This is a genomic window from Thermoflexus hugenholtzii JAD2, from assembly GCF_900187885.1.
Lineage (GTDB): Bacteria > Chloroflexota > Anaerolineae > Thermoflexales > Thermoflexaceae > Thermoflexus > Thermoflexus hugenholtzii.
The window spans coordinates 1-45,964 of the sequence record NZ_FYEK01000037.1; the positions used below are offsets into that span (position 1 = coordinate 1).

Annotated in this window: 42 protein-coding genes, 1 pseudogene and 1 riboswitch; of the genes and pseudogenes, 26 read left to right on the top strand and 17 right to left on the bottom strand. The window is 67.6% G+C overall.

Going from position 1 to position 45,964, the window contains the following annotated elements:
• Nucleotides 1–1,000 (bottom strand): RNA-guided endonuclease InsQ/TnpB family protein (locus tag CFB18_RS09910; protein WP_088571654.1); only part of this gene is annotated, 1,000 nt, incomplete at its 3' end.
• 221 nt (nucleotides 1,001–1,221) lie between these two features.
• Here CFB18_RS09910 and CFB18_RS09915 point away from each other — a divergent pair.
• Both CFB18_RS09915 and CFB18_RS09920 read left to right on the top strand, forming a co-directional pair.
• Nucleotides 1,222–1,989 carry a fumarylacetoacetate hydrolase family protein gene (locus CFB18_RS09915; protein WP_088571655.1) on the top strand — a complete coding sequence of 256 codons (768 nt, stop codon included), beginning with the start codon at nucleotides 1,222–1,224 and terminating at the stop codon, nucleotides 1,987–1,989.
• Between the two features lie 110 nt (nucleotides 1,990–2,099).
• Nucleotides 2,100–4,133 carry a hybrid sensor histidine kinase/response regulator gene (locus CFB18_RS09920; protein ID WP_088571656.1) on the top strand — a complete coding sequence of 678 codons (2,034 nt, stop codon included), beginning with the start codon at nucleotides 2,100–2,102 and terminating at the stop codon, nucleotides 4,131–4,133.
• On the opposite strand, the gene CFB18_RS09925 is transcribed toward CFB18_RS09920, so the two are convergent.
• From CFB18_RS09925 to CFB18_RS09935, 3 genes are read right to left on the bottom strand one after another with little or no spacing between them, the layout of a single operon-like run.
• Nucleotides 4,035–4,370: a hypothetical protein gene (locus tag CFB18_RS09925; RefSeq protein WP_088571657.1), complete on the bottom strand. Its 336-nt coding sequence runs from the start codon at nucleotides 4,368–4,370 to the stop codon at nucleotides 4,035–4,037. The genes CFB18_RS09920 and CFB18_RS09925 overlap by 99 nt on opposite strands.
• A 1-nt stretch (nucleotide 4,371) precedes the next feature.
• A complete protein-coding gene (locus tag CFB18_RS09930; protein WP_088571658.1) occupies nucleotides 4,372–5,397 on the bottom strand; it encodes an MBL fold metallo-hydrolase in 1,026 nt (341 codons plus the stop codon).
• 18 nt (nucleotides 5,398–5,415) lie between these two features.
• Nucleotides 5,416–6,456, bottom strand: coding sequence for an NAD-dependent epimerase/dehydratase family protein (locus tag CFB18_RS09935; RefSeq protein WP_088571659.1), 1,041 nt, complete (start codon nucleotides 6,454–6,456; stop codon nucleotides 5,416–5,418).
• 216 nt (nucleotides 6,457–6,672) lie between these two features.
• On the opposite strand from CFB18_RS09935, the gene CFB18_RS09940 reads away from it, so the two are divergent.
• Both CFB18_RS09940 and CFB18_RS09945 read left to right on the top strand, forming a co-directional pair.
• Nucleotides 6,673–6,990 (top strand): acylphosphatase, encoded by a 318-nt coding sequence (locus tag CFB18_RS09940; protein ID WP_234977039.1) that lies wholly within the window; start codon nucleotides 6,673–6,675, stop codon nucleotides 6,988–6,990.
• On the top strand, nucleotides 6,950–8,269 hold the full coding sequence (locus tag CFB18_RS09945; protein WP_143597574.1) for a FecR domain-containing protein: 1,320 nt from the start codon (nucleotides 6,950–6,952) through the stop codon (nucleotides 8,267–8,269). Before CFB18_RS09940 ends, CFB18_RS09945 begins: the two co-directional genes overlap by 41 nt.
• Nucleotides 8,270–8,306: 37 nt before the next feature.
• On the opposite strand, the gene CFB18_RS09950 is transcribed toward CFB18_RS09945, so the two are convergent.
• From CFB18_RS09950 to CFB18_RS09975, 6 genes are all read right to left on the bottom strand, one after another.
• Nucleotides 8,307–8,486, bottom strand: coding sequence for a hypothetical protein (locus CFB18_RS09950; RefSeq protein ID WP_088571661.1), 180 nt, complete (start codon nucleotides 8,484–8,486; stop codon nucleotides 8,307–8,309).
• A gap of 88 nt (nucleotides 8,487–8,574) precedes the next feature.
• A complete protein-coding gene (dcd, locus tag CFB18_RS09955; protein WP_088571662.1) occupies nucleotides 8,575–9,132 on the bottom strand; it encodes a dCTP deaminase in 558 nt (185 codons plus the stop codon).
• Nucleotides 9,133–9,175: 43 nt separating this feature from the next.
• Nucleotides 9,176–10,063: a PH domain-containing protein gene (locus CFB18_RS09960; RefSeq protein ID WP_088571663.1), complete on the bottom strand. Its 888-nt coding sequence runs from the start codon at nucleotides 10,061–10,063 to the stop codon at nucleotides 9,176–9,178.
• Complete coding sequence (locus CFB18_RS09965) at nucleotides 10,060–10,707, bottom strand: winged helix-turn-helix transcriptional regulator (protein ID WP_088571664.1); 648 nt, start codon at nucleotides 10,705–10,707, stop codon at nucleotides 10,060–10,062. The genes CFB18_RS09960 and CFB18_RS09965 overlap by 4 nt, the downstream gene beginning before the upstream one ends.
• A gap of 31 nt (nucleotides 10,708–10,738) precedes the next feature.
• Complete coding sequence (locus CFB18_RS09970) at nucleotides 10,739–12,094, bottom strand: NfeD family protein (protein WP_159461688.1); 1,356 nt, start codon at nucleotides 12,092–12,094, stop codon at nucleotides 10,739–10,741.
• A 439-nt stretch (nucleotides 12,095–12,533) separates the two neighbouring features.
• Entirely contained in the window at nucleotides 12,534–15,068 is a 2,535-nt protein-coding gene (locus tag CFB18_RS09975) for a DEAD/DEAH box helicase (RefSeq protein ID WP_159461689.1), read from the bottom strand.
• A gap of 152 nt (nucleotides 15,069–15,220) precedes the next feature.
• Between CFB18_RS09975 and CFB18_RS09980 the strand changes: the two genes are divergently transcribed.
• The 4 genes from CFB18_RS09980 (at nucleotide 15,221) to CFB18_RS09995 (ending at nucleotide 19,372) form a co-directional block, all read left to right on the top strand.
• Nucleotides 15,221–15,952, top strand: coding sequence for a DUF554 domain-containing protein (locus tag CFB18_RS09980; protein ID WP_088571667.1), 732 nt, complete (start codon nucleotides 15,221–15,223; stop codon nucleotides 15,950–15,952).
• A gap of 18 nt (nucleotides 15,953–15,970) precedes the next feature.
• Nucleotides 15,971–17,338, top strand: a complete 1,368-nt coding sequence (hydA, locus tag CFB18_RS09985; protein WP_088571668.1) for a dihydropyrimidinase — start codon at nucleotides 15,971–15,973, stop codon at nucleotides 17,336–17,338.
• 11 nt (nucleotides 17,339–17,349) lie between these two features.
• Nucleotides 17,350–18,225, top strand: a complete 876-nt coding sequence (locus CFB18_RS09990; protein WP_159461690.1) for a patatin-like phospholipase family protein — start codon at nucleotides 17,350–17,352, stop codon at nucleotides 18,223–18,225.
• 259 nt (nucleotides 18,226–18,484) lie between these two features.
• Nucleotides 18,485–19,372 (top strand): DUF3782 domain-containing protein, encoded by an 888-nt coding sequence (locus CFB18_RS09995; protein WP_088571670.1) that lies wholly within the window; start codon nucleotides 18,485–18,487, stop codon nucleotides 19,370–19,372.
• 301 nt (nucleotides 19,373–19,673) lie between these two features.
• Here CFB18_RS09995 and CFB18_RS10000 read toward each other — a convergent pair whose 3' ends face one another.
• A complete protein-coding gene (locus CFB18_RS10000) occupies nucleotides 19,674–20,609 on the bottom strand; it encodes a substrate-binding domain-containing protein (protein WP_088571671.1) in 936 nt (311 codons plus the stop codon).
• Nucleotides 20,610–20,876: 267 nt separating this feature from the next.
• Nucleotides 20,877–20,974: riboswitch (molybdenum cofactor riboswitch) on the top strand.
• Between the two features lie 58 nt (nucleotides 20,975–21,032).
• On the opposite strand from CFB18_RS10000, the gene CFB18_RS10005 reads away from it, so the two are divergent.
• The 7 genes from CFB18_RS10005 to CFB18_RS10035 all read left to right on the top strand — a co-directional run bounded on the left by CFB18_RS10005 (nucleotide 21,033) and on the right by CFB18_RS10035 (nucleotide 30,453).
• Nucleotides 21,033–21,932, top strand: a complete 900-nt coding sequence (locus CFB18_RS10005) for a 4Fe-4S dicluster domain-containing protein (protein WP_088571672.1) — start codon at nucleotides 21,033–21,035, stop codon at nucleotides 21,930–21,932.
• Nucleotides 21,933–21,961: 29 nt separating this feature from the next.
• Nucleotides 21,962–23,104: an NrfD/PsrC family molybdoenzyme membrane anchor subunit gene (gene nrfD / locus CFB18_RS10010; RefSeq protein WP_200808163.1), complete on the top strand. Its 1,143-nt coding sequence runs from the start codon at nucleotides 21,962–21,964 to the stop codon at nucleotides 23,102–23,104.
• Between the two features lie 42 nt (nucleotides 23,105–23,146).
• The gene (locus tag CFB18_RS10015) at nucleotides 23,147–26,440 is read left to right on the top strand and encodes a molybdopterin-dependent oxidoreductase (RefSeq protein WP_200808164.1); all 3,294 of its coding nucleotides are present in this window, start codon (nucleotides 23,147–23,149) and stop codon (nucleotides 26,438–26,440) included.
• 129 nt (nucleotides 26,441–26,569) lie between these two features.
• Complete coding sequence (locus CFB18_RS10020) at nucleotides 26,570–26,944, top strand: c-type cytochrome (RefSeq protein WP_159461691.1); 375 nt, start codon at nucleotides 26,570–26,572, stop codon at nucleotides 26,942–26,944.
• Nucleotides 26,945–27,325: 381 nt separating this feature from the next.
• Nucleotides 27,326–28,582, top strand: coding sequence for a prephenate dehydratase (gene pheA / locus CFB18_RS10025; RefSeq protein WP_159461692.1), 1,257 nt, complete (start codon nucleotides 27,326–27,328; stop codon nucleotides 28,580–28,582).
• Nucleotides 28,579–29,604 carry a 3-deoxy-7-phosphoheptulonate synthase gene (aroF, locus tag CFB18_RS10030; protein WP_088571676.1) on the top strand — a complete coding sequence of 342 codons (1,026 nt, stop codon included), beginning with the start codon at nucleotides 28,579–28,581 and terminating at the stop codon, nucleotides 29,602–29,604. The genes pheA and aroF overlap by 4 nt, the downstream gene beginning before the upstream one ends.
• A gap of 9 nt (nucleotides 29,605–29,613) precedes the next feature.
• Complete coding sequence (locus CFB18_RS10035) at nucleotides 29,614–30,453, top strand: prephenate dehydrogenase (protein ID WP_088571677.1); 840 nt, start codon at nucleotides 29,614–29,616, stop codon at nucleotides 30,451–30,453.
• 7 nt (nucleotides 30,454–30,460) lie between these two features.
• On the opposite strand, the gene CFB18_RS10040 is transcribed toward CFB18_RS10035, so the two are convergent.
• Genes CFB18_RS10040 through CFB18_RS10055 form a run of 4 tightly spaced genes read right to left on the bottom strand, consistent with a single transcriptional unit; the run spans nucleotide 30,461 to nucleotide 33,666 of the window.
• Nucleotides 30,461–31,243, bottom strand: coding sequence for an energy-coupling factor ABC transporter ATP-binding protein (locus CFB18_RS10040; protein ID WP_088571678.1), 783 nt, complete (start codon nucleotides 31,241–31,243; stop codon nucleotides 30,461–30,463).
• Nucleotides 31,230–32,189, bottom strand: a complete 960-nt coding sequence (cbiQ, locus tag CFB18_RS10045) for a cobalt ECF transporter T component CbiQ (protein ID WP_159461693.1) — start codon at nucleotides 32,187–32,189, stop codon at nucleotides 31,230–31,232. The genes CFB18_RS10040 and cbiQ overlap by 14 nt, the downstream gene beginning before the upstream one ends.
• Nucleotides 32,156–33,166: a cobalt transporter CbiM gene (gene cbiM, locus CFB18_RS10050; RefSeq protein ID WP_088571680.1), complete on the bottom strand. Its 1,011-nt coding sequence runs from the start codon at nucleotides 33,164–33,166 to the stop codon at nucleotides 32,156–32,158. Before cbiM ends, cbiQ begins: the two co-directional genes overlap by 34 nt.
• 29 nt (nucleotides 33,167–33,195) lie before the next feature.
• Nucleotides 33,196–33,666 carry a Fur family transcriptional regulator gene (locus tag CFB18_RS10055; RefSeq protein WP_143597575.1) on the bottom strand — a complete coding sequence of 157 codons (471 nt, stop codon included), beginning with the start codon at nucleotides 33,664–33,666 and terminating at the stop codon, nucleotides 33,196–33,198.
• Nucleotides 33,667–33,955: 289 nt separating this feature from the next.
• On the opposite strand from CFB18_RS10055, the gene glgP reads away from it, so the two are divergent.
• From glgP to CFB18_RS10075, 4 genes are read left to right on the top strand one after another with little or no spacing between them, the layout of a single operon-like run.
• Nucleotides 33,956–36,109 carry an alpha-glucan family phosphorylase gene (gene glgP, locus CFB18_RS10060; protein ID WP_088571682.1) on the top strand — a complete coding sequence of 718 codons (2,154 nt, stop codon included), beginning with the start codon at nucleotides 33,956–33,958 and terminating at the stop codon, nucleotides 36,107–36,109.
• A gap of 17 nt (nucleotides 36,110–36,126) precedes the next feature.
• Nucleotides 36,127–37,002 carry a peptide chain release factor N(5)-glutamine methyltransferase gene (gene prmC, locus CFB18_RS10065; protein ID WP_088571704.1) on the top strand — a complete coding sequence of 292 codons (876 nt, stop codon included), beginning with the start codon at nucleotides 36,127–36,129 and terminating at the stop codon, nucleotides 37,000–37,002.
• Between the two features lie 16 nt (nucleotides 37,003–37,018).
• On the top strand, nucleotides 37,019–37,474 hold the full coding sequence (rpiB, locus tag CFB18_RS10070; protein WP_088571683.1) for a ribose 5-phosphate isomerase B: 456 nt from the start codon (nucleotides 37,019–37,021) through the stop codon (nucleotides 37,472–37,474).
• 4 nt (nucleotides 37,475–37,478) lie between these two features.
• Nucleotides 37,479–38,588 (top strand): glycosyltransferase family 4 protein, encoded by a 1,110-nt coding sequence (locus CFB18_RS10075; RefSeq protein ID WP_088571684.1) that lies wholly within the window; start codon nucleotides 37,479–37,481, stop codon nucleotides 38,586–38,588.
• Nucleotides 38,589–38,631: 43 nt separating this feature from the next.
• On the opposite strand, the gene CFB18_RS10080 is transcribed toward CFB18_RS10075, so the two are convergent.
• Both CFB18_RS10080 and CFB18_RS10085 read right to left on the bottom strand, forming a co-directional pair.
• A complete protein-coding gene (locus CFB18_RS10080) occupies nucleotides 38,632–40,041 on the bottom strand; it encodes a class II fructose-bisphosphate aldolase (protein ID WP_088571685.1) in 1,410 nt (469 codons plus the stop codon).
• A gap of 65 nt (nucleotides 40,042–40,106) precedes the next feature.
• Nucleotides 40,107–40,523, bottom strand: coding sequence for a hypothetical protein (locus CFB18_RS10085; RefSeq protein ID WP_088571686.1), 417 nt, complete (start codon nucleotides 40,521–40,523; stop codon nucleotides 40,107–40,109).
• Between the two features lie 136 nt (nucleotides 40,524–40,659).
• Between CFB18_RS10085 and lgt the strand changes: the two genes are divergently transcribed.
• The 7 genes and pseudogenes from lgt to CFB18_RS15330 all read left to right on the top strand — a co-directional run.
• On the top strand, nucleotides 40,660–41,511 hold the full coding sequence (lgt, locus tag CFB18_RS10090; protein WP_088571687.1) for a prolipoprotein diacylglyceryl transferase: 852 nt from the start codon (nucleotides 40,660–40,662) through the stop codon (nucleotides 41,509–41,511).
• Between the two features lie 21 nt (nucleotides 41,512–41,532).
• A complete protein-coding gene (locus CFB18_RS15040; RefSeq protein WP_143597576.1) occupies nucleotides 41,533–41,961 on the top strand; it encodes a voltage-gated chloride channel family protein in 429 nt (142 codons plus the stop codon).
• Nucleotides 41,885–43,231 (top strand): chloride channel protein, encoded by a 1,347-nt coding sequence (locus CFB18_RS10095; RefSeq protein ID WP_088571688.1) that lies wholly within the window; start codon nucleotides 41,885–41,887, stop codon nucleotides 43,229–43,231. The genes CFB18_RS15040 and CFB18_RS10095 overlap by 77 nt, the downstream gene beginning before the upstream one ends.
• Nucleotides 43,232–43,315: 84 nt before the next feature.
• Nucleotides 43,316–44,467, top strand: a complete 1,152-nt coding sequence (locus tag CFB18_RS10100) for an IS256 family transposase (RefSeq protein WP_088571689.1) — start codon at nucleotides 43,316–43,318, stop codon at nucleotides 44,465–44,467.
• 68 nt (nucleotides 44,468–44,535) lie between these two features.
• On the top strand, nucleotides 44,536–44,781 hold the full coding sequence (locus CFB18_RS16555) for a TrkA C-terminal domain-containing protein (protein WP_088571690.1): 246 nt from the start codon (nucleotides 44,536–44,538) through the stop codon (nucleotides 44,779–44,781).
• Between the two features lie 85 nt (nucleotides 44,782–44,866).
• Nucleotides 44,867–45,421 carry a hypothetical protein gene (locus tag CFB18_RS10110; RefSeq protein ID WP_143597577.1) on the top strand — a complete coding sequence of 185 codons (555 nt, stop codon included), beginning with the start codon at nucleotides 44,867–44,869 and terminating at the stop codon, nucleotides 45,419–45,421.
• Nucleotides 45,418–45,964, top strand: a pseudogene (locus CFB18_RS15330) (hypothetical protein); the annotation flags it as partial. The gene CFB18_RS10110 and the pseudogene CFB18_RS15330, both read left to right, overlap by 4 nt.

Below are 45,964 nucleotides of genomic sequence, written 5' to 3' on the forward strand. Positions count from 1 at the left end.
CTCCATACCAGCAGCACTTGTATTCCAGCATCCGCCGGAACATCCCCCATCCCACATCCAAGATGGACCGGGAGAGATAGGGGCTCCGTGCCAGGCCCCGCACGTTCAGGTCCTCCACCACGATGACCGGCTTGGTTTTCGCCAGTTCCGTGGTGACCTTGTGGAGAAAGTCCCGGCGGATGTTCCGGATCCGCCGCTGCAGCCGGGCCAGGCGCAGGGCGGCCTTCTCGTAGTTGCGGGAGAAAACCGTCCGCTTTCGCTCCTCCCCCGTCTCCGGGTCCTGTTCCACCATCGTTCGCTTCTGCTTGCGGGAGAGCTGCTTCGAACGCCGCTTCAGAAGCCGCAAAGCCTTCGCCAGCGGCTTCGGCGCCTCGATCCGCGTGCCGTCCGAGAGAACCGCGAAGGCTTCCAAGCCCACATCGATGCCCACCACGTCCTCCGGCCCTTGAATCTCCCGAGGCTCGGGATCCGGGCGCTCCACCTCGCAGGTTAGGCTCACCAACCAGCGATCCGCCTCCCGAGAGATCGTGGCCGAGAGGATGCGGGCCTTTTTCGCATGAAGGAGCGCCAGGAGTTTGTCCGTCCGCTCCTTGGTGCGCACCTTGCCGATACGGGGAAGTTTCACGTGCCGGGGGGTGACCCGGATGGAGCCGGTCAGCCGCGCCTTGTTATCCGCCAAAGCCTTCTTGTGCTTGAAGCGGGGGAAGTTGGCCCGCCCCTCCCGCCAGTTGCGAAAAGCCCGCTCCAGGTCCCGAAAGGCCTCCTGGGGAGCGCACTTGGACACCTCCACCCACCAGGAGGCGTGCTGCCGCTTCCAGGCGTTCCACTCCCTGTGGAGTTCCATCGCCGACGGGATGCGCTGTCCCCGCTCGATGGCCTCCCGACAGCGGGCCAGGCCCCAGTTGTAGGCGAAGCGGGCCGCGCCCACGTGTTTCGCCAGGGCGATCCGGGCCTCCCGGCTGGGATCCAGTTCAAAGCGAAAGGCCTGCCTCACCCGCATCCCGTCGCCTCCACGAAACGGATGATAATGAAAACGGCAGCTGCTGGCAATCCCCGCCATCCCATCACCGAACCTCCAAAGTTTGTGGTTGGTTGTAGGTATGATAACGGAGTGGGCTTGGGGTGTCAAGGAAGACGACAATGGCGGAGCGTCGCACGGTGCGTTTTCGAGGGGCTGGTTGTAAAACAGAGACGAAGCCATCTTCTTTCCAGGAGGTCACGATGCGCATCGGACGGGTGCAGACCGCGGAGGGAGCGCGGTGGGTCGTTGTCGAGGAAGATGCGGTGTATGCCCTCGACGGCGATCCCTTTCGGGGGACGTTCCGTCGCGGCGCGCGGATCGGATCCATCGATGCCGTGACCTGGCTGGCCCCCTGCGTCCCCTCCAAGATCGTGGCCGTGGGCCGCAATTACGCCGAGCACGCCCGGGAGCACCAGGCGGAGGTCCCTCCGGAGCCGCTGATCTTCCTGAAGCCGCCCAGCGCGGTCATCGGGTCCGGCGCTCCCATCCGGCTCCCACCCCAATCCCATCAGGTGGAGCATGAAGCGGAGCTGGCCGTGGTCATCGGACGTCGGGGGAAGGACATCCGGGAGGACCGGGCCTGGGAATACGTGCTCGGGGTCACCTGCGGGAACGATGTGACCGCCCGGGACCTCCAGCGACGGGATGGCCAGTGGACCCGGAGCAAGGGCTTCGATACGTTCTGCCCCCTGGGCCCCTGGATCGTAACGGACCTCTCCCCGGAGGAGATCCAGAACCTGGAGATCCTCTGCCGGGTGAACGGGGAGCTCCGCCAGCACGGGAAGGCCCGGGATATGGTGTTCTCCATCCCCACGCTGATCGCTTATATCTCCGCTGTGATGACCCTGGAGCCCGGGGATGTGATCCTGACCGGCACCCCGGCCGGGGTGGGGCCCCTCCGCCCCGGCGACTGGGTCGAGGTCGAAATCCCGGGCATCGGAGTCCTCGGCAACCCGGTCCAGAGCTAAGCGGGCCCTCAGGGGTTGGGAAGCGGTTTGACAGCGCCGGGCATTGGGATTACCCTGAGGCCGGGAGCGGGGAGCTTCTTCGGGATCGGCTGGATATCCGAGGAGGTGCGATGCGGGAGACGCGCGTGCTGGTCGTCGGCGAGATGGGGGCCTTGCGGGAGGCGCTGAGAGCGCCCGTTCGGGAACCGCTCCGGGTGGAGCTCCGGGAGGTCCCCTCGGTCCCGGAGGCGGAGGCCGCTTTAGAGACCTTCCAGCCGGATGTGGTTCTGGTGGACTGGCGGCTGCCGGAGGCGGAGGCGTTCCTGGAGCGGGTGCGGCCTCGCCCCCTGGGGTTGATCCTCATCGGTCCGCCCCTGCCTGCCCCGGAGATCGTACGCTGGCTTCGCCAGGGAGTCCACGATTTCCTGCTGGCCCCGGATCATCCGGACGAAGTGGTGGAGACGATCCGGCAGGCCCTCGACCGGGTGCAGGAACGCCGACGGATCCTCGGGCTGGTGGAGCGGCTACAACGACAGCTCCAGCAGCTCAGCGTCCTCTATGAGGTGGGGCAGACCCTGGCGGCCTCCCTGCGGCTGGAGGAGATCCTCCCGCCCATGGTGGAGGCGGCCATTCATTTCACGGGGGCGGAGGAGGGCAGCGTCTGGCTGCTGGACAAGTCGGGCGAGGTCCTTCGCCTTTACCTGCACCGCAGCCGGATCCCGGAGCCGGAGGTGGCGGCTCCGCCCACGACCCTGCGGGTGGCGGACAGCCTCCCGGGCCGGGCCATCCGCACCGGCCGCCCCATCCTGCTCGGCCCGGGCCTCCACAAGCTGGACACCGGGGTGCTCGTGCGCGCGCTCCTATATGTCCCCATGCAGGCCCATGGCCGCGCCCTGGGCGTGCTCGGCGTGGTCCATCGCCTCTCGGAGGCCGGCTTCTCCGAGGCGGACGTCCACCTCCTGCGCATGCTGGGGGACTACGCTGCCGTGGCCATCGAGAAGGCGCGGCTCTTCGAGGCGATGCAGACGGAGAAAGGGAAGCTGGAGGCCATCCTCCAGGGCATAGAGGAGCCGGTGCTGGTCACGGATTTCGCGGAGAACCTGATCCTCCTCAACCGCGCCGCTCAGCAGCACCTCGGCCTCCCGGCGGAGGCCATGGGCCGGCCCCTGCGGGCGGTGGTGGCCCATGAGGAGCTCCACGCGCTGTTCGATCGGAAGCCCCTCCCCGGCCACACCGTCCGCCAGGAGATCACCCTGTCGGATCGCTTGACCTTCCAGGCCAGCCTGACCGCGGTGGCGGGCGTGGGCTACGTGGTGGTGATGCAGGACATCACCTACCTCAAGGAACTGGATCGCATCAAATCCGAGTTCCTCTCCATCGTCTCCCATGATGTCCGCACGCCCCTGACCACGATCCGCGGCTATGTCAGCCTGTTGCCCCGCGTAGGCCCCTTGAACCCGCGCCAGCAGGAGTTCGTCGAGAAAGTGGAGCGGGCGATGCGGACCATCGTCGAGCTGCTGAACAACCTGCTGGACCTCTCCCGCCTGGAGTCCGGACACGCCCTCTCCATGGAGCGCTGTTCCCCGACCCAGATCCTCCACGAGGCGATCCAGATCATCCGCCCCCAGGCCGAGGAGAAAGGCCAGGCCCTGGTCCTGGAGATCCCCCCGGACCTCCCGACCCTGTATGGAGATCCGCGGCGCCTGGAACAGGTTTTCCTGAACCTGCTCAGCAACGCGGTCAAATACACGCCTCCTGGAGGGCGCATCACGGTGCGGGCCATGGAGCGGGACGGCCACCTCATGGTGCAGGTGAGCGACACCGGAGTGGGGATCCCGCCTGCGGATCTACCTCACATCTTCAGCAAGTTTTACCGGGTCCGACGGGAGGGGGAAACGACGGAGGGGACCGGCCTGGGGCTCGCCATTGTGAAATCCATCGTAGAGCGTCACGGGGGGCGAGTGTGGGCCGAGAGCGAGGTGGGCAAGGGGAGCACCTTCACCGTCCTGCTCCCCTGTCGGCCCGAGGCTCCCCCCGCCCCTTCTCCCCGGCGGGCGCGGGAGGCCTCACCGCAACACGCCGAGCCACCGCATGAGCAGCAGCACAGCCAGCCAGACCCCATAGCCGCCGGCCAAGCTCCACCCGAAGGGAACCCGACGGGATAGCAGCCACCCGGCCGTCAGCACAAAGGCCAGTGTGGCGATGAGGGCCAGGGAGGCCGCCCATGTGAAGCGCGCCGTCTGAGCCAGATCCCGGGTCTCCGCGTAGACGATCCACATAGCCAGAGGAATGCTCAGGGGCATCGCCGCCAGGATCCCGGCCAGAACCCGGGAGCGCTCCTGGACGACGGCCACGGCGGCGATGATCAGCCAGGCGATGGCAACGTGGAGCCAGCGGGACATCCTACAGCCTCCGGTAGCGGACCGGCGCGTTAGGATCCTGCTCCAGCTGGTCCAGGTTCTCCACCTGCAGGTAGCCTCGATCGTAGAGATATTCCACGTGGGCGCCGGCCTCCAGGAGGGCCAGCAACACCCCATAACCGTATTGTCGGCCGAAGAGGGCCCACGAGATCTCGGCGATGGTCCTGGGCTCGCGGCAGATCTCCAGCACGCGCTCCAGGCGCTGCCGGTGGAACCGCTCGATGGCCGCAACCCGCCCGTAGAGGTCGAGGATGGGCTCCTCATGCCCGCCGAAGGCGAGGGCGATGCCCGGCAGCGCGGCGATCCGGCGCAGGGAGTCCAAGTAATGGCCCAGGCCGGTGTAGCGGGTGATCCGTTCCGGGGCCTGATGAGGCGTGGTGTGGGCCAGGATGTGGTCGGAGGTCAGCAGGATCTCATCGATGCGCAGGCAGATCTGCCCCGGGCAATGCCCTGGGGTGTGATGCACCTCGATGAACCCGAAGAGGCGCTGGCCGTCGTCCAGGCATCCCTCCACCGGGGTGGACTGGAACATCGTTTTCATGTCGAGATACATGCTCAGCAGGACGGACTGTCGTTGCGGGGAGACCCCGGCATGGCTCAGGAAGCCACGGATCTCCCGGGCGACGGTGATCAGGCGCTCCGGAAAGTTGGCCAGCACCCGGCGATCCAGCTCGTGGATGAACACGGGGGCAGCACTCCGCTGGCGGACGAAGTTCAACCCTCCGAAGTGATCGATGTGCCCATGGGTGATCAGGATGGCCGTCAGGTCCTCGAACCCCACCGGGCGCCTGTAACGATCCCGCACGACCTCGAAGCCCCGGATCAGATCCGCCTGGCTTTCCGGCAGCCCTGAGCCCGTGTCCACCAGGATGCGGTGGGAGTCCGCCAGGACCAGATAGACATATCCGTCCAGCTCGGGGAACAGTCGCACCGGAAGGCGGTAGAGCTCCACTCCGCCCCCGGTGCGGTAGCACAGCACTCCCTCTCGCTCCTCCCATGGTCCCTGCATCGCCCCCCTCCCACCTCTTCAGGGCAGCAGATCCCGGATCACCCGCAGGATCCCCTGGTCCCAGGCGACCCGGTGGGTGACACCGACCTTGCCGGCGAGCTCCGCCTGATGGGCCCGATACCACTCGTAAGTTCGGATGAGGGACTCCGCGTTGCTGTAGCGGGGACGCCAGCCCAGCTTCGCCTTCGCCCGATCGATGGCCACGAAGGAGTCCTTGTCGGCGGTCCCGTAGACCCAGCGATAGAGCGGCGAGAGGTGGAGCGCTTCGAAAAGCGCGAGGGCCGCCTTAACCGGCCGGGCGGGCAGCGGCCAGACCCTCGCCCCAGTGCCCGCGTGGTCGCACAGGGCCTGCACATCCTCCCGCACCGTGCCGAAGCGCTCCGCGCCGATGTTGAACGTGTCGTTGGCCTGCTCCGCCGGGACTGTGAGGGCTAAGACGATCGCCTCGGTCAGATCGTCCACATCGAGCAACTGGTAGCGGTTCCTGCCGCTGCCGATGATGGGGATGGGCTTGCCCCGCTCCACCCAGTCGAACAGGATCTGGAAGACGCCCAGGCGGCCGGGCCCGATGAAGGTCTTGGGCCGGATCACAGTGACCGTCAGCCCGCGCTCCCGGAAGGACTGACAAATCCGCTCGGCCTGGATCTTGCTTTCCCCGTAAGGCCCCACGCCCTGGAGCGGATCGTCTTCCCGGATGGGATGCTTGCGGGGGATGCCGTAGACCGCGGTGGAGGAGACGAAGACCACCCGCGGCACCCCGTGGGCCTGAGCGCTCTCCAGAACGGTCCGGGTGCCCTCCACGTTCACGGAGAAGATCTCCCGACGGGGCCAGAGGGGCAACGCCGCGGCGGCGTGGATGACCGCGTCCACGCCGCGCATGACCCGATCCACCGCCTTCCGGTCCCGCACGTCCCCCTTATGGAACTCCACCGGGCCGATGTAGTCCTCCTCGATGTAATCCGCGATGTCCAGCAGGCGAACCTCGTAGCCGTGCTGGATCAGCTTGTTGGCCATGTGGAAGCCGAAGAAGCCCGCGCCTCCCGTGATCAGCACCCGCATCCGACCTCCTTGCGCTCCGCGAAAGATTCTTAAGGCCCCATCCCGCGGGGACCCACCCCACCATATCACCGGAAGCCGGGAAGGGACAATCCGGAGGATCGCCCGCGGGCTCTCCGGCCCTCCGAGCCGTGATCGCTTTCGGACCCGGGGAGGGCAAGGGCGACGCCTTTCAGGGGATCCGTTAAAATAGAGGGCGCGTTGAGGAGGTGATCGCCCATGACACGAGCGGAGTGGAAGCCCGGGATGGAGGATCCGGTTCGGCTCCACGCCATTGTCCATGGGATCGTCCAGGGGGTGAATTTCCGGTATTACACCCGGTTGCGGGCGGAAGCCCTGGGCTTGAGCGGCTGGGTGGCCAATCGCTCGGATGGAACGGTGGAGGTGGTGGCGGAGGGGCCCCGTCCCGCTGTGGAGGCACTGCTCGACTTCCTGCGGCAGGGGCCTCCGGCCGCGCGGGTGGATTACGTGGAAACCTACTGGGAGAAACCCACCGGTGAGTTCCGGGGATTTCGCATCCGCTACGAGGTGGACTGAGCGTCAGATCCAGCGCCTGGCGTGGGCGGTCCTGTTGCTCTCCTTCACCGCCTGTGTGGCCCTCGCCGTCCTGATCCCCTGGCAGGTGATCACCTATCTGCGCACCTCGTATATAGGGACGCCGGCCCGGGCGGCGGCCCTTACAGGGATCCTCCGCCTGGAGCATCCGGGTGGGGAGCCGGTGGCCGTTCCCCCGGGCAACCCCTATCCCCGCCTCCGGGAGGGGGATCTCCTGGTGACCGACGCCCAGTCCCAGGGCCTGGCGATGTTCGCGGCGCCCTCCGGGCCGGGGCAGGAGCTGGCGATGGTCCAAATCTACCCCAACACCCAAATCGAGGTGCGGCGCGCCCGCTACCCTCGGTTTGGGATCAGCCCGGAGCCGGCCCGCCTTGTCTTCTATATCCGGAGCGGCCGGGCTCGCATCACCCGCCTGGAGAGCCCCCGGGAGGTAGAGCTGATCGTTCAGACGCCCCACGGGCAGGCGATGGTGCTCGCCGGGACCCTGGCGGTAGAGGTGCAAAACGATCGGGCGGATTTCACCGTGCGCGCCGGGCAGGCGCGGGTTCAGGGCTCCACCCAAGTGCAAGAGCTGCGCAGCGACCAGCGGGCGCGGATCGGCCTGGATGGGCGGGTGGAGGGACCCCTGGGGGCGGGCCGGAGCATGCTGCCGGATCTCTTCGGGGCGCCCCTCCCGGAGCGGAGCGTTGAGGAGCCGGTTCCTCCCAATCAGTGGGCGATCTTCACCTTCGTGAAGCAGCCGGGCGAGAGCAAAGGGAACGTCGTCCCCACCGTTGAGGCGGGGCGCCAGGCCCTGTCCATCACCCGCTCCGGCTTTGACCACGCCCAGACCGGCGTCTTCATCGTCCTCAACCAGGACGTGCGGGACTTCCGGTCGTTGCAGCTGCACATCAGCCTGAAGATCCTGTTCCAGGATGTGGCGGTATGCGGGGTGGTGGGGACGGAGTGCCCGCTGATGATCCGGCTGGAATACAAAGATTTCAACGGCAACGACCGCCAGTGGCTGCAGGGTTTCTACGCCGTGGGGGAGATCACGCCCCAGACCCCGGGGAGCTGCCTGCCGCAGGTCTGCCCGCCCCCGCTGAACCCGCACATCCGGGTGCCCCTGGGGGAGTGGTATACCTTCGATTCGGGGAACCTGATGGAGATCCTGCGGGCCGCCGGCGCTCCCCCGGTTACCCTGACCCGGCTGCGCATCTACGCCTCAGGGCACAATTACTCGGTGATGTTCTCCGAGCTGGAGCTGATCGGGGAGGAGTGAGAAGGGCGGCCTCAAGGGAGAGGCCGCCCCGTCTACCTCAGGCGAAGCACTTCTTGTGATAGTAGCGCATGCGGTTGCGCAGCCCGTCCTTGACCGGGAGCAGTTCACTGAGGTGGATCGGCTGGCCACACCGATAGCAGACGCGACGCGTCAGGTGATCCACCGCCTGCTCGACCTTCTTCTCCTCCCGCTGGATCTTCTTGCCTCCCTTGGCCATCGTTCCCTCCTCCGGCTGAGCTCCGCGCGGAAAGAATCCATCCCCAAAGTATGTCGCGGGGCTTCCTCTCCGTCAAGGCCGGCCCGGCTCACCGCACCCGCGGGATGGTGATCCCCTGCTGGTTCTGATACCGTCCGCCTCGCTCCTTGTAAGACCGCTCGCAGACCTCGTCCGCTTCGAAGAACAGGACCTGAGCGATCCCCTCGTAGGCATAGATCTTCGCCGGCAGCGGCGTGGTGTTGCTGATCTCCAGCGTGAGATACCCTTCCCACTCCGGCTCCAGGGGAGTGACGTTCACGATGATCCCGCAGCGGGCGTAAGTGGACTTCCCCACGCACACCACCAAGACGTTCCGGGGGATCCTGAAATACTCAACGCTGCGGGCCAGGGCGAAGGAATTGGGGGGGATGACGCAGACTTCCCCTCGCACGTCCACAAACGAGCGGGGGTCGAAGTTCTTGGGATCCACCACGGTGCTGTAAACGTCAGTGAACACCTTGAACTCGTCTGCGACCCGGATGTCGTAACCGTAAGAGGAAAGCCCGTAGGAGATCACCCCGGGCCGCACCTGGGATTCCTCGAAGGGCTCGATCATACGATGCTTCAGGGCCATCTCGCGGATCCAGCGATCGGACTTCAGGCCCATCGGGCGTCCTCCTCGCGCGTGGGATGAAGATGTTCTCCTCTCTTCACCGGAGGATCTGAAGCATGGCGCCCAGCAGCAACCCCTGAACCATCAGCCCGACCAGCCACAGCCCATAGGCTGCGGGCCGCTCGTGCTCATGCAGCAGGAACCCCAGGACCGCATGGAGGGCCCAGATCAGGGCTCCCAGCCCGGGGAGCCGGACCAGATGGAGGGAGGAGGTCAGTAGAGCGTGGACGGACCCTTCCAGAGGGATCTGGGGCGGCAAACCCGGGAACCGCATGCAGAGCCAGAGCCACATCCCCCAGAGGACGAGGGCCCCGAGGCCGATGAGCGCCCACGCCGCCCGATCCGCCCAGAAGGCCCGTTGCCGCCATCCGGGGAAGACCGTCGTCTGCTCCAGACGCTGGGTGGGCTTCATCGCCGCCCGCTCCCGGAAAGCGTCGATGAAGGCCTGAGGCTGAGCCGGTGAGATGGCATAGATGGCTGCCTCCGTGATCACCCAGAGCTGCCGGGGGAGATCCTCGGTGGCGAAGAAGAGGACGAGACGGTTCTCCTCCACGGCCCACGCGTGGCCGGTGTAGAGGCCCGGCCAGCGGATGCCGCGCCAGCCCCGCACCGCCCCGGGATGCGCCGGAGCCGGGCGCAGATCCTGAATGGCGTGCATAGGGATGATGTGAACCGCCGGCCACCAGGTCAGGATCAAGCCGTTGCGATCCAGATAATACCGGGCGGAATGGAGGCCCCGCAGGACGTAGCCGATCATGACGGCTCCCAGCAGGGCCAACCCGGCTCCGGTGGACGCCGCCGCCACTTCCGGCGAGGGCGGACGGGAGAGGGTGAAGAGGATCCCGGCCAGGGCGATCAGCCCGAGGAGGCCTTCCAGCAGGACGCCCACCCGCAGCCCGCGCCGCCGGTCCGGCCGTTCGGTCATCCCTGTCCCTCCGGCGGGGTCAGCATGTAACCGAACCCGCGCACCGAGACCAGCACCTCCCCCCGCTCCGGGTCCAGGCCCAGGCGCTTGCGGATCTGGCGGATGTGCACTTTCAGGAGCTCCCGGGCCTCCGGGTCATCCGTCTCGATCCCCCAGACCTCCCGCACCAGATCCGCATGGGAAACCACCTGGCCGGCGCGCCGGGCCAGCACGGTGAGGATCTTGAACTGCAGAGGAGGGAGCTGCACCGGCCGGCCGCGCCAGAGCACCCGCTTGCGGCCCTGGTCAATGATCAGCGGCCCCACCTGCACCACCTCGCCGCCGGTCCAGGTCTGGAAGGCCCGCCACGCCCGGGCCAGGCGCTCCCAAATGGGATCCGCCGCCGCGTCCTCCACCGGGCAGATCAGGGGAAGGGGAGAGCATCCCCGCAGGGCGTTGAACAGCCCTCGGCCGTTGCGCTCCAGCCACTCTCGATCCGCCACGATGACGTCGGGGACGGCGCGGGCGATCAGCGCCAGCCCTCCCCGCAAATCCGGCGCGTAATGCGCGCGATATCCCACCTGCAGGGCGCTCTGGAGCAAACGCTCCCCCAGCTCCAGATCCGGATGGATGATCAGCACCCGCAGGCGATCCATCCCTTCCATCCCCGGAGTCTCCCCTCGACGGGAATCCCCATTATGCCGGACGCCCTTCCGGTGCCGCCGGGCGCTCTGACGAAGTCGCGGGAGGCGTCCATTTCCGCACCCGCAGCCGGAGGCCTTCCACCCCGCTCACCTGGACGGGCGTGCCGGCCGGTATCATACCCGCTTCGCTCTCCGCCGTCCACAATTCGCCGGCTACGTGCACCATCCCAACGGGGTTGAGATCGGTGCGCGCCTCCCCGATGCGCCCGATCAACGCCTCCACGCCCATGACGCTGGGGCGGCGCTGAGCCTGGAGGGCCTTCGCCACGATAAAGCCGAAGAAGCCCGCCATGGCCAGCCCGGTGCCGCCGGCGACCCAAGGGGAGAGCGGTGGGAAGGGCGAACGGGCGACCGGGGCGAACAGGACCAGGGCCCCCGCGATGAACGTCGCCGTCCCCACCGCCGTCAGGGCGCCGTGGGTGGGCGCCTTGATGTCCAGGATGAACAGGACGATGGCCACGGCGATGAGCAGCAGCCCCAGCCAGTTGACCGGCAGCACCCCGATCCCGTAGGCCGCCAGGAGCAGGCACACCACCCCGATGAACCCGGCCACCCACCCGCCGGGGTTCGACAGCTCGATCAGGATGGCCTGCACGCCGATGGCCAGCAGGATGAGGGCGACGTTCGGATCCACCAGACGGTGGAGGATCTCCTCCACGATGTTCATCGGCAAGGGCACCATGACCGCCCCCTGAGTGCGCAGGGTGCGCGGTCCGCCCGACACCCGCACCGTTCGGCCGTCCAGCTGGCGGAGCAGGTCCTCGGGGCTCTCCGCGATCCCATCGATGAGGCCGGCCTCCAGGGCCTCTCGGGCGCTCACCGCCTTCGCGGATTCCACCGCGGCCTCTGCCAGCCGCACGGCATCCGGGCCGCGTCGCTCCGCCAGGCTGCGGACCTGGGCTTTCAGGATCTCCTTGACCTTCTGGCTGAGGGTCTGGGGGAGATCCTCCCCCTGGCCGCCGACGGGGGAGGCGGCCCCGATGGCCGTCTCCGGAGCCATCCACGCCAGGTGCCCAGCCAGGGTCACCAGCGTCCCGGCGGACCCCGCGATGGCCCCCCGCGGGGCGACGTAGACGATCACTGGAACCGGGCTCTCCCGGATCATGGAGACCAGACGCAGGGTGAGGTTGACCTCACCGCCCGGAGTGTTGAGCTGCAGCACCAGCGCCTCCGCCCCCTGATCCTGAGCAACCTCGATCCCCCGCCGCAAGTAATCCGCCACCACCGGGGTCAGCGCCCCCTCCACCCGCAACCACACCACCCGGGGAGCGGCGTCCGCCTCCACGCCCCCGGCTCCCAGCAGAAGCATCAAAATCCCCAACCACCCCATCCAGCGCCATCCACGCATCGGAGCTCCTTTCCGGTTCCGGCCCGACCGGATCGGCCCTGCCGTAGGGGGCCCCACAAGCAAACAGGTCACGGCTGAAGAGACCGCATGGTCGCGGCTGAAGCCGCTCCTACCCAACATCGATCCTCCTGTAGGAGGGGCTTCAGCCCCGAACCGCTGCCCCCATGGCAACGGCGATCATTCCCGAAGGGAGAGCCTTCAATCCAACCCCCTTTCCTCGATCCCGCAAGGGTCGCAGCGAAAGTCGCTCCTGCTTCCGATGGATGACAAAGCGCAAGCCGAAATGAATTTCAGCCTACCATGGGCGGAGATTTCACCCCGAACTCTTGTCCTCGATCCTGCAAGGGTCACGACAAAGGCCGCTTCCGCCGGAACAGATCCCATGGCTCATTCTATGGCATTCCATCGGTCTGTGCCTATATTCAGAAGGACAGATGCTTCATTCCACGCGCGCTCCCTCCAGCAGGCGCTCCAGCAAACGACGGGTTTCCCCTTTGAGATCGATCATCTCCCCCGGGGGACCCACGCAGGCTGGGCATCCCCGTTCGCACGGGCAGCGCTGGAGCACCTCGCCCGCCGCCTGAAGGAGAAAAGGCTGGACGGTGTAGAGATGCTCGGCGAAGCCGACACCCCCCGGCACGTTTTCATAGAGCAGCAGGGTGGGGCCTCCTGTGAGGCGGCCCTCCGGATCCACCAGGAGGCTCAGATCCGCCGGATCGCTCATCAGGAAGACGGGGGCCAGGTGATGGAGGAGATCCCCCAGCCCGGAGAGGGCGCTGCGGGTCCCTTGCATCTCCTCCAGACGCCGGTGGCAGCGCCGGCACACCGTGATCAGGTTCTCCGGGGCATGCGCCTCCGCCCGATCCCGGAAGGTTCGCAACGGACGAAGGTGATGGACATCGTGGGCCTGGCCCGGAAGCTCCGGCGCCCCGCACACCCGGCACCGGTAGCCGTCCCGGGATCGGATGGCCCGACGGATGGCCTCCCATTCCAGCCCATAATCCAGCGGTCCGATCCACACGCCCTCGGCGCGTAGGGCCTCCACGAGGGCGGGGCGCAGCGCCAGCCACCAGGCCGTGGTCGGGAGCGCTTCCTCCGGGGTCTCCACCTCCTCCCATCCGATGAGCTCCCCGCCGGGCCAGCGCCGGCGTCGGTATCCGACCACCCGCCGGGTGATCGTCACCTCCCCCCACGCCCCGACGGCCCACGGCGCCTCCCACCGGGCGTGCTCCTGATCGAGCGCCCAGCGCGCTTCCACGATGGGCTCGGTGAACTCATCCCCCTCAAACGGCTCCGCGAGGGCTTCCCCCCGCTCCCAGTCCACCGCGAGGACCCGGTAAGCCACCCCCTCGTGCAGGTAGACCGCCCCCGGGTGGACCAGGATGGGCGCGGAAGGGCGGTCCACCTCCCCGATCACCCGACCACTCGGCCCCGCGAGGCGGATGTGCACACGCTCCCCTGTGGTGGTGCGCAGGTTGATCTCCTGGGCCGGGTAGCGGTCCGCTCGGAAATACACCCGTCCATCTGTAGGGTTGCGGTAGAGCGGCTCCCCTTCCGCCATCATCCGCTCCACGATCCAGGCGGTGTCCAGAGTGCGGGCGAAGAGCTCGTCGGACCCCAGGGGCCACTCAAAGGCGGCGCAGCGCAGGTGATCCGTGAGAATCAGCAGATTGTCCGGATCGAAGCGAACGGCTTCGGGGGACCTCCGGAACAGGAATTCGGGATGGGCGGCCAGATATTCGTCCAGCGGCGTGGCGGTGAGCACCAGGAGGGCCACGCTCAGGGGCGTGCGGCGGCCGGCCCGTCCCGCCTGCTGACGGACCGAGGCGATGCTCCCCGGGTAGCCGACCATCACGCAGGCCTGCAGGGCGCCGATGTCGATCCCCAGTTCCAGGGCGTTGGTGGCGATCACCGCGCGGATCCACCCCTCCCGAAGCCCTCCCTCGATCTCCCGGCGCTCCTCCGGAAGGTATCCGCCGCGATATCCCCGCACCTCCCCGGGATCCCCACCTCGTTCGCTCCAGGCCTCCCGCACGATGCGCAACAGCCGCTCCACTGCCATGCGGGACCGGGCGAAGGCGATGGTGGGGATCCCGTGCTCCAGGAGGGTGAGGATCAACCCGGCGGCAGCGGTCAGAGCGCTCTGGCGCAGGCCGGTGGCGGCATCGAGCAGCGGGGGGCGATACAGGATGAAGTGGCGTTCGCCGGAAGGGGAGCCGTCATCCTCTACGATGTGGACCGGGGCTTCCACCAGCCCTTCGGCCAGCTCGGGACCGTTGGCGACGGTGGCGGAGGCCAGGAGGAACTGGGGTGCCGCGCCGTAAGCCCGGGCCAGGCGCCGCAGCCGTCGCAACACGTTCGCCACGTGGCTGCCGAACACTCCCCGGTAGACGTGGGCTTCATCGATCACCACAAAGCGCAGATGCCGCAGGAAATCCGCCCAGCGGGGATGCTGGGGCAGGATCCCCAGGTGCAGCATGTCGGGGTTGGTCAGGATCAGGCGCCCCCGCTCCCGGACGAAACGTCGCGCCTCGGCCGGCGTGTCCCCATCGTAAGGCAGCGCGGCCACCGGGAGCTCCAGGGCGGAGAGCCAGGCGCGCAGGACCGCGCGCTGATCGTGCGCTAAAGCCTTGGTGGGATACAAGAAGAGGGCTGTGGTCCGCGGGTCCTCGCAGAGCGCCTGAAAGATGGGGAGCAGAAAGGCCAGGGTCTTCCCGGAGGCCGTCCCGGTGAAGAGGGCCACGTGGGCCCCTTGACGGGCCGCCCGATACGCTTCCGCCTGATGGGTGAACAGCACCTGGATCCCCTGTCGCCGTAGCGCATCCTGACAGCGGGGGTGGAGATCTGCCGGGATGGGAACTTCACGGGCCTGCCGGGCGGGCGCCCGAGCCCACGCCGCCACATGCCGGCGAAAGGAAGGATCCTCTCGCCAGCGCTGCAACAGGCGCGCCAGCGCGAGATCGCCCATGCCCATGGCGGACCGCATCCCTCTCCGGACGCAACAGATGGTTGGGATCGCTCTCTCCTTCCATTATGCCTTCAAGGAGGGATTCCGGTATCCTTGGGGAAAACGGTCGTCGGGGTCGACGGCCATCCATACGTTCCGAACCCGGAGGGGCAATCGCGATGGTGGGGACGCTGATCAACGTGGCGACGGTGGTGGCCGGGAGCGGCGCCGGCCTGCTGGTGGGCAGCCGCCTCCCCGAGCGCATCCGCCAGACCGTGCTGAGCGGCTTAGGCCTGATCACCCTGGTCATCGGGATGAGCATGGCCCTTCAGACCCGGAACCCGCTGCTGATGCTGGCCTCGCTGCTGCTGGGCGGGGTCATCGGGGAGCTGCTGGGCTTAGAGGAACGGCTGCAGGCCCTGGGACGTTATCTCGAAACCCGCGTCTCCGGCCACAGCGGGGAAGGCAGCGCCTTCGTCAAAGGCTTCGTCACCGCCAGCCTGGTCTTCTGCGTCGGCCCCATGACCATCCTGGGCTCCATCCAGGACGGCCTCACCGGCAACTACACGCTGCTGGCCATCAAAGCCACCCTGGATGGCTTCGCCTCCCTGGCCTTCAGCGCCTCCCTTGGGATCGGCGTGATGTTCGCCGCCCTGACGGTGTTGATCTACCAGGGCGCCCTCACCCTGGGAGCCGGGTTGGTGAAAGCCGTCCTCACCGAGGCCATGATCACCGAGATGACGGCAGTGGGCGGAACCATGATCCTGGGCATCGGATTGCTGCTGCTCGACCTCAAGCGGGTGCGGGTAGCCAGCTTCCTCCCCGGCCTGTTCATCGCTCCCATCCTGGTCGCCCTTGCCCCGACCCTCAACGCCATGCTGGTCCGCCTGGGGATCCCCCTCACCCCATAAGATGCGGGAGGAATCCCGATGTTGATCCGAAACGGAACCCTGGTGACCGCGGAGGGGATGTTGCGGGCGGAGATCCGGATCGAAGGAGAACGGATCGCTGCCATCGGGGATCTGGCCCCCTACCCCGGCGAGCCGGTGGTGGACGCCGGCGGCGCATATGTGCTCCCCGGCCTGGTGGATCCCCATGTTCACATCGCTCTGGACACCGGGATCTACCGCACGGACGATGATTGGTGGATCGGAACGCGGGCGGCCGTCTTCGGCGGGATCACCACGGTGATCGACTTCGCCACTCAGTTCCGGGGGCAGCGCTTCGAGGACGCCCTGGCCGCCCGCCTGGAGGAAGCCCGGGAGAAGGCTGTCGTGGACTACGCCTTCCATATGATGGTCACCGATCTCCCGCCGGGCCGGGAGGGGGAGCTGGGAAAGCTGGTGGAACAGGGGGTGGCGGGCATCAAACTCTACACCACCTACCGGCCGAACTACTACGCCGATGACGCCACCCTGTTGCGGGTGATGCGGGCGGCGGGCGCCATGGGGCTGATCACCATGGTCCACTGCGAGAACGACGCCCTGGTGACCGAAGCCGCTGAGCAGCTGAAGGCAGCGGGGCGCACCGGCCTGCGGGAGCACGGCCGCTCCCGGCCACCCCTGGCGGAGATCGAGGCCGTCCACCGCGTTCTCTTCCTGGCTGCCGAGGCCCGCGCCCCCGTCTACATCGTCCACTGTTCCACCGCCCGCTCCGTGGATCTGGTCCACGAGGCTGCCCTGCGGGGGCAGCCCGCCTTCGCCGAGACCTGTCCTCAGTATCTGCTCCTGGACGAGACCGCTTACGAGGGCCCTCACCCGGAGTGGTATATCCTCCAGCCTCCGCTGCGCCCGGCCGCCGAGCGGGCCGGGCTGTGGGAGCGCCTGCACCGGGGCTGGATCGCGGCCGTCGGAACCGATCACTGCGATTACGCCTTAAGCCAGAAGACCGCCACGGGATCTTTCCTCACCACCCCCGGCGGGCTGCCGGGGCTGGAGACCATGCTGCCGCTGCTTTACACCTATGGTGTCGCCGAGGGGCGCATCGGATGGCCGGATTTGGTGCGCCTGTGCGCCACTGGCCCGGCGAAGCTCTTCGGGCTCTACCCCCGGAAAGGCGCCCTGCAGCCGGGGGCCGACGCCGACCTGGTGATCTATGACCCGGAGCCGGAGGAGACCCTCTCCGCCGCTCGTCTGCATCACATCGCCGGCTATACCCCTTATGAGGGCTGGCGGGTGCAGGGACGGGTGCGCACGGTGATCGTGCGGGGCCAGATCGTCGTGGAGGACGGGGCCTTCCGGGGGACGCCGGGATGGGGCCGCTTCCTCCCGGCCGCTCCCTTTACCACCCGACTCTGAAGGGGGCTCCCATGGGAAAGCGCGCGCTGGTGCTCTCCGGCGGCGGCGGGCGGGGCGCCTATGAGGTGGGGGTCATCCGCGCCCTTTACCGCGCCGGATGGATCCCGGAGATCCTGGTGGGCACCTCCATCGGCGCCGTGAACGCCGCCGCCCTGGCGGCGGGCTGGACCGCGGAGCGACTGGTGGATTTCTGGCTGGGCCTGCGATCCCATCACGTCCACCGCCCCCATCTGCGGATCTGGCGGAGCCTGTTCACCACCGAACCCCTTCGGGCCACCCTTCGCCGTTACATCGACTTCGAGCGCCTGAACGACCCCGACAACCCGCGGACGCTGCTGGTGCTGGCCACGGATCTCCGCCGGGGATGCCCGGTGGTCTTCGCCAGCCGCCCCATCCCCAAGACCCTCCCGGTTCGCATCGGGCCGGAGCACCTGCTCGCCAGCTGCAGCATCCCTTACATCTACCCGGCCACGCCGGTGGAGCGCAGCGTGTTCTGGGACGGAGCGGTGATGGCCAACACGCCGTTGAACGCGGCCATCGAGGCCGGCGCCGACGAGATCGTGGCGGTGCTGCTGGCCCCCATGCCCGGACAGGCGGGAGGCTGGCCTCTCCCCCGCCATCCCCTCCAGGCCCTCGCCCTCGTCCTCGATCTGGCTCTCCTGGCCACCTTCGAGAACGACTACCGCCAGCTGGAGGCGGTGAACCAGGCGGTGCGCGGAGGGCGTCCTCTCAAGCCCACCCATCGGGAGATCCGATGCCACGTGGTGGCCCCGGCCGCCCCGCTGCCCCTCTCCCGCATCCTGCGCTATGACCCAGCAGGGACCCGCGCCCTCATCGCCCAGGGGGAAGCGGATGCGCAGCGGATCCTGGACCGGCTGGAGGGATAAAGCCCCTGGGTTTGAAGGAGGGCAACATTCTCACAAGGTCGGATGAGTCATGCGGCGGACCCGGGCCAGGCCTGGCACATAAAGCCTGAACACCGAGGTTCGAGAGAGGACGTGGATGCCCTGAATCCGTCGATCCGGAATCGATCCCGCATCAGAGAAAATGGACGGCCCCGATCCACAAGCGCAACGCGTTGACAATAGCCAACGCTCGCGTTATCCTGGGCTCTGGAATCCATGCGTTGGGGCCGGAGAACCTGGGATGACCCCTCAGACGATCGAAGAGCTGTTTCAAGATCCCGTGTTCCGCCTGAAGTTTTTAGAGCTCCTGGATCGGGATCCGGCGTTCCGGGAGGAGGTGCGCCGCAAGCTGCTCACGGACGAGCTCCTTGCCCTCCCGGAGCGCGTGGAGCGCCTGCGCCTGGAAATCCATAAGGAGTTCGAACGGGTCTGGAAGGCGATTCAGGAGAACAATCGACAGATCGCGGCATTAACGGAACGGATGGAGCGGGTGGAGGCCCAGATCGCGACGCTCACCCAGCAGGTTCAGGAGAACAGCCGCCAGATCGCAGCGCTGACGGAGCGGATGGAGCGGGTGGAAGCCCAGATCGCAACGCTCACCCAGCAGGTTCAGGAGAACAGCCGCCAGATCGCAGCGCTGACAGAGCGGATGGAGCGGGTGGAAGCCCAGATCGCAGCGTTGACGGAGGAGGTGCGGGATCTTCGGCGGACTGTGGGCCGGATGGAGGAGCGCTGGGGGCTGGCCCACGAGAATATGGCCGAGGACCTTATGCCACGGTTTCTGGCTTCAGCAGGCCGCCAAGTGCGGCGGAGCGCCATGGTGCAGTTCGATGGGGAGGCCGACCTGGTCCTGGAGGTGGAGGAGGCGGATGGCCGCCGGGTCACGTGGGTGGTGGAGGTGAAGGGACGGGTGTGGGGTCCTCGCCCGTTCGAGCAGGTGCTGGAGCGAATCCGGGATGCCGTGTTCCGGAGCTGGTTGCAGCGGGAGGGGTTCCCGGAGCCGGTGATCCCGGTGGTCTTCGGGCTGGCGATCTATGCAGGGGCGGAGGCGATGGCGCAGAAGTTGGGGGTGGGGCTGTATGAGGCCCGGCGTGGGGAAGTCGTCGCCCCCTCTCTTCCAGAACCTTGATTCCCGAACCCCCATCTCCGAGGCCGCAAGACCGCGGCGGAAACCGTTCCTACGGAAATCGGTCCTTTAGGAGGGGCGCTCGCCCCGAACTTTGATCTTTGATGATGCAAGGTTCGCAGCTCCTATTTTGGCGGTTGACGTGGATTTTGACCTGCAATCTTAGGACTCAGCGGCCCGGGCTCTTCGCTCCACTCACTGTCCGAATGAAGTGGTGAAAACCCATCGTTTCGCTCTGCCTGGCTCCGGGTCGCCGCAAAGGCGGATCCTGGATCGGCTGGAGGGATAAAGCCTCGCCGATCCCTCACGGCTCTTCGCCCGCGATGGCCGCCTCCAGACGACGAACCCCGTCATACCAGGCATCGTCCCCTTTCACAAAACGCTCCACCCCAATGGCCCGGAGCGCCCGCCGGCCCTCCGGGTCCTCATGGGCGCTCAGCAGGAGCGCCTGGATCTCCGCCCGGACCTGGGGGGCAAGCCGGGGAGCGGCGACCACCGGCGGCGCTCCGAACTCGGAGGAGCGATCGATCACCCGCACCTTCCCGGCCAGCTCCGGCTCCTGTTCCAGCAGGAACTGAAGGACCAGGCTGTCAACGGCCGCCCCATCAGCCAACCCCTGAGCGACCGCGCGGATCGCCCGGTCATGCCCATAGGTGAAAAACGTGCGCCGGAAGAACCTCGCTGGCGTCTCACCCAATCGATGCACCAGATAGCGGGGATAGAGATAACCGGTATTGGACAGCGGATCCACGAAAGCGAAAACGCGCCCCCGCAGATCCTCCATCCGGTGGATCGGGAGGTCCGCCCGCACGATCACCCATGACTGATATGTGGGCTTCCCGTTCACCACCGGCACGGCGAGCAACGAGAATCCGTGCTCCCGCTGGCCGATTACATAGGCCCACGTGCAGATGAAGGCAATATCCACCTCGCCGCGAGCGATGGCCGTGTTCATGTCCCGATAATCCCGGCGCTGGACCCTCTCCACCGGGCGGTTCAAGCGATGGGAGAGATATTGAAGCAGCTCCTGGTAAGCCTCCGCAGAGCTCTGGGGCGAGAGGACAGCGGCGATGCCCACCCGCAGCGGGACCACTCCGGTGTGTCGCGGGGTCGCCAGCGGCACCCGCCGATTGAAATCTACATAGGGCATGGGCTCGGCGGTCCCTCCGCAAGCTCCCAGCCAGAGGGTCAGGGCCACAAGCCCCCAACGCAAAGCCCTGCAGAGCCTCTTGACGCCCATCCGCTCCCTCGCGAAGATCCGGGCGGATCCTCTAATTCCTCGCTCATTCTACCCGCAACCCGGCCAGGAGGGGCGACCGCTTCGCCTCCCCCATGGGGCTGCCAGGGATGCTCGCGACGCGTCGGCTGTCCGGTGTTTCCCTGACAGCGTTCCGGGTTTCCCGGACAGGCTTTCGGGATCCCCCTGACAGACCGTGCCCCGCGGACGCAGGGTTTCCCTGCTACCCCCTCGCCCCGGCCCCACTTATGCTGAGGATGGAAGCAGCCGCCCCGAGCCTGGATCCCCTAAGGGCCCCCACAGGCCGATGGGGCCGGGCCGATAGGGTCCGTGGGGAAACCCGCGGGCCTGCCGGATTCGCAAAGGGGACGGTGCCTTCGGGCCCGTCCCCTTTTTGAGTTCCAGTCCCGGCGAGGAGGTGGAACAATGACGGGATCCGCGGGGAAGGTGGACCTGGATCGGCGGGAGGTGCTGGCGAAACTGGCCAGCGCCGTCTTCGCAGGGCTGGTGGCCCCCGCCGTCCTCGGCGAGTCCGCGGCGCCTGCGGAGGCGGCGACCCCCCCGGAGCTGCCCGTGCTGCCCCCGCCCCAGCCGGAAGAGGACCCGCTGATCCGGATGATGCGGGATCTCCAGCGGGCGCTGCAGAAGCCGGTGGAGCAGCGGCGGTGGGTGATGGTGATTGATCTGCGCAAGTGCGTGGGCTGCCACGCCTGCACCATCTCCTGTGTTGTGGAGAACAAGCTGCCCCCGGGCGTGGTCTATCGCCCCGTCCTGGAAGAGGAGCTGGGAACCTATCCCCACGTCGTCCGGCGGTTCATCCCCCGCCCGTGTATGCAGTGCGATCGGCCGCCCTGCGTCCCCGTCTGCCCGGTGAACGCCACCTGGAAGCGGCCGGATGGGATCGTGGTGATCGACTATGAGCAGTGCATCGGCTGCCGCTACTGCATCACCGCCTGTCCTTACGGGGCGCGGACCTTCGACTTCGGCGATCGCTATACCGAAGGGACGCCGAGGGCCCAATCCTTCCTGCTCGGCAAGGAAGGCGCGGCGGTCCACGAGACGATCCCCATGTTCGAATACGGTCAGCCCCGCCCCCGGCGGGATGAGAGCTCCCCCATCGGCAACACCCGCAAGTGCCACTTCTGCCTGCATCGTATCGAGCGGGGCCTGTTGCCGCAGTGCGTGGTCACCTGCATCGGCCGGGCCACCTTCTTCGGGGACGCCAACGACCCGGAGAGCCTGGTCGCCGAGCTGATCGCCCGCCCGAACGTGATGCGCCTGAAGGAGGAGCTGGGGACGGAGCCTAAAGTCTATTACCTGCTCTGAGCCGGACGCGCAATAAGGAGGCTTCCATGATGCGACGGGTTCTGTATGGGGTGGCCATCCTGGCCGTGCTGTTCGGCCTGTGGGGGATCTACGATCGTGTCGCCTTCGGACACCAGAACGCAGCCTACGGGAGCTATGTGGTCTGGGGCCTGTGGGTCGCCCTGTATCTTTTCTTCACCGGCGTTGCGACGGGGACCTTCGTCTTCGCCACGCTGGAATATCTGTTCCGCGTGCCCATCTTCGCCCGCACCGGTCGCCTCTCCCTCTTCCTGGCCCTGATCACCCTGGGAGCCGGCCTGCTGCACATCTGGCTGGACCTGGGGCGTCCGGAGCGGGTCTGGAAGGCTTATCTGCAGCCCAACTTCAACTCCGTGATGGATCAGATCGTTTGGGGTTATACCCTCTTCGGCCTGATCATCCTGGCCATGCTGGCCATGAGCTTCCGGCCCCAGCGCTACGCCGGATGGCTGAGGATCCTCTCCGCCATCGGCCTTTTCCTCGCACTCTTCCTGAGCGGCGGCGTGGGAGCCCTCCTGGGCGTGCAGGCCGCCCGTCCCTTCTGGCATGTGGGCCTGTTCCCCGTGCAGTTCCCCTTCTTCTCCCTGGCCTCGGGGGCGGCCCTGCTGCTCCTGGTCTATGGCCTCTTCGATCGGGCGGCCAACGAGCATCGGGCGCAGCTTCTTCGAACCCTGGCGATCCTGACCCTGGTGCTGCAACTGGTCAAGCTGTATTTCCTGTGGGCGGACTACTCCCAGAGCCTCTACGGTGGGATGCCCCAGAACGTGGCCGCTGTCCAGGAGGTGCTCTTCGGGCGCTACTGGTGGGCCTTCTGGATCCTGCAGCTGTTCCTGGGGAGCCTGGTGCCCATCGTCATCCTTCTCTGGCCGGGGCTCTCGACGAAGCCCGCGTGGGCGGCCCTGGCAGGCTTCCTGGTCCTGGTGGGCTTCGCCGCGGCTCGAGCGAACATCGTGTTCCCGGCCCTCGCGGTGCCGGAGCTGAAACAGCTCATCGGTGCCTTCCACAGCGCCCGGCTTCAGTTCCATTACTTCCCGAGCCTGATGGAGTGGGCTGTCAGCGTCGGCATCAGCGGCCTGGCCGGGCTGGTCTTCCTGATCGCCTACGAGCGCCTGCCGATGACCCCTGAACACGTCCCGGAGGCTCCGACGCGCTGACCCGCGCGGGGCCCCGATCCTTCACCGGACAGGAGGTGTGGGATGACGAAGGCGATGCCTCGACCGACGGAGATCCGGGAGGAGCTCCCGGCGGAGAAAACCGAAGGAACCGCCTTGACCCGGCGGGACTTCTTGAAGACGGCGGCCCTGGTGGGGAGCACTGCCCTCTTCGCCCACGCGGCCCGCACCCTGGCGAGCTTCCACCCGGAGGCCGAAGGGGAATACCCGCTGGGCCGGCCGGAGAACATGATCTTCACCGTCTGCCAGCAATGCAACACCCAGTGCGGGATCAAGGTGAAGCTGCTGGACGGCGTGGCGGCCAAGATCGACGGCAACCCCTACTCGCCCTGGGCCCTCTACCCCCATCTCCCTTATAAGACGCCGATCTCCCAGGCTGCTGCCATCGATGGGGGGATCTGCCCCAAGGGCCAGGCGGGCATCCAGACCGCCTACGACCCGTATCGCCTCCGGGTGGTCCTGAAGCGCAAGCCCGGCACCAAACGGGGCGAGAACCAGTGGATCACCATCCCCTTCGAGCAAGCCATCCGGGAGATCGTCGAGGGGGGCGACCTCTTCGGCGAGGGCCCCGTGCCGGGCTTGAAGGAGCTGTGGGCCCTGCGGGATCCCAAAGTCATGAAGGCGATGGGCGATTTCGTGAAGAAGATCTGGGGGGAGAAAGATCGGGAGAAGAAGAAGGCGCTGGTGGAGGAATTTAAGAAGCAGTTCGCAGACCATCTGCATACCCTGATCGATCCGGACCACCCGGACCTGGGTCCGAAGAACAACCAGATCGCCATCATCTGGGGACGGCTCAAGGGCGGGCGCTCGGATTTCATCCACCGGTTCTTCGGCGATGGCCTGGGGACCGTCAACCGCCACGGCCACACTACGGTCTGCCAAGGCTCTCTCTACTTCGGCTGCAAAGCGATGTCCGAGCAGTTCGTGGACGGGAAGTTCTCCGGCGGGGCCAAGTTCTACTGGCAGGCGGACCTGGGCCACAGCGCGTTCGTCATCTTCGTGGGCGCCAGCCCCTTTGAGGGGAACTACGGCCCGCCGCTACGGGTGACCAAGATCACCGAGGGGCTGGTCTCGGGCCGGCTGAAGTATGCGGTGATCGATCCCCGTTTCTCCAAGACGGCGGCCAAGGCCTGGAAGTGGATCCCCAACAAGCCGGGGACCGAGGGCGCCATCGCCATGGGGATGATCCGCTGGATCATCGAGAACCGGCGTTACGACGAGCAATACCTGCGCAACGCCAACCGGGCCGCCGCCCAAGCCGCCGGGGAGCCCACCTGGACCAACGCGGTCTGGCTGGTGAAGATCGGCGAGGACGGCACCCCCGGCCCCTTCCTGCGGGCCTCCGAGATCGGCCTCACCACTAAGCAGGAGGTGGAGAAAGAGGGGAAGAAGGTGACCGTCTATGTGACCCCCGACGGCAAGCAGTTCGCCTACGACCTCCTGGTGACCATGGTGGAGGGCAAGCCGGTCGCCTTCGACCCCAACGACGCCGAGACCCCGGTGGTCGGGGACCTCTTCGTGGAGGCCACCCTCACCGCCCCGGACGGCAAAGCCATCCGGGTGAAGAGCGGGATGCAGATCCTGAAGGAGTCGGCGGAGAAGATGACCATTGAGGAATACGCCGCCGAGGCGGGGATCCGCCCTCAGGACATCGTGGAGCTGGCCCGGGAGTTCACCGCCCACGGCAAGCGGGCCGCCGCCGACGTCCACCGCGGCGTCTCCCAGCACACCAACGGCTTCTACAACGTGGTGGCCTGGTTCACCTTGAACCTGCTCATCGGTAACTACGACTGGAAGGGCGGGATGATCAAGGCCTCTACCTATGATTACACTGGGGCCAAGGCCAAGAAGCCGTTCAACCTGGGCGCCATGAACCCCGGCAAGCTCTCCCCCTTCGGGATCAGCATCATCCGCCATAATGCGAAGTGGCAGGATACCACGCTCTACGACGGGAAGTATCCGGCGAAGCGGAACTGGTATCCGCTGTCGTCGGACATCTACCAGGAGCTGATCCCCTCCATGGGGGACGCCTATCCGTATCCCATCAAGATCCTCTTTATCTACATGGGCTCGCCGGTCTACGCGCTGCCTGCCGGCCACACCAACATCGAGATCCTGAAGGATCCGAAGAAGATCCCTCTGATCGTGGCCTGCGACATCGTGGTCGGCGAGACGTCGATGTATGCGGATTACATCTTCCCGGATCTCACCTACCTGGAGCGCTGGGAGTTCGCCGGCTCCCATCCCTCGGTGGCCTGGAAGGTCCAGCCGGTGCGGCAACCGGCCATCCCGCCGCTCACGGAGACGGTGAAGGTCTTCGGCCAGGAGATGCCGCTCTCCCTGGAGGCCCTGCTCCTGGGCTTGGCGGAGGCGCTGGGCCTGCCGAACTTCGGCCCCAACGGCCTGGGCGAGGGCATCCCCCTCACCCACCCCGACCACCTCTACCTGCGCATGGCCGCTAACCTGGCCTATGGGGAGAAGGAGGACGGCTCCGACGCGGTGCCGGATGCCGACGATGAGGAGGTCCGGATCTTCCTGGAGGCCCGGCGGCACCTCCCGAAGAGCGTCTTCGACCCGGAGCGCTGGAAGGAGACCGTGGGAGAGGCCCTCTGGCGCAAAGTGATCTACGTGCTCAACCGGGGCGGCCGCTTCCAGGACTTCGAGAAAGCCTATGAAGGCGATCAGGTGAAGAACAAATACGGCAAGCTGATCAACCTCTACCAAGAGAAGACGGCAACCACCAAGAGCGCGATGACCGGCAAGCCGCTGATCGGCTACCCCACCTACATCCCCGCGCCCACCGATGTGCTGGGCAACCGGCTGGAGGACGAGAAGGAGGGCTACGAGTTCCACCTGATCACCTACCGGGAGATCTTCCACACCAAGAGCCGCACCATCTCCAACTACTGGCTGCTGGCCCTGGCCCCCGAGAACTACGTCCTGATGAACGCCCGGGACGCCGCCCGGCTGGGCCTGAAGGACGGGGATTGGGTGCGGATCGTCTCGCCCACCAACCCGGAGGGGGTCTGGGACCTGGGCAACGGCCAGAAGAAGCCGATGATCGGGAAGGTCAAGGTCGTCCAGGGGATCCGCCCCGGGGTGATCGCCTTCAGCCTGGGCCACGGCCACTGGGCGTATGGGGCCTCGGACGTGATGATCGACGGGGTGGCCGTGAAAGGCGATCCGCGTCGGGCGACTGGCATCCACGCCAACGCCGCCATGCGGGTGGACCCCTACCTGAAGAACACCTGCCTGGTGGACCCGGTCGGCGGCTCGGCGGTGTTCTACGACAGCCGGGTGAAGGTGGAAAAGATCTAAAAGCCCAAAGGGGTGCCATCCCGAATCCAAGACGGACGGCGGAGAGGGGCGCTCTCAGGCGGCCCCTCTCCGCTTTCCATAGCGAGGACCCCCCTTCCGGGCAAAATCAGGCCGATGTGGGAGGCAAGGATGCGAACCCGCTGGGCAATCTTCGGAACCCTGATCGCCGTCGGGATCGTGGTCTGGCTGGCCATGAATCCCCCACGGCCTCTTCTCAACGTTCTCAAGCGCGTGGACCCCTCGCCGGAGACCGGGGCGCGGCTGGTGGAGCGCTACGGCTGCCGGCGCTGCCATCGCATCGGCGACTCGGGGGGGATCCTGGCGCCGGATCTCAACGGGATCACCCAGCGGGTGGGGGATCCGGCCATGGTGAGCCTGCGGCTCTGGCTCCGGGACCCCCAGGCCGTCAAGCCCGGGACCGCCATGCCGAACTTTCATCTCTCCGATAGCGAGATCGAGGCGATCCTCGCCTACCTTCAGGCGCTGGACGCCCGGCGCCCATAGCCAGTCCTCATAGTCGTGGGGAACTCCCATCGGACCCAGCGCGTCGTGGGACAGAACAGATTCGGCACGCACCCGACCCCCAAAGGCCCAGGCGAGCCCTAAGCTCTGCGATGTGCAAACCCTTTAACTTGACAGATCCGACAGAACCCATATAATAGGGTATCAAATCGGCAGGAGTGGGGTTTTCCAGACATGCTGGCACGGCGTCTCGCGAGCGTCCTCCGCGGCTACGGGTGGTATTACTTTTACTTTGCCGCGCCTGTGGCGGGGCCGCTCGCGCGTGCCACGTGATGGTTCCACCTCATCCTAACGATCTCACCCATCGGCGCGGAGCGGCTCCCCGGAGCCCCCGCGCCGATGGCGTTTTCATGGGGAGGAGACATGATCTGCGGCATCCGCGGCGCGATCACCGCCCAGGCCAACACCCCCGAGGCCATCGCCTCGGCCACCCGAACGCTGCTCCAGGCCATCGCCCGGGCGAACCACCTCGCCCCCGACGAGATCGTCGCCGCCTGGTTCACCACCACCCCCGACCTCAACGCCGCCTTCCCCGCCGCCGTCGCCCGGGAGATGGGATGGACCCACGTCCCCATGCTCTGTGCCCAGGAGATCCCTGTCCCCGACGGATTGCCCCGCTGCATCCGTGTCCTGCTGCTGGTCCAGCCCCGCCGGCCCCTCCAGCCCGTCCCGGTTTACCTGGGCGAGGCCCGCCGGCTCCGACCGGACCTGTTTAACGGGGAGGGAGATCCCGCCCCGGAGCCGGATCCCCCGCCCCCCACCCTGACCCGTCCGCGGGTGGCCTTCCAGGGGGAGCCGGGGGCCTACTCCCATGAGGCCGCCGAGCGCTTCTTCGGGGGCGAGCTGGAGCTGCTCCCCTGCACCACCTTCGCCGAGGTCGCCCAGGCCGTGGAGGCCGGCCGGGCCGACTTCGGGATCCTGCCCGTGGAGAACTCCACTGCGGGCTCCATCAACGCCGTCTATGACCTCCTCCTGGAGCGGGACCTCCGGATTTGGGGGGAGGTGATTCTGCGGGTGCGACACTGCCTCCTCGCCCCTCCGGGGACCTCCCTCTCGGATATCCGGGCGGTGCGCTCCCATCCCCAGGCCCTGGAGCAGTGCGCCCGCTTCATCGCCCGCCACGGCTGGGAGGCCATCGCCGCCCCCGACACCGCCGGCAGCGCCCGCATGCTGGCCGAGCGCCCGGAGCCCGGGGTCGCCGCCATCGCCAGCCGCCTGGCCGCCGAACGCTACAGCCTGGCGATCCTGGCCGAAGGCATCGAGGACGACCCCGAGAACGCCACCCGCTTCTTCATCGTCAGCACCTATGAGCCCCCCCGCGCCGCCCGCAACAAGACCTCCATCGTCTTCAGCACCCGCCACGTGCCGGGAGCCCTCCATGCCTGCCTCGGGGAGTTCGCCGCCCGCGGCATCAATCTCACCAAGCTCGAGTCCCGCCCCCGCCGCGGCCGCCCCTGGGAATACGTCTTCTACGTGGACTTCGAGGGCCACTGGCAGGATCCAGCGTGTCGTGAGGCGCTGCTGGGCCTGCTCCAGCGGGCCTCTTTCCTGAAGCTGTTGGGCTCTTATCCGGCCGCTGAAGGAACCGTCTCAAGCCACGAAGAAGGAGGAGAGCGATGATCGTGGAATGCGCGTCCGATATGGACCCCCGTGCCATCCAGCGACTGGTGGAGCACCTGCAGGCCAGGGGCAAGCCCGTCTATCGGATCCACGGGCCCCAGCCCGTGTTAGTTTGCCCGGATGATCACGACCTGGATCCTCAGGAGCTCCAGACCTGGCCCGGCGTCCGACGGGTGATCCCGGTCCGTCATGCCTTCCAGCTGGCCGCCCGGGATTACCGACCAGAGGGCACCCAAATCCGGGTGGGCGAGGTGCTCATCGGCGGGGAGGAGCCGGTGTTGATCGCCGGCCCGTGCGCTGTGGAATCCCGCTCCCAGCTCCTGGAGACCGCTTACGCCGTCCGCGAAGCGGGCGCTCATATGCTGCGTGCAGGGGCCTTCAAGCCCCGCACCTCTCCCTACTCGTTCCAGGGATTGGGCTGGGAGGGACTGGAGTTGCTGGCCGAAGTCCGCGCCGAGACCGGCCTCCCCGTGGTGACCGAAGTGATGGCCCCCGAGGAGATCCCCCTGGTGGCCGAGGTCGCGGACGTCCTGCAGATCGGCGCCCGCAACATGCAGAACTTCAGCCTGCTCAAGGCGGCCGGCCGCCAGCCCAAGCCGGTCCTCCTCAAGCGCGGGATGAGCGCCACCATCGAGGAATGGCTGCTGGCGGCGGAATACATCATGGCCTACGGGAACTTCCAGGTGATCCTGTGCGAGCGGGGGATCCGCACCTTCGAACGGATGACCCGCAACACCCTGGACCTCAACGCCGTGCCGGTGGTCAAACGCCTGAGCCACCTGCCGGTGCTGGTGGATCCCAGCCATGGCACAGGGGACGCGGCGTATGTGATCCCCATGGCCCGGGCCGCCATCGCCGCCGGAGCGGACGGCCTGATCACCGAGGTCCACATCCGCCCGCAGGAGGCCTGGTCGGACGGCCGCCAGTCCCTCACCCCGGAGGCCTTCGCCCGCATGGTCCGCGAGGTCCGCGCCGTGGCTCGGGCCCTGCGGGAGCTGGAGGGCGATTCCCATCGCGCGTAAGGAGGGACGATGGCGCCGTTCCGCTGGGGGATCATCGGGCTGGGATTGATCGGCGGCTCCATCGCCCATCGGCTCGCCCGACAGGGGCTCCCGGTGCTGGGAGCGGATCAGGATCCCCGGACCCGGGAGCAGGCCCGGGCCTCCGGGATCTTCGAGGACGTCCTGGACCCGCCGGCCCTGGTCGCCGCCGCGGAGGGCGTGATCCTGGCCACCCCGGTGGGCGCGATCGAGGAGCTGCTGCGGACGCTGCCGTGGCGGCCGGGACAGGTGGTGCTGGACACGGGAAGCACCAAGCGACGGGTGGTAGCGGCGATGGGGAAACTGCCGGACGGCGTGGGCGCCGTGGGTGGACATCCCATGGCCGGCCGGGAGACCTCGGGCTTCGAGGCGGCGGACCCGGATCTCTTCGTCGGGCGGCCGTTCCTGCTGGTCCCCACTTCCCGCACCACCCCCGAGGCCGCCGCGCGGGCGGAGGAGCTGGCGCGCCTCCTGGGTGCCCGGCCGCTGTGGATGGAGGCGGAGACCCACGATCGTCAGGTGGCCTGGATCAGCCACCTCCCCTACGTGACGGCCATGGCCCTCGTCGCCGCCGTGGAAGCCACCGGGGATCCCGCCCTCTGGGAGATCGCCGCCTCCGGGTTTCGGGACGCCACCCGGGTGGCGGCCAGCGATCCCCGCATGATGGGGGAGGTCATCCGCAGTAACGCCGATGAGGTCGTCGCCGCCCTGGAGGCCCTTCTCCGGATCCTGGAGGCCTGGCGCGCCGCCCTGAAGGCCTCCCCGCCCTCGCTCCCTCCAGAATGGCCCCGCCTGGCCGCACGCCGCCGTGGATGGTCGAGGGGCGCCTGAGGGCTCCTCACAGAACGGGATGTGCCATCCACGATCGGCCCACCAGGTTCGCCCGGTAAAGGAGATCCCGATTCGCCAGCGCCTCCGGCGTCGGCCCATCGAACCACACCCGATGGTCCTCCCCGATGATCACCGCTCGGTCCGCCACCAGGCGGGCCAGCTCCAGGTCGTGGGTGGCCACCAGCAGCGTCTTGCCCAAGCGGCGCAGACCCCACAGGATCTCCACCAGGCGATCATTGGTCCGCGGGTCCAGGCCGGTCGTGGGCTCGTCCAGCAGCAGCACGTCCGGGTTCACCGCCAGCACGGCCGCCAGCGCCACCCGCCGCTTCTGGCCCTCGCTGAGCTGGAACGGGGCCCGATCCGCGAGCCCCTCGATCTCCAGAAGGCGGAGCATATCCCGCACCCGGCGCTCGACCTCCTGCGGCGGGAAGCCGAGCTGGGCCGGCCCGAAGGCGATCTCCTCGAAGACCGTGGGGTTGAAGAGCTGGGCATCGGAGTTCTGGAAGAGCAATCCCACCCGCCGCCGGAACTCCCGGAAGAACGCCGGGCGGGCCAGGCTGGCGGGCGTCAGGGGATGCCCGAAGGCATGGACGGTCCCGGAGTCAGGGAACAGAAGGCCGGCCAAGACCTTCAGTAGGGTGGATTTGCCGCAGCCGTTGGGCCCAAGGAGCGCCACCTGTTCCCCGGATGCCACCCGCAGGCTCACCCCGGCCAGGGCCGGGAACCGCCCCAGATAGGTCACCCGCACCTCATTCACCTCGAAGACCGGCCGGCCGTCAGCGGACCACATAGACCCCTCCGAGCATCAGCAGGGTCAACGCCGCCAACGCCCCGGAGGCCCATACCGAGGATCGACGCCGTTGAACGAAAGCCACCCGGCCCTGGAAGCCCCGGGCGAGCATGGCCTGGTGGATCTCCCGAGCCAGAGCCTCAGACCGGAGAAAGAGGGCATAGGCGGCGGCCGCGCCGAGCCGTCGGCCCGCATCCCCTGCCCGCCCGCCCAGGACCCGAGCCTGCCAGGCGGCATACATGTCCTGGACCACCGTTAGGAGGACGAAGATGTAGCGATAAGTCAGGGTGAAGAGCATCCCCACCGCCGCCGGAAGCCCCAACGCCCGAAGGCCCCGCAGCAGCTCGAACCAGCCGGTGGTCACGGTGAGCAGGGTGACCAGGGAAACCGAGGTCGCCGCCCGAAGCATCACCATGAGGCCCCCGGTGAGACCCTGGCGGGTGAGGCTCAGCTCCGAGGGCAGCGCCAGGGGCCCCAACCGGGCATCGGGCCCGAACCGGACCAGCACCACCAGCGGCTCCCCCGGATGAACCAGGCTGGTCATCCCTGGCAGGACGATCAAGCCGGTGAAGAACAGCACCACCAGCCCCGTGCGCCCCAGGAACGATCGCAGGTCCAGCCGTCCCAAGGCGGCCAGCAGAACACAGCCGCCGTAGAGGAGGGCCAGGGGCGCCAGGCCCCGGCTGAGGCTGGCGGCGAGGATCAGGGCCAGGAAGCAGAGAACCTTGACCTCCGGGGACGCCCGCTGCAACAGCCCGTCCCGCCGGGCGATCTCCTCCGCGTAGAGCGCCCGCCGGACGACCTCCAAGGCGCCGACCAGGGTCCGGGCGACGAAATCCAGTCGGACCCGACGGGCTTCGGAGGTCCCAGGGCCCAACGGGGCGGATGGACGCCCCAACCAGGGCGGAAGGGTCAGGACCGGGTCCGAGGCCGAAGGAGAAGCCACCGCAGGATCCCCCATACCAGCACGGCCAGCAAGACGCCCATCAGGGCAGAGAGCAGATACCCGATCACTTCTCCTCCGGGAACCCCCTCCAGGATGGGAACGGCGTAATCCGGCAAGAGCCCGGACCACCACCCGCTCAGCACGGCGAGGCCACGGGGCACATATCCGATCAGCCCCTCCAGCTCCTCCGGCGCCCACTCCCCGAAGGCCGTCCCCGGAGCCAGAAGGCCCAGCGGGGTGAGGACGATCAGCAGGCCCAGCACCACCACCAGCGGCAGCCAAGCCCCGGCGGCCCACTTTCCTTCCGCGGGGCGGGCCAGCAGGTCAGGCTGGACCCGATGCACGTAGCCGACGATCAACCCAGTGACCAGGGCCTCCACCGGGCCGGCCACGACCAGATGGGCGAACATCATCGCCGGCACCGCCAGATTCAAAGGATACGGGTTATAGAGCGGGGTCCCATCCGGGGCGCGGAAGAGAAGGGGCTGGAGGCCCAGCTCGATGGCCGTGGCCAGGGCTGCCGCGTTGATGCTCAAATACCCTGCCAGAGCCGCGGCCATCAGGAGACGGGTCCGCGAGGGGGAGCGACCGGCGACGACCTGATAGACGAAGTAAGCCACAGCCGGGGCCAGGATCCCCAGGTTGAAGACGTTGGCCCCCAGGGCCAGGATGCCCCCATCCCCGAAGAAAAGGGCCTGGATCGCCAGGGTCACCGTCATGGCCAGCATCGCCCCCCAGGGACCCAAGAGGATGGCGGCCAGGGCGGCCCCCACCGCGTGGGCGGACGTTCCGTCCGGGACGGGGACGTTCAGCATCTGGACCACGAACCCGAAGGCCGAGGCCAGGGCCAAGCGGGCCAGGATCGCCCCGTCGGACTCCTGCCGCAGACGCCGGACAGCCACGTAGAGGGCGGGGGCAGAGCCGGCGGCGAGAACGGCGCAGGTTTCCGGGCTCAGATAGCCATCGGGGATATGCATCTCGGCCTCCTCGGGCGGATGATCCGGGCTCAGCGGGCTGCCGCCTGCGAAGCAGGCGGATCCTTCTTCCCCTCGACGGAGGCGCGGCACCGCGGGCAGAGGCCAACCAGCATAAGGGTGAGTTGCTCGATGGCCAGCCCGGAGCGCGCCTGAAGCTCCCGGGCGATATCCCCCAGGAGATCGGCCTCCAGATGGAGCACCTCCCGACACGAACGGCAGAAGAAGTGCGCATGGCCAGGCTGGTCCCGCCACTCGTAGACGATGCGGCCCTCCCCCAGGACGTGGCGGTCCAGCAAGCCCAGCCGGGCCAACAACCGCAGGGTGCGGTAGACCGTGGAGAGGTCCACGGCAGGCGCGTAGGCCCGGACGGCGGCATAGATCTCCTCGGCGGTCATATGCCGTCCCGCCGAGCGAAGGGCCTCCAGGATCAGCATCCGCTGGGGCGTCACCCGGAAGCCGTGCCGGCGCAACGTCTGTCGGATCGAATGACAGTGCGGCACCTCGCCTCCTCCGCCTTCCTCTGGATCCCCTCAATGCCGGGAGGGCCTGGCCCAGCCCCCGGCTCCTTCCAGCGCCCATCCCAGCTATTTGCAAGATCTGGTTATTGCTAATATATGGCGATAATTGGCATCCGTCAAAATCGGATTCTTCGGCTCCGCAGCCCGGCTGCCGCTTCGAACGGTAAGATGAACAGGGGATCCCGGCCCGGCCGACATTCGACAGGATCCCCTGGACCCGTTAAAATGCGAAAGCGCTTTATCCGCAGGGATGCGTTTTCGGAGGCAAACGATGGAGCCAGCGGGCAACGGCGGGAAGCTGCCCAAGCGCATCGCCCGTCTGGGGGAGCTGATCACGAACATGTGGTGGACCTGGCAGCCGGACGCCCAGCGGCTGTTCGAGCGGCTGGATCCGGTGCGCTGGGAGGAGGTCCGCCACAACCCGGTGGCCTTGCTGCGCCGGGTCGAGCGGGCTCGGCTCAATGCGGCCGTTCAGACTCCAGCCTACCTGGAGCTTTACGATCGGGTGATGGAGGAGTTCGATCGCGCCCTCACCGGGCCCACCTGGTTCGCCCGGGCCCATCCAGAGCGTGCGGAGGCCATCGTCGCCTATTTCTCCACGGAGTTCGGGATCCACGAAGCCTTCCCGGCCTACGCGGGCGGGCTGGGAGTGCTGGCCGGCGACTTCCTCAAAGAGGCCAGTGATCTGGGCCTGCCTATGGTCGGGGTGGGGTTGCTGTATCAGCATGGCTACTTCACCCAGCGCATCACGGAGGACGGCTGGCAGGAGGCGATCTACGAGCCGCTGGACCTGGAGAACCTCCCCCTTCATCCGGTGTTGGGCCCGGATGGGCAACCGGTGCGGGTGGAGGTGACCATCGCCGGCCGGCCGGTGCGGGCGCAGATCTGGCGCCTCCAGATCGGCCGCATCCCCCTTTACCTGCTGGACACCAGCCTCCCGGAGAACGAGCCCGCGGATCGGGAGCTCTCCGCCCGGCTGTATGACGGGGACCCGGAGCGGCGGATCGCCCAGGAGATGATCCTGGGGATCGGCGGGGTGCGGGCCCTGCGGGCTCTGGGTCTGCAGCCCGCCGTCTGGCATCTGAACGAGGGCCATTCGGCCTTCTCCATCCTGGAGCGGCTGCGGGAACACATCGCCGCGGGCCTCCCCTTCGAGGAGGCCGCAGCCCGGGTGCGAGCCACCACCGTGTTCACCACCCACACCCCAGTCCCCGCCGGCCATGATCGCTTTTCCCTCAGCCTGATCGAGCGCGCCTTCGCCGGTTACTGGGAGCAACTCGGCCTTTCCTTCAAGGACTTCTGCGAGCTGGCTCGTCAGGACGAGCCCTGGGGCTCCACCTTCAACATGACGGTCCTCGCCTTGCGCTTCGCCGATCACCGCAACGCCGTGAGCGAGCTCCACGGCCACGTCACCCGCAAGATGTGGGCTCATCTGTGGCCGGACCGGCCCGTGGAGGCGGTCCCTATCCGCCATATCACCAACGGGGTCCACGTCGGGACCTGGCTGGCGCGCCGGATGCGCGTCCTCTATCAGCGCTACCTGGGGCCGGACTGGCTGGAGCGGCTGGATGATCCGACCCTCTGGGAGCGGGTCCTGGAGATCCCGGATGAGGAGCTGTGGACGGTGCGGCGGCACCTGAAGCGTAAGCTGGTGGCCTTCATGCGCGAACGGGCCCGGCGGCGCTGGCAGGGCAACCGCGTTTCCCCGATTCAGATCGTGGCCTCGGGCGTGCTGCTCGACCCTTACGCCCTGACCATCGGCTTCGCCCGGCGCTTCGCCCTCTACAAGCGCGCCTACCTGCTCTTCCGGGATCCGGAGCGGCTGCGACGCCTGGTCAACGATCCCTATCGTCCTGTCCAGATCATCCTGGCCGGGAAGGCCCATCCGGCCGACGAGCCGGCCAAGCGCATGATCCAGGAGATCTACCGCCTGATCAAAGACCCGGCCTTCGGAGGACGGATCGCCTTCCTGGAGGATTACGACATCGAGGTGGCCCGCCATCTGGTGCAGGGGGTGGACGTCTGGCTGAACACCCCCCGCCGGCCCCTCGAGGCCAGCGGCACCAGCGGCCAGAAGGCCGCCCTCAATGGGGTGCTGAACCTGAGCGTGCTGGATGGCTGGTGGCGGGAGGGCTACAACGGGGCCAACGGCTGGGCCATCGGGGAGGATCGGGAGTATGAGGACCCCGAAGCCCAGGACGCGGCCGACGCGGCGTCCCTCTATGACCTGCTGGAGAAGGCCGTGGTCCCTCTCTACTACGACGTCGAGGCCGATGGGATCCCCCACCGATGGCTGCGCATGGTGAAAGAATCCATCCGTTCCCTGGTCCCCTTCTTTAACACCCGGCGGATGGTGAAGGAATACCTTCAGGAAATGTATCTGCCCGCCATGGAGGCGGCCTCCCCGCGGACGTTGCCGGTGTGAAGGCCATGAGCGCGGCGATGAAACCGGAAATACGCATCCATGCCCTCTCGATCCGTGAGGCCATCGCCTGGGCCTCCCGGCGGGTGCGCGCCTCTGCCCCTCGGCTGGCGGCTGAGGTGCTGCTGGCCCACGTCCTGAACGTCTCCCGCGCCTACCTCCTGGCCCACCCCGAACGCACCCTGGCGCCGGACGAATGGGAGGCCTTCGCCCGGCTGGTGGCTCGGTCCGAGCAGGGGGAGCCCCTGTTCTACCTGATCGGCGAGCGGGAGTTCTACGGAATGCCCTTCAAGGTCACCCCCGCCGTCCTGATCCCCCGGCCCGAGACCGAGGGCCTGGTCGACGCGGCCCTGGAGTGGGCGCGGAGCCGGGCCTACCGGACCTACGCGCCCCTGGTCTTCGCCGACATCGGGACCGGCTCCGGGTGCATCGCGGTGGCCCTGGCGGTCTACCTGCCCAACAGCCGGGGCTACGCCACCGATCTCTCCCCGGAGGCCCTGGAGGTCGCCCAGGAGAACGCCGCCCGTCACGGGGTGGCCTCCCGCTTGACCTTCCTGCAGGGCGACCTCTGCGCCCCCCTCCCGGAACCGGTGGATCTGCTGGTGGCCAACCTGCCCTACGTGGCCCGATCCGAATGGGCGGACCTGGATCCCGCCATCCGGGAATACGAGCCGATCCTGGCCCTGGATGGGGGGCCGGACGGGCTGGATCTGATCCGGCGCTTCCTGGCCCAGGCCCCGGGGTATCTGCGGCCGATGGGAGCGGTCTTCCTGGAGATCGGCGCCGGGCAGGGGCCGGCCGTCCTAACGCTCGCCCGGGCCGCCTTCCCCCGAGCAGTGATCCGGCTGCTGAAGGACGCCGCCGGGCTGGACCGGATAGTGGCCATCACCCACTGAGGGAAAGGAGCCAGGGATGCGGATCGCCATCGGAGCGGATCACGCGGGCTACGCCTTAAAGGAGACCCTGGTCGCCCATCTGCGGGAGCAGGGGATCGAGGTGGTGGATTTCGGGACCCACAGTCCCGAGTCCGTGGACTACCCGGACTACGCCCGGGCGGTGGCCGAGGCCGTTGCCCGCGGGGAGGCGGATTACGGCGTCCTCATCTGCGGCACGGGGATCGGCATGTCCATCACGGCCAACAAGGTGCCCGGCATCCGCGCCGCCGCGGTCTCGGACGTCTACACCGCGAAGATGAGCCGCGCGCACAACGACGCCAACATCCTCTGCCTGGGCGGTCGGGTGGTCGGGCCCGGCCTGGCCATCGAGATCCTGGATACATGGCTGCGCACCCCTTTCGAGGGGGGGCGCCACGCCCGCCGCGTGGAGAAGATCCGGCAGCTGGAAGCATCCTGCCAGCCCTCCCCGTGAAGCGATGGGCAGGCCTCCGATCCTGGGCATCGACGCCAGCCGGGCTACCGTGGCCCGCCCGACGGGAGTGGAGCGCTACGCTCGGGCGGTGATCCGGTCCCTCCTTCCCTATGCCGAAGCCGAAGGGGTGCGGGTCCGCCTTTACTTTCGGGAGTCCCCGCCGCCGGACCTCTTTCCGCCCTCCCCGTCGGTGGAGCACCGGGTGATCCCCTTCCCTCGCCTGTGGACCCATCTGCGCCTCTCGTGGGAGATGGCCCGCCGTCCGCCCACAGCCCTCTTCGTCCCCGCCCACGTGATCCCGCTGGTTCACCCCCGCAGCGCCGTCACCATTCACGACCTGGGTTACCGCCACTTCCCGCATGCGCATCCGTTCGCCCAGCGGCTGTATCTGGAGCTCTCCACGCGGTGGAGCGCCGCCGTCGCCCGTGTCGTCTTCGCCGACTCCGAGGCCACACGAGCGGACCTCATCCGCTTCTACCATGTTCCGGCGGAGAAGATCGTGGTGGCCTACCCGGGTTACGATCCGCCGCCCATCCCGGAGGACGCCGAGGCGATCCTGCGCCGCTTCGGGATCCGGTCCCCTTATCTGGTCTCGGTGGGGACGATCCACCCGCGCAAGAACTTCGGGCTGATCCTTCAGGTTGCGGCGCGTCGGCTTGCGGAGGGATGGGAGGGCCAGGTGGTGATCATCGGGAAGCCCGGATGGCCGGACCCGGCCTTCGAGCGCCTGCGTCGGGATCCGATGTGGGCGGGCCGTCTGATCCTGACCGGATATGTGGATGACGTCACGCGAGGAGCGTTGCTGAGCCGGGCCGAGGCCTTCCTGCTCCCTTCCCTCTATGAGGGCTTTGGCTTCCCAGTCCTGGAAGCCCAGGCATGCGGGGTGCCGGTCCTCTGCGCCCCCAGCGGGAGCCTGCGGGAGGTCGCCGGAGAGGGCGCGCTCCTCCTCCCTCCAGACGACCCCGCGCCGTGGGCGGAGGCCCTGAGCCGCCTAACGCGGGATCCAGAGCTCCGGTCCGCCCTGATCGCGCGAGGCCACGCCAACCGGCAGCGGTTCTCCTGGGAACGCTGCGCCCGCAGGATCTGGGAGGCCCTGCGAACGTTGTGGGAGTAGGGACGCCGCGTTCCCTGCTGGGGCGCTGTCTTGAGAAGGGCCCTTAGTCTGCCAGCCCCTCCACCTCCTCAGCCTTCGTCTCCGCCGTCGGCATTGGGATCGGGCGGAGGAGGGGGACCGGACGCACGGAGCGGGCGACCAGCTCCCGGGTGCCGGCCACCCCCAGGCGCTCGAACAGCAGCGCAAAGCGCGCCTCCAGGGCCTCCCGAATGGGCCCGCGCACTTCCTCCGGGAGCTCCCAGAAGGCCTGCTTGAAGGGCCCCCACGCCCGCTTGCGAGTCTTGTAGTAAAACTGCTCGTCCGTCTCCCCCGGCTTCCGCTCGTCGGCGTGATGCGCCCGCAGATAGGCGTAGATCTCCTCCCGGAAGGCCGCAGGGAGCATCTCGAAGACCAGGTTCTGGAAGCCGGTGGCCAGATGGACTTCGCAGGCCTCGCATTCCACGAACTTGTGGAAAGCCTCCTCCGGGAGGGTGCTGGCCCCATGCTGCACCGCCCCCGCCAGCCCGTATTCCAGGCGGGCCGCCCGGGAAAGGGCCCGGAGCGCCTCGAAATCGATGGCCACCTGGGCCAGGGTCCCGTCCGGCAGCACCACCCCGCCATGGGTGGTGCCCGTCTGCACGCTGATCTTGCTGATCCCCACCACCTCCCCCACCTCCCGGCGGTAGCCGTCCATAAAGGCCCGCAGCTCCTCCACCGTGCTGTTCTTGCCGCCCACCTCCCCGATCTCCCCACCCACGGAGATCGTCACACCGGGCGGCTCGATGGAGCGGATGTAACGGGTGAGAGCCGCACATAGGGTGTAGTTCAGACGCTGTTGCGCGTCCAGGGTCGGCTGGGAGAGGTCGACCAGCGTGGAGGTGTCGATGTCGATGTTGTAGAACCCCGCCGCGATGGCCTCCGCCGTGAGATCCCGCACCGCCTGCAGCTCCTTCTCGGGATCCCGGGCATAGGCTTTTGCGGAAACCTGGAAATGGTCTCCCTGAAGGAAGAGAGGGCCGGTGAAACCCTCCTTGACGGCGGCCGCCATCAGGACGGCGGCGTATTCCTCCGGGCGCTGGTCGGTGTAGCCGATCTCGCTGCGGGCGATCTCGAAGATCACAGCCCCCGCCTCCAGCCGCCGCGCCGCCCGGAAGGCCGCCCGGCCCATGTCATAGGTCATCCCCCGCAGGTTCATGGCCGGGACAGTGAAGGTCGGGGGAATCTCCCCCCGGCCCCGCGCCGCGTAGAGAGGGTGGATGGAGGCCGGGATGATCCCCAGTGCCTGGGCGATGCCGTAGATCCACCAGCGGGCCTCCGCCCGCTCCGGGGGGGAGCCGAAGACCGCCTGATGAACCAGCTCGTCGATCCCCTGGGCGCGGATCCATACGGGGTCGCGCACCTCCACCCGGCCGTCGACCAGAGCGAGGGCCTCCCCCCAGCGCGGCCGCCGCAAACGATCCCGGACATCGATCATGCGAAGACCTCCTGCAGCATAGGATTCTGAGCGCGCCCCTCTCGCTCCGCTCCTCATGAATCCCATCACTCGGCCGAAGGCGTGACCTCCGTCTCCGGGGATGAGGAGCGGGTTCGGCGCTGGGAGCGCTTCGGGCCCGATGGGGCGGCCCCCGTTCGTTTCCGACGCCCCCGTGGGGTCGGCGCGGGAGGCACTTCCTCCTCCGGCTCGGGGGCTGGGGCCTCCATCCCGGCGGGCGGCTCCGGCGACGGGGAGGCGGCCGCTTCGGGCGCAGGGGAAGCCGGTTCGGTCCCCGCCGGGGCGACCGCAGGGGCCACCCGGCGTAGCTCCGCCAGGCCGATCTTCACCTGCCGGCGGCAGAAGGGGCATTCCCGCATCCCATAGCGGGCGTTCTCCGCCAGCGCCTGGGCCAGGATCCCCGCCGCTTCCTCCCGGGAGACGGAGAACGGCCGGCCGCAATACGGACAGCGCGTGCGCAGCATGCGCGCCTCCTCAGGTCTTCCATCGAACGCATCGTTCCCATTTTAGCATCGCATCCCCGCCGGCCCATCCCGGCGGGCGGGATATAATGAGGGGCAGGCCCCACAGGGCCGCCATTCCCGAACAGGAGGTCCATCGATGTTCTGCCCGCCGGGGACTACTGGAGCGATCCTGTGCGTGGGGAATTTCGCCATCCGGGCCTACGGGCTGTTGCTGATGCTCGGGATCCTCCTCGGCGCCTACCTGGCGGCGGCGGAAGCCCGCCGTCGGGGGGAGAACCCCGATCATGTGTGGGATGGCTTGCTGGTCGTCTTCCTCTTGGGCCTGATCGGCGCCCGCCTCTACCACGTGTTCTCCAATCCGGAGGGCGCCATCGGCTGGTCCTACTACCGGGAGAACCCGATCAAGATCCTCTACATTTGGGAGGGAGGGCTCGCGATTTATGGAGCCCTCATCGGCGGGTTGCTCGGCTTCTTCCTTTACGCCTATCGTCACCGCTTGGCCGTCTGGCGCTGGCTGGATATTGTAGCGCCTTCGATCTTGGTGGGACAGGCCATCGGCCGCTGGGGGAATTTCTTCAACCAGGAGCTCTACGGCCCGCCCACGACCCTCCCTTGGGGCATTCCCATCCCCCTGGAACGCCGCCTGCCACAACACCTCACCCTGCCCCCGGAGACCCGTTTCCATCCGGTGTTCCTGTATGAATCCCTCTGGAACACCCTGGGCTTCCTGATCCTGTTCAACTTGAGCCGGCGGCTGGGGCATCGCCTGCGGGAGGGGGACCTCTTCGCCCTCTATCTGATCTGGTATCCGGTGGGACGCCTGTGGATCGAGACCCTGCGGCCGGACGCCTGGAAGCTGGGGAACATCGCCGCGGCCCAGGTCTTCTCCCTGATCGCCCTGGCGGCCGGGCTGGCCATCCTGATCCGGAACCGGCTCCCCGGACGAATGCCGGGGGCGAAGGCCCCCTCCGGGATGTCCGAGGCCTGATCCCCTAATGAGGGGACAGCGATGAGGGAGCTCATCCGCCTTCATCTCCGCCAGCGGGTTCGCCTCTCGGAGGGCACCTGGGTATTGATCCTCGCGCCCCTGATCGGCCTGGGGGCGGGAGTAGGGGTGTTTCTCTTCCGCCGCGCTGTAGATGGCGTGCAGGATATGCTGCGCTCCCTCACGCCGGGCGGATGGATTCGCATCTTGGCTTCGGTCTTAGGTGGATTGCTCATCGCCGGGATGACCCGCTTCTTTTTGGAGCGGGAGGAGATGCCAGGGGTCTCTGGGCTCATCTTGGCGATGGTCACGGCAGGCGGACGGCTTCCTTACTGGCGCATGCCGGCGAAGGCCGTCGCCGCAATCCTCTCCCTCGGTGGGACCAGAGGATCCCAGCGTCCAGATCGGCGCCCATCTCGGGTCCGGCTTAGCCCAGCGGGTCCGGCTCTCTGAGGAATCGATTCGTCTGCTCACCGCAACGGGCGCAGCGGGCGGGATCGCCGCAGCCTTCAACGCGCCGATCGCCGGCGTGCTCTTTGCAGCGGAGATCCTGCTGGGGGAGTTCGCCACTGCCCCTATCACCGCAATGGTGCTGGCCACCGTGAGCGCCACACTGGCCACCCAAGTCCTCCTGGGCCCTTACCCGGCTTTCCTGGTGCCTGCCTATTCGTTTCGTCATCCTCTGGAGTTGCCTTTTTACCTGCTCCTCGGCGTGTTAGCCGCCGGAGTGGCTATACTTTACATCCGGCTGCTCTACGGCATGCGCCTGGCCGTCGAGCGGCTCCCCCTCCCGCCCTGGCTTCGGACGCCTGCAGGCGGGCTGGTCCTCGGCCTCCTGGGACTACTCGCTCCTCAGGTCCTAGGCGTGGGATACGATTCGATTCAAACCATCCTGGAGGGTCAACCCCATAATCCCATCCTCGTCCTCGAGTGGATGTTCCTGAAACTCGTGCTGACACCTCTCTCCCTGGCAGTTGGATTTGTGGGTGGGGTGTTCGCCCCCGCCCTCTTCCTGGGTGCCATGCTGGGCTATGCGTATGGCGCCACCCTCGGCTCCCTGTTCCCAGCGTGGGTGGCTGACCCCTCCGCCTACGCGATGGTAGCCATGGCCGCCCTGCTGGCCGGGGCGATCCATGCCCCTTTCACTGCCACTCTGCTGCTTTTCGAGATGACTCGGGATTACCGGATCATCCTCCCCCTGATGGCCGCGGTGGGCCTCAGCGCGCTGATCAGCGAACGCCTCCAGCCCGGAAGCCTCTACACCGAGGCTCTCCGACAACGTGGCCTCCGTCTCGCCCGCGGGCGGGACGTGGATGTGCTGGAGAGCCTTCGGGTCGAGGAAGCGATGAACCCGGATGTCGTTCGGGCTACTCAGACCCTCCCTGCCCAGGCAGCCCTGGAGATTCTCCTGCAGCGGCGCCGGCGCACGTTGATCGTAGAGACCCCGGAAGGGACGCTCTGGGGTATCACTACCCTCCGAGATCTCGAGATGGCCCTGACTGCAGGCCGGGGAGGGGAACCGGTCGGCCAAATCTGCCAGCGCCCGGTGATCACGATCTTCCCGGATGAACCGGTGAGCGAGGCCGTGCGCCGGATGAGCGAATGGAACATCGGGCAGGTCCCCGTGGTGAGCCGTGAGGATCCCCAACGCGTGATCGGGATCGTCCGACGAGAGGAAGTCGTGCGGGCCTATGACCTCGCGCTCACCCGGAAGCGCCGGTAGTGTCTCGGAAAGTGTGTCCGAGGGGCAGCATGGTAGCCTTCCCAGAAAAGGCTAGAAAAGAAAAGTAAAGGAGGGAAGGCCACCATGCGGAACAAAACCCGCGAGGAAATCCTAAAGGAAGTGGAAGAGCGGATCAAGACCATGGTCAAGGAGCTCTTGGAGGCCCTCATGCGGGAGGAACGGGGGCTCTACCTGGAAAACCATCCCACCCAGGCCAACGGCTACTACACCCGGGACCTCCTAACTCTGGTAGGACCCGTGGAGGACCTCCAAGTTCCCCGCGTGCGGGAAGGGGATTTCCATCCCCAGATCCTTCCCTACAGGAAGCGGGCCTCCCTGGAACTTTCCGAAGCGATTCTGGCTCTCTACGCCGTCGGGGTAAGCACCCGGAAGATCTCGGCGTTCTTGGAGGGGATTTACGGTGCCTTCTACTCGCCCCAGAGTATCTCCCGCCTGCTCAAGGTTACCCAAGAGCAAGTGAAAGCCTGGCGGGAAAGGCCCCTGAGTGCGGAGTACTACGCGGTGTTTTTGGATGGGACCTTTCTTTCTATTCGTCGAGGAAAAACCGCTAAGGAACCGGTGTACATTGCGCTCGGGATCAAGCCCGATGGACGAAGGGAGATCCTTGGGTTTTGGCTCTTCGGAGCGGAAGGGGAGAGCGCCCGGAATGGGGAGGAGGTTCTCAAGGATCTCCAGCGGCGCGGGGTCCAACGGGTGCGGATCTTCATTACCGATGACCTCCCAGGGTTGGAGGAGGCCATCAAGAAGATCTTTCCCGAAGCGGATTGGCAGCTCTGGGTTCTGCACGCGGTCCGGGACGCTTTGAATCAAAGCCGGAAGAAGGACCGGGAGGCGCGGGCTGAGGATCTCAAGAAGATTGATCGGGCCGAGAGCCGGGAGGAGGCCGAGGAAGCGTTGCGGAGCTGGCGGGAGCGCTGGGGTGGGGTCTATCCCAAGATCGTGGAGCGGGGGGAGACCAAGGCCTATGCTCTTTTAGCGTTCCTGCGTCATCCTAAACCTATTCGCCGCTACCTCTACACCACCAACCAGCTGGAACGGCTTGCTAAGGAGGTGAAGAGGCGGACCAAGGTGGTGGAAGTGTTTTGTCGTGAAGAGGCTGCGGAAAAGCTTTTGTATTTGGTTTTGAGTCAGCTGGATGAGGCATGGGGAGCCCGTCGGCTCCGAGGGTTTGCGGAAATCCAGATGGGAGGCTACCATGCTGACCGGACACACTAAACGCTACACGCCGGAAGCGCCTACTCCAGTATCAGCTGGAACAGATTCGATTACGCACCCTGAGCGGGATGGAGACCGCGGAGCTCCCGGTGGAAGCCGACGCGCCAGCCGTCGGCCGTCCCCTGAGTGAGCTCCCCTGGCCTCCGGAATGCCGAATCGCTGTCGTGCGGCGGGGAGCAGGCACACTAATCCCAAACGGAGAGCTGACTCTCCAGGCAGGGGATCGCGTGGTCCTGCTCGGCAAGCCGGAGGCAATCCGGGAGGCTTGGCGAATGTTCCAGAGGGCAAACCATGAAGCTGGGCCCTCCACTTAAGGGATCCACCGCTTCCGGATCTTGGGGAAGGCGCCTGGGCTTCATCCTCATTGCCCTATTCCTCGTCGCCCTCGGAGCGGCCTCGGTGATCTCCCGCCTGGAGGAACGAGATCCCTTCTGCGCCGGCTGTCACCTGCGACCGGAGACCACCTACGTGGGTCGAGCGGCTGCCGCGCGGGGAAGCCGCCCGGTGGACCTGGCCGCCGCTCACGCGAGGGCCGGCCTCTCCTGCGTGGCCTGTCATCGAGGGGATTCTTCCCTCCCCGATCGCGTCCGCACCCTCGCCCTGGGCGCATGGAACGCGGCCCGGACGCCCTTCACGCCCCCGGACGTTCCCCAGCACCCGATACGCATGCCCGGCCTCCCGGAGAACAGCTGCCGCCTCTGCCACGTCCGGGAGCCCGCCCGGGCGGGGATCCCGCCCGGCGCAATGAACCCGGTGATGGCGGAGGGGTTCGAGAACCACTTCCACACGGATCTGTTCCGACCGGACCTCCAGACCTCTGTGGGGTGCGTGGATTGTCACCGCGCGCACATGGAGACGGTGACGCCCTTCTTCGTCGTGCAGGAGATCGTGATCCCGGCCTGCGAGCGCTGCCATCGGGAGGCCGGCCGCGGGCCGACGCGGATGGGGCCATGAGGACCCGGCGCTGGTTGTTCGTGTCCATCCCCCTGTGGGGACATCTGGATTATGGAGGTTACCTGGACCTGGCGGTCGCCCTCGTCCGGCGCGGGGAGCGAGTGCTATGGGCCAGCGGCCCCTTGGTGCAGGAGGCGGTGGTCCGCCGGGGCCTCCCCTTCGTCCCGCTGCCCTCCGTGGGCTGGCGATGGCTGCCCCCCCTCCCCCCGGAGCTCCCTCCGGCGGAGCGAGCACGGCGACGGCGAGAACGGGCCTTAGAAGCCTGGCTGCACCCGGAGGAGCACGCTCGGGCCCTCCGTGCCCTGGGCTCACTGATCGAGGCGTGGCGCCCGGACATCTTGGTGGCGGAGCCTTTCGCCGGCGCCGCGGCCTGGGCGGCGGAGCGATACGAGCTTCCTCTGATCATCGTGGGGTTCCCCGCCGGGCGCTGGCCGGCCCCGGCCACTCCAGAGGCCCAGGCCGAGGTGGAAGCGGCCCGAGCCCGGCTGGCGGAGGTAGCCGCTCGCCTCGGCCTGGCCGGCCGCTACTGGCGGGGGGGGGCCC

Coding starts and splice junctions, on each gene's coding strand:
- CFB18_RS09935 (WP_088571659.1), bottom strand. CDS start 6,456: ATGCGGGTGCTGATCACGGGAGGCGCGGGCTTCTTCGGCTTCCACATG.
- CFB18_RS10040 (WP_088571678.1), bottom strand. CDS start 31,243: ATGTGGTCCGCTGACGGCCGGCCGGTCTTCGAGGTGAATGAGGTGCGG.
- nrfD (WP_200808163.1), top strand. CDS start 21,962: ATGCGACGGGTTCTGTATGGGGTGGCCATCCTGGCCGTGCTGTTCGGC.
- prmC (WP_088571704.1), top strand. CDS start 36,127: ATGAAACCGGAAATACGCATCCATGCCCTCTCGATCCGTGAGGCCATC.
- pheA (WP_159461692.1), top strand. CDS start 27,326: ATGATCTGCGGCATCCGCGGCGCGATCACCGCCCAGGCCAACACCCCC.
- lgt (WP_088571687.1), top strand. CDS start 40,660: ATGTTCTGCCCGCCGGGGACTACTGGAGCGATCCTGTGCGTGGGGAAT.
- aroF (WP_088571676.1), top strand. CDS start 28,579: ATGATCGTGGAATGCGCGTCCGATATGGACCCCCGTGCCATCCAGCGA.
- CFB18_RS09920 (WP_088571656.1), top strand. CDS start 2,100: ATGCGGGAGACGCGCGTGCTGGTCGTCGGCGAGATGGGGGCCTTGCGG.
- rpiB (WP_088571683.1), top strand. CDS start 37,019: ATGCGGATCGCCATCGGAGCGGATCACGCGGGCTACGCCTTAAAGGAG.
- cbiM (WP_088571680.1), bottom strand. CDS start 33,166: ATGCATATCCCCGATGGCTATCTGAGCCCGGAAACCTGCGCCGTTCTC.
- CFB18_RS10075 (WP_088571684.1), top strand. CDS start 37,479: ATGGGCAGGCCTCCGATCCTGGGCATCGACGCCAGCCGGGCTACCGTG.
- CFB18_RS10020 (WP_159461691.1), top strand. CDS start 26,570: ATGCGAACCCGCTGGGCAATCTTCGGAACCCTGATCGCCGTCGGGATC.
- hydA (WP_088571668.1), top strand. CDS start 15,971: ATGTTGATCCGAAACGGAACCCTGGTGACCGCGGAGGGGATGTTGCGG.
- glgP (WP_088571682.1), top strand. CDS start 33,956: ATGGAGCCAGCGGGCAACGGCGGGAAGCTGCCCAAGCGCATCGCCCGT.
- CFB18_RS09915 (WP_088571655.1), top strand. CDS start 1,222: ATGCGCATCGGACGGGTGCAGACCGCGGAGGGAGCGCGGTGGGTCGTT.
- CFB18_RS15040 (WP_143597576.1), top strand. CDS start 41,533: ATGAGGGAGCTCATCCGCCTTCATCTCCGCCAGCGGGTTCGCCTCTCG.
- CFB18_RS10035 (WP_088571677.1), top strand. CDS start 29,614: ATGGCGCCGTTCCGCTGGGGGATCATCGGGCTGGGATTGATCGGCGGC.
- CFB18_RS09990 (WP_159461690.1), top strand. CDS start 17,350: ATGGGAAAGCGCGCGCTGGTGCTCTCCGGCGGCGGCGGGCGGGGCGCC.
- CFB18_RS16555 (WP_088571690.1), top strand. CDS start 44,536: ATGGAGACCGCGGAGCTCCCGGTGGAAGCCGACGCGCCAGCCGTCGGC.
- CFB18_RS09925 (WP_088571657.1), bottom strand. CDS start 4,370: ATGTCCCGCTGGCTCCACGTTGCCATCGCCTGGCTGATCATCGCCGCC.
- CFB18_RS09980 (WP_088571667.1), top strand. CDS start 15,221: ATGGTGGGGACGCTGATCAACGTGGCGACGGTGGTGGCCGGGAGCGGC.
- CFB18_RS09965 (WP_088571664.1), bottom strand. CDS start 10,707: ATGGAAGGGATGGATCGCCTGCGGGTGCTGATCATCCATCCGGATCTG.
- CFB18_RS09960 (WP_088571663.1), bottom strand. CDS start 10,063: ATGACCGAACGGCCGGACCGGCGGCGCGGGCTGCGGGTGGGCGTCCTG.
- CFB18_RS09995 (WP_088571670.1), top strand. CDS start 18,485: ATGACCCCTCAGACGATCGAAGAGCTGTTTCAAGATCCCGTGTTCCGC.
- CFB18_RS10015 (WP_200808164.1), top strand. CDS start 23,147: ATGACGAAGGCGATGCCTCGACCGACGGAGATCCGGGAGGAGCTCCCG.
- CFB18_RS10005 (WP_088571672.1), top strand. CDS start 21,033: ATGACGGGATCCGCGGGGAAGGTGGACCTGGATCGGCGGGAGGTGCTG.
- CFB18_RS09975 (WP_159461689.1), bottom strand. CDS start 15,068: ATGGGCATGGGCGATCTCGCGCTGGCGCGCCTGTTGCAGCGCTGGCGA.
- CFB18_RS10100 (WP_088571689.1), top strand. CDS start 43,316: ATGCGGAACAAAACCCGCGAGGAAATCCTAAAGGAAGTGGAAGAGCGG.
- CFB18_RS10085 (WP_088571686.1), bottom strand. CDS start 40,523: ATGCTGCGCACGCGCTGTCCGTATTGCGGCCGGCCGTTCTCCGTCTCC.
- CFB18_RS10080 (WP_088571685.1), bottom strand. CDS start 40,041: ATGATCGATGTCCGGGATCGTTTGCGGCGGCCGCGCTGGGGGGAGGCC.
- dcd (WP_088571662.1), bottom strand. CDS start 9,132: ATGGGCCTGAAGTCCGATCGCTGGATCCGCGAGATGGCCCTGAAGCAT.
- CFB18_RS09950 (WP_088571661.1), bottom strand. CDS start 8,486: ATGGCCAAGGGAGGCAAGAAGATCCAGCGGGAGGAGAAGAAGGTCGAG.
- CFB18_RS10000 (WP_088571671.1), bottom strand. CDS start 20,609: ATGGGCGTCAAGAGGCTCTGCAGGGCTTTGCGTTGGGGGCTTGTGGCC.
- CFB18_RS09970 (WP_159461688.1), bottom strand. CDS start 12,094: ATGCGTGGATGGCGCTGGATGGGGTGGTTGGGGATTTTGATGCTTCTG.
- CFB18_RS09940 (WP_234977039.1), top strand. CDS start 6,673: ATGACACGAGCGGAGTGGAAGCCCGGGATGGAGGATCCGGTTCGGCTC.
- CFB18_RS09930 (WP_088571658.1), bottom strand. CDS start 5,397: ATGCAGGGACCATGGGAGGAGCGAGAGGGAGTGCTGTGCTACCGCACC.